Genomic DNA, 57,671 nt, shown 5'->3' with positions numbered 1-57,671 from the left:
TTCCGCTTATGATATGGATATCGTAAAATCTCTTTACAAAAAAGGGAAGGTGGATAAAAATATTGAGGTGATCTGTAACGGATTCAAAACAGACGATTATCTGGCAAAGATTTCAGATATGATCAACAGCGGTTTTGAAAACATCACTCCGATCCTGGATAATTACCGTGAATTAGATAAGCTTACCGAAAGTATTGATACCACTTTTGATATCGGAATCAGGATCGCTTCTGAAGAAGAGCCTAAGTTCGAATTCTATACCTCAAGATTAGGAATCGGATATAAAGATATTATCCCGTACTACAGCCAGAAAATTGCCGAGCATCCGAATGCAAGACTGAAAATGCTTCACTTCTTCATCAACACGGGGATTAAAGATACTGCATACTACTGGAACGAATTATACAAATGTCTTCGTGTATATGCGCGTTTGAAAAAAATTGCTCCGGAGGTAGATTCATTGAACATTGGTGGTGGTTTTCCTATCAAAACTTCTTTAAATTTCGATTACGATTACCAGTATATGGTAGAAGAAATTGTTTCCCAGATCAAAAAATTCTGTGAAGAAGAAGGAGTGGAAGAGCCCAACATTTATACTGAATTCGGAAGTTTCACCGTTGGAGAAAGCGGGGCAAACCTTTACAAGATTATTTCCCAGAAACGTCAGAACGACAGAGAAAAGTGGAACATGATCGATTCATCTTTCATGACAACGCTTCCTGATACATGGGCGATCTCAAGACACTTCATCATGCTTCCGCTAAACCGTTGGGAAGATACCTATGAAAGGGTTTTCCTGGGGGGACTGACTTGTGACTCGGATGATTATTACAATTCTGAACAGCATACCAATGCCATTTATCTGCCGGTTTTCAGTGATACAAAACCTTTATATATCGGTTTCTTCCATACGGGGGCGTATCAGGAAACAATCGGCGGTTATGGTGGAGTACATCACTGTCTGATGCCTCAGCCGAGACACATCCTGATCCAGAAAGATGAAAACGGGGAGTTCCAATATGAGATTTTCCGTGAAAAGCAGGAGCCGGAAGATATTTTGAAACTTTTAGGTTACAAATAGTCATTGCGAAGAACGAAACAACCTTCAGCTTAACCATTAAGATTAAATTAAGTGGTTAAGAATATGAAGCTGATCTTCCACTGAGAAAGCATAAAATAAAAAACAGCCATCAATTTAATGGCTGTTTTTTATTCAAAATAATTTGAAATTTTATCTAATTCAAGCTCAGAATAATCTGAAGCGACAATATTGGCTAAAGTATAATCCTGATTTTTTGAATGCTCGCTTTTATAGGCGGCACAGAAAATATTGGCTCTGTGCGCTGCCAGGATTCCATTGGTAGAATCTTCAATGACCATGCAGTTTTCAACAGGTTCACCTGCCATTTCTGCAGCTAAAAGAAAAACTTCGGGATGAGGTTTTGATTCTTTCAAATCCGCACCGCTGATTTTCCCACTGAAATATTTTGCAAGCCCGAACTTTTCAAAAACCATATTAATGGTAGTCATTGTTGCAGATGAGGCTAAAATCAGTTTTATCCCATTTTCATGATAGTGCTCAATCAGTTTTTTTACTCCCGGGATTAAATCAAAATCTTCATCATTATAAAAATAATCTTTGAAATAATTTCGTTTAATGCCGGCAATGTCTTCGTGAGTATGGCTAAGATTAAATTCTTTAATCAGTGTTTCACAAACCCTTTTCGTGGAAGCACCGGTGAAAGAAGTATATAAATTTTCAGAAACTTCAATTTCCAGTTCATTAAACGTTTTAAAATAAGCTTTTCTGTGCAATGGTTCTGTATCTACAATCACCCCATCCATATCGAAAAGCACAGCTTTTAAGGACATATTTGAATTTTTTTTGCAAAGGTAGTGAAATTCGGATGGAAGTCTGAAGTGCAGAATTTAAAGTAAGCTTATGGTTTACATGCTATGTAAAACTTCCGGTATCCATTCTTCCAGCTTCCAACTTCTTCGTATCTTTGTGTCAATATTTAAAATCTTTCAATCATTTAAATTTTTTAATTATAAATTATATATGAAAACATACGCAGGAATTCCTGAAGAAAATGCATCACTGGAAAATTCAAAAGTAATGTTGGTAACCGTACCTTATGACGGAACCTCAACATGGGGAAAAGGAGCTGACAAAGGCCCTGAATTATTCCTGGATGCTTCTGAAAATATGGAGCTTTATGATATAGAAACAGGAACTGAACCTTATCTGGAAGGAGTTTATCTGGCAGGCGAGATTTCTGAAAATTCAAGTCCTGAAGCAATGACCGAAGCGGTTTATCAGAAGACAAAAGAGCTTTTACAGAATGATGGCAAATTATTTACCCTTTTTGGTGGTGAGCACTCTGTTTCTATCGGTTCGATCCGTGCAATCGGTGAGAAATATGAGAATCTTACGGTTCTTCAGCTGGATGCCCACACAGATTTACGTCCTGAATTCCACGGTTCTACATCCAATCATGCCTGTGCGGTTTTTGAAGCCAATCAGAAGCACAATTTAGTTCAGGTGGGAATCCGTTCTATGGATATTGAAGAAGCTGAATATTTACCGGAAGGAAGAGTGTTTTTTGCCCACGAAATTGCAAATAACGAAAACTGGGTGAATGATGTACTGGAAAAAGTTTCAGGAAACGTGTATATCACTATTGACCTTGATGCTTTTGACCCTTCCATTGCACCGTCTACGGGAACTCCCGAGCCGGGTGGGCTACAATGGTATCCTACATTGGAATTATTGAGAAGAGTATTTGAGAAATGTAATGTGGTCGCTTTTGATATTGTGGAATTAATGGATTCTCCGATGGCAAAACCTTCAGCATTCCTTGCTGCCAAACTATATTACAAAATGCTTGCGTATTATCATATCAGCCAGGATTAAAATTCCGCAAGAAACGGATTTTTTCAGAAGAATTTTCTTTGGAAATTTGTGAGGTAAAATAAAATGAAATGTCCACACAAAATCAAATAGATTACGACAGAATTGCCCGGGCGATAGAATATATCCGGGGCAATTTCAAACTTCAACCGAGTTTGGAGGAAGTTGCTGAGAAAATTCACCTGAGTCCGGCTCATTTTCAGAAGATCTTTACAGATTGGGCGGGAACGAGTCCGAAAAAATTTTTACAGTTCATCAGCCTTGAACATGCTAAGAATTTATTAAAAGAAGAAAAAGCAAGCTTATTTGATGCAGCTTATGAAACAGGACTTTCCAGTACAAGCAGATTACATGACCTGTTCGTAAAAATAGAAGGAATGTCTCCTGGAGAATATAAAAACGGAGGAAAAAGCCTTGTCATCAACTACAGTTTTTCCAGAAGCCCTTTTGGGAACGTTATCACAGCTTCCACAGAAAAAGGAATCTGCTATATGGCTTTTGAACACGATAAAGAAACAGCATTGGGAAATTTGAAAACTCAGTTTCCTAATGCTTCTTTTTTTGAAAAACAGGACGAGTTCCAACACAATGCCCTGTCTATCTTTAATAAAGACTGGAGCCAGCTCAGTACCATAAAACTACACCTTAAAGGAACCGATTTCCAGCTTAAAGTCTGGGAAAGTCTGCTTACAATTCCGATGGGGAAACTATCCACTTACGGGAATTTAGCGGGAAAAATAGGGAATTCTAAAGCTTCCAGAGCCGTGGGAACAGCTATCGGAAGTAATCCAGTAGCTTTTCTCATCCCTTGCCACCGGGTGATCCAGTCTTCAGGAAATATGGGAGGCTACAAGTGGGGAAGCGAAAGAAAACAATTGATTATCGGTTGGGAAAGCTCTCATATTTATTCTGAAAAATAATATTATATTAAACCATTAAGATGGGTTTAAGAGATTAAGAAGATTAAGTTTTATCGATACATTCCATTCGATAGGAACGGGCTTTAGCCCGTTTTATAAATAAGAAAATGTCAATTGGCTTTAGCCAAAACTTTTGTGGTTTCAAAATCATAAATCTTATGCACTTTACAGATCCATAAGTATTTGTATAATTTGTGAAAAGCATTGGTGTAATTTGTGTTCAAAAATATTTAAAATGTAGATTAAAAATGATGAACTTATTTGAAGAAATATCAGATTTTCCGGTCAACATCCTGCCCAATGACGGAACCGTGCATTATTACGGAAAGGTTTTTTCAAAAGAAAAATCAGATTTTTACTATGATTACCTGCTTAATCAGATGCCATGGGAAAATGATGAAGCCGTTATTTTCGGAAAGCTGATTTTAACGAAAAGAAAAGTAGCCTGGTTTGGAGAAAAGGCATTTGAATATACCTATTCCAACAGAACGAAATATGCAAAACCCTGGACACCCGAATTACTGGAATTAAAACGGAAATGTGAAGAAGTTTCGGGAGAAACCTATAATTCCTGTCTGCTGAATTTATACCATGACGGAAGCGAGGGCATGGCCTATCACAGTGACGGTGAAAAAGACCTGAAAAAACACGGAGCGATTGCTTCCCTGACTTTTGGAGCCGAACGGAAGTTTTTATTTAAACATAAATCGACCAAAGAAAAGGTTGAGATTTTTCTCGAAAACGGAAGCTTGCTGGTCATGAAAGGGACCACACAGGATCACTGGATGCACAGGCTTCCACCCACAACAAAAGTGAAAACACCGAGAGTGAATCTTACGTTTAGAACAATTGAAGAATAGAGGTGGCTTTGAGGAAGTCACCATTACACTATAAAAAAAGCTGTATCAGGAATGTGATACAGCTTTTTGTTTATTTTAGGATTTCAGCTTCTATAGCACTGTCGTCATAAATTTTGATAAAGGCTTTCGTATAGTCTGCTTTGGTTGCCATATTCGGGTTATCCATAAATTTCTGCGGATTTACCGAGAAGAGGGGGAACCATGTACTGCTGATCTGTATCTGGATTTTGTGTCCTTTTTTAAAGGTATGCAATACATCCTGCAGTCTGAAATTTACCGCCGTTTTCTGGTTCGGAACCAAAGCTTCAGGCTTTTCTCTTGAATTTCTGAATCTTGCCGGCATGATCTCGCTTCTTACCATTTGATGATAATTGGGATAAATAACACCTTCCTTCTTTTCTGCAGGTTTAAAATCTTCAGGATAAATATCAATCAGTTTTACCGCAAAGTCAGCATCGGTGGATGTAGAAGCGATATTCAGCTTGGCCATGATTTCTCCTGCAAATGTAATGTCATCCGTTAAAACATCTGTCGTGAAAGTAAGCACATCGGGTCTTCCTTCTGCAAACCTTTGATCTTCGGACATATAATTTCTAGGTGTGAATCCATTGAAATCTTTTAAGCTTGTAGAGCTGAGGACCGGATTATTCGGATCACTGTAATATTCTGAAGTGCCTTGTCCTGCTGTATTTTTTAAAGTTCCGTTTGTCAGATAGAAATTGATTTTCTGAGCATTTTTCGGAGGATAAGTGGCAAACTCTTTCCATTCTTTAGCTCCGGTGTCATACATCAGAGCTTCCGGAAGGACTGCATCTTCTTTTGTATTTCCTTTTAAATAATGATTGAAAAATTTAGTTTCTATATTCTTCTGATAATAGGTGGCAATGCTGTCTCCGAAATAAATGTCATTATGAAAATGTTTTCCTTGCTCCTGACCCCAGCCACCATGAGAAAAAGGCCCCATTACAATTGTGTTTTTAGCTTTCGGGCTGCTTTTTTCGATGGTTTTGTAAATATTTAAAGGACCTGATAAATCTTCTGCATCGTACCAGCCACCTACGGTCATTACTGCATGTTTCACATTTTTCAGGTGAGGTAGAAGACTTCTTTTCTGCCAGAATTCATCATAGTTGGGATGATTCATTATTTCGGTCATAAAGAAGTTGTTTGTATAATATTTATCATAAGCTTCCTTTAGTGTTCCGAGATCCCTGTAGAATTTCAGTCCGTCTTCAGAAGTAGGTTTTATAAAAGTGTCCATGTACCAGCCTTCTTTTTCAGCCTTTATTTTCTGAACTCCGAATACCGGGAATGTTCTGAAATAGCCCAGCATAAATTTCCCGTTATGAAGGAAATCATCATTCCAGAAATCCGAAATCGGAGCCTGCGGAGATGAAGCTACCAGAGCGGGGTGATCTGCTAAGATTCCCACTGCCGTATAAAATCCGGGATATGAAGTTCCATATTGGCCTACTTTACCATTGTTATCTTTAACGTTTTTTAAAAGCCATTCTATGGTATCATAAGTATCCGTACTCTCATCCACGTCTTTTTTTGTTTTGCGTTCCACCTGTGGCGTCATGTTGGTGAAAGTGCCTTCGCTCATGTATCTTCCACGCACATCCTGGTATACGAAAATATATTTGTCTTTCATCAGGTACTGGTTCGGGCCCAGTTTGTTTCTGTATTCGTTCTCACCATAGGGAGCAACACTGTAGCACGTTCTCTGCATCAGGAACGGATATTTGCTCTTATTTGAAATATCTTTCGGAATGTAAACAGAGGTGAAAAGCTTCACTCCGTCCCGCATCGGGATATAAAATTCTTTTTTTGTAAAGTTATCTTTCACAAAACTGTCTTTTTGAGGCGCATTCTGAGACTTTCCAAGACTGAAAAAGAAAATAAATAAAATTGAAATATAGATTTTCATAAATAAAATTTGCAGCTAATTTAAAAATAAAAACAGTTGTATTCTATTTAGTAGGGCGAATTATCCTTTCTTTACAAAAAATAAAAGGCCGGAATTTCTTCCAGCCATTATGTTTTATTGAGTTAATTTTATTTAGTCTGCATTTTCTTGCCGGCAAACTTATTCAGTTTCATTGTCAGGGAAAACATGATGTAACGTTTCAGGATCAGGTCTTCGCGGTCTTCGAAATAAGAGGTCATAATCGTTCTTCTTACACTTTGGTTCTGGTTCAGGACGTCATATACTTTTACTTTTGCAGTCAGCTGTTTTTTGAAGAAAGCATATCCCAGACTCGTATTCCAGAAGTAGAAATCCTTTTTGAAACCGGGTGCAATATTGGAGCTGGTATTGTATTCAAAATCATTTCCGAAAACAAGGTTACTTTTAAAAAGATAATTAGTCACTTCCAACTTCAATGCCTGATTGGTCGTTTGTACCTTTTCAACACTGTAATTGGTGAAGTTGGAAAAATTGTAGCCGATATTGTAGGATGGTTTTATTGTGAATTTTTCTTTCACTTCATAGGTAAGGTTCAATCCAGGATTGATGCTGTAAGAATTGCTGGTAAACTGCTGTCCGTTGATAAACCCTTTATTAAACCCATAATTCATATTAAACCTTGGATTGATCGTAAATTTATTTTCTTTCCATTTGAATGTTTTGCTGAATGCCCCGCCGAAATTAAGGTTTTTATTCCCGTTTACATTGGCATAGGTCACCAATTGCTTTCCGGATTCGTCATAATAAGAGTAATTGGTAATATCATTATTTCCATAAGTGAAACCAAGGTTCATATAGTAAGTGATGTTCTTAACCATATTGAAATTGTTGAAATAAAGATAAGTCCTGTTGGTCCAGGTATTTTTAAGGTTCGGATTTCCCTGGTAAGCGATCAGCGGGTTGGAAAGATCCGTATAAGGAGTGAGTTGCGTAGCTGTCGGAATAGTGTAGTCTGCATACTGATATAAGCTCAGTCTTTTATTTTGTGAAAACTCATACTGGATGCTCAAATTATAATTAGGAAGCGCAAAATTCTTCTGAAGATCATACTGCTTGCCATCAAACACCGAATTTACCTTCATATCTGAAATATTCAATTCAACAGAACCCCACATATTGATTTTCTTTTTATTGACTTCAAAAGATAATTCAGGAGAAATCTCATTGATTTTCTGATCCATCCTGTTGGATAATACCGTGTTGTAATTGGTATACTGTCCTGTATTGTCATCAAAATCATTGACATCTCTTATATCTTTCGAGAATTTTGAATTATAATTCATATTCAGGCTTACGCTTGCAGAATCAGAAATAGGTTCGGAATACCCGGTACTGAAACGGAAATTGCTTTGTTGGGTTTTATTTTTAGCCAGCTGGTTTCTGTTATCGTTCGGATCTGTACTCTGATAAAATACCGTTTGGGACTTATTCAGATTATTATTTTTAGACTCGGAAATTGAGCTGTTCATATTGGCATAAGCAACGCGACCCTTTTTTCTGAATTTTTTAGAGAAATAAACATTGGGATTGAAGCTGTTGCTTTCAGAGTCGTTTCTTATGTAGGAATCACTTTCATTAAGAAGAGCATTATCTCTGAAGGTAGCGGATTTTGAATTATTGAAATTAAATCCTTCCGTTCTGGAAAATGAAGGTGAAAGATAAATGCTGGTTAAAGAATCCAGTTTTATTTTTGCCGAACTGTCAAAATTATATTGTCTGTTTTCATTTTCACCGTTGCTTTCAGAATTGGTTTTTAAGGTGAAATCCGGAAGCAGGGTTGTTCTTGAAACTTTAGAGCGGGTTTCCAGGTTATTAGCGGAATGCATAAGGCTGAACGTATCCAGATCGGCATCTTTTCCCAATTTATCACTGTAATTGAATCCTATTGTGGTAGATTTCTGTATTCCTTTGGTATTATTTCCGCCTTGTGTATAATAGGTGTTTCCTCCGGATGTTATAATGCTTCCGCCCTGCATCATCCACGAATTTCTGCCGTGTCCCATACTGTCGAAAACCTCATCATTGGAAAAGCCCTGGGAGTTTATATTATTGGATGAAGCCAGTAAGCTTATCTTGGTGTCATTTTTAAAATAACTGAGAAGTCCGCTGCCTTCATAACGCTTATCTGACCCGTAGCCGAGGGTAAGCCTTGAGATCAGGCCTTTGTTTTTCTTTTCGTCAATATTGAAATTAATCGTTGTATTATTCGATTTTGCTGTTTTTCCGTTGAGTTCTTCTTCCTTGGTTTTTGTAGTCGTAAACTGGATATTTTTGATGATATCTGCGGGCAGATTCTGTAACGCAATTTTACCGTCTTTATCGAAGAAAGGCTTTCCATTGATCATAATCTGGTCTACTTCTTTGCCGTTGACCGTAATTTTTCCTTCATTACTGATTTCAACACCGGGAATCTGTTTCAGAAGTTCTTCAATTTTGCTGTCAGGACGCACCTTGATAGAAGATGCATTAAATTCAATGGTATCTTTTTTAATTTTTACAGGAGAAGCAGTAAGCTTTACCTCTTCAATATTGAAAACCGTATTCTTCTCAAGCTCAATTGGTCCTAGTGAAAATGACTGATCTATTTTTTCATAATTCTTTGAATAGGAAATAAGCTTTTCAGCATCAATTTTAAGCACAACCGGCTCTTTCAGCTCATCAGTCTTTAATGAAAATTTACCTTCTTTATTGGTTGCGGTATAATTGACGATAGAGGAATCCTTCTGTTTCAGAAGATAAACGGTTGCATTTTCTACCGGTTTCTTTTCAAAATTGGTGACACTTCCGTCAATATTGAGTTTTTGCGCATTAAGGATGATTCCATTCAATACAAGTATCCACAGCAATAAGATTTTCTTCATTAAGTTTTTTTTAAGCTGCAAAAATAAAAAAACATCCCAATTTTGGGATGTTTCTATATTAAATATTTCTACGTATAGAGAAATTTATTAAGCTTTCAAATATCTTGAATAAGCATAGCCTTCCTGTCCGTCAGTAGTTTTTACTTTCCACCAGTCATCAGAAGTTTGTTCGATTAAAGTTACGGAAGAACCTTTTGCAGCTTTTCCTACAACAGCAGCTTCAGTAGAAGGCTCCTGTCTGATGTTCAGGTTAGAATCTTCCGTAGCTACAGTAAGTGCAGCACCGGCAGAAAGACCGGCAACCTGTACATTGATGTTAATGTCTGAAGCAGAATAAGTAGAATCAATAGTTCCTAAAGCATTCCATACTGCATCTTTAGCAGCAGTGTTGGAAGCATCTCCTGAAACATAAAGGATTCCATCCTGTTCCTGAACCTGAAGATTTGAAATTCCTGCAGTCTGAGCTGCTGAAATTACCCCTGAATATTTATCTTGTAATGTACTCATTTTAAATTATTTTACAGTATAGTTATAATTTACTTTTCCTACTTTCAAGGCATCTACAGATTCCTTGACTTTTCTTGCCTGTTCTTTTGAAACACTTCCTGTAAGCGTTAATTCACCGTTTACTACTTCTACTTTTACTGAAGGGAAATCTTTAACAGCATCCTGAACTTTTTTCTGAACTGCAGGATCTACAGCTGATTGTGTTTCAACCGGTGCAGGTGTTGCAGCAACAGGAGCCACAGTAGCCATATCCATTACTTCTTTTACTCCGTTTACTGCTTTTAATTTAGCAATCATGGCATCTTTAGAAGCCTGATCAGGGAAAGTCCCGCTTAGGTGAGCAACGCCGTCTTTTACTTCAACAAAAGCATTAGGGTTAGAAGTTACGATAGTTGTTGCTTGAGTCTGAAGGTCAGCATCAGAAACTTTCTTTTTACAAGAAATAGATCCGAACGATACTGCCAGAGCTAGGGCAGCCATTGCGATTGTTTTTTTCATAGTTGTATATTTATTTTAATGTAATGATACACTCAAATGTAATAATAAAATTTATACCAAAGGGTTAAAAATTAACTAAATCTTTCTTAATTTTTTTGCATAGTTTTTAAATTCAGGGAGTTAATTTTAATGTATCTGAAATTAAGCCCTGTGGTAAAGGCATTGAATAAATTTTACAGTCCAATTTAAAAACTGTTATATTTGTGCCACTTGAACTATTTATATATGAAAGGACAGAATAAACTATTTATAGCAATTGTAATCGCGCTTATCCTGGGTGTGGGAATCGGAGGATTTGTTCATGTGCAGTATCCGGAAAGTGCAGAGCCTTTTTCTAAAAATATAAAACTGCTGGGAACCGTTTTTATCAGGCTGGTGCAGATGATCATCGCTCCATTGGTTTTTACTACTTTGGTGGTAGGTATTGCCAAAATGAGTGATATTAAAATGATTGGAAGAGTAGGTACAAAAGCTATGCTGTGGTTCATTTCAGCTTCCCTGATGTCTCTGTTCATCGGTTTAATGTTAGTAAACTGGCTTGAGCCGGGACATGTTACCAAATTACCGATTCAGGATGCTGCTTCTGCGGAAGAGCTGTTAAAAAGCAGTAAAGGTTTTTCCCTTGAAGACTTTGTGAAACACGTAATCCCTAAAAGTATATTCGAAGCTTTCGCCACCAATGAAGTGCTGCAGATTGTAGTTTTTTCTATCATGTTCGGAATTGCCCTGGCAAATTTAGGAGAAGCGTATGCACAGCCTGTTATCAAATTATTTGACATCATTGCTCATGCGATCCTTAAAATGGTAGGTTATATCATGTGGTTTGCTCCACTGGGTGTTCTGGGAGCTATTGCGGCAGTAGTGGCTACGAATGGTTTTGAAATTTTCAAAGTATATGCAATCTACCTGAGAGATTTCTTCTTTGCACTGGGAATTCTCTGGCTGGTTTTACTGTTGGTAGGTTACCTGATTCTCGGAAACCGTCTTTTCGAATTGTTGAGAAGAATTAAAGAGCCTTTGCTGATTGCATTCTCTACCACAAGCTCGGAAGCTGTTTTCCCTAAGCTGGTAGAAGAATTGGAAAGATTCGGGTGTAACAGCAGAGTAGTATCTTTTATTTTACCTTTAGGATATTCGTTCAATCTTGACGGAAGTATGATGTATATGACGTTTGCATCGATTTTCATCGCTCAGATTTACGGTATTGAAATGACTGTAGGACAGCAGATCACGATGCTTCTGGTTTTAATGCTTACCTCAAAAGGGATTGCAGGAGTACCGAGAGCTTCTCTGGTGATCATTGTTGCAACCTGTTCAATGTTCGGAATTCCGCCGGAAGGGATTGCCCTTATTTTACCGATTGACCATTTCTGTGATATGGGAAGAAGTATGACGAATGTTCTGGGAAATGCCCTGGCTACGTCTGCGGTTTCTAAATGGGAAGGGCAGCTGGAAAATCATGGTGGTAAAATGTAGAAGAGATTTTTATGGAAGAACGAAACTTACAGGTTCATAAAAATAACATTCTTGAAAACGGGTTTACCGTAATTAATACTGTTTTTTCAAAAGAAGAAATTGAAAAGATAACAGATATCATTCAGAATATAGATACCTCAAAAGAAAATTTCAGAAAATCTGAAGATCTGTTTGCCATCAGACAGTTTTTGAAAGAAATTCCGGAGATTACAGATATTCTTTTTAATGACAATATTAAAAAGTTGATCAACGGAGTTTTTGGAGAAAGGTATTTTGTGGTAAAAAGCATCTATTTTGATAAGCCGGAAAATTCCAATTGGTATGTTGCCTATCATCAGGATCTGACTATTTCTGTCGATAAAAAAATTAATCTGCAAGGTTTCGGTCCCTGGACTACCAAACAGAATTAGTTTGCAGTACAGCCGCCTTTGCATATTCTTGAAAATATTTACACAATCAGGATTCACCTTGATGATACCGATGAAAATAACGGAGCTCTAAAAGTAGTTCCGAAATCGCATTCCAGGAATTTACAGGCCGGAAACCATCGATTGGACAATTGAAACTGAAGAGCTCTGCAATGTAAAAAAGGGTGGAATTATGATCATGAAGCCTTTAACCCTTCACGGTTCAAACAGAACCACAAACGGCAAGAAAAGAAGAGTCATCCATATAGAATTTTCCGACCGGGAACTTCCGGAAGAGCTCAAATGGTCTGAGAGACTTAATTCGTTACTATCATAATCTGCAGTTATAAACAAGTTCTTCGTCTTTGCTCAGTATGACAGCGGCAAGATTCAACATAAAATAAAACCCCTCCGAAAATTTCGGAGGGGTTTTATTTTATGTCAGTTTAAAAAATTACTTCACGGAAATTTCATCAATAAAGATATAGGCGTCTCCGCCTGCTCCCTGGTGCCATTCAGGAAGTTTACCATAGTTATAGGCTTTTATTTTAATATATTTTGCTTCTGTGGGTAAGGTTTTGAGGAAAAATATCTGTGTGTGAACAGATTCGTTCTTAGGATCTACAGAAGTTTCCGAAGTGTCTAGCAAATAATAATCGTTATTATTATTGGAACCATAGAGTTCTATTTTTTTAGGTAATAAGATCCAGCTTTTGGAATCCTGTAAAAAAGTGACATCTACTTCATGAAAGCTTTGAGGTGATTTAAAATCAATAACAGCCTCAAAATCCTGTCCCTGATAGCCCTGCCATTCGCCTTTCCTCCAGTTAGTGTCCCCTTTGATTCCATCAATAAGAGCCAATTTTCCGCCGGCTGTATATTGCGGATTTACAACTGACTTAACTGTAATATCCCAATGATTCGGTCTTCTGTTGAAGTTGGCAGTTCCGATTGAACTTTTCTTACCGTTTCTTTCAGCGTAGGCAGAAACCTGTGTTGTTTTATTAATCGTAAAGGGTTCCTTATACGTTTTGAATGTCTTTCTCACATTGGCATCACCCTCATCCATCGTCATGTAATAAATTTTATCATCCGGATTCAATGGAGTGATTTCAACTTTTGTAGAGAACTCAAAAAGCCGGTCTGCAGCAATGACCGGTGTAGCGATTAATTCATCATATTTAAAATCTTTTGCAGGCTTTACATTTTCAAAACCTAATTTTCTGAGCTCTGTCTTGCTTGTATTTTTGGTGATAACTTTTGTTGTTCCGTCTTCCAGATGAAGTTTAATTTCATCAAAATAAGGCGTTACCGTTTCCCATTCGGGTTTTCCGGGAGTTACGGAATAAATTCCCATCGAGCTTAAAACATACCAAGCACTCATCTGACCGCAGTCTTCATTTCCGATCAGTCCGTCCGGAGCGTTTTTATAGAAATTATCCAGAATATATTTGATTTTTTCTTCTGTCTTTTGAGGCTTATCCACAAAATTATACAGGTAAGCAATATGATGGCTCGGCTCATTTCCCTGCGCATACTGGCCCATTAAACCTGTAATATCTGCCTGCTCTCTTCCTGTAGTTTTATCAGCTGCAGAGAAAATAGCATCGATGAACTGTTCAAACTTTTCTTTTCCTCCATGAGCGGCGATCAGTCCCGGAATATCCTGCTGAACCGAGTAGGAATAATGCCATGAATTTCCTTCCGTATAATTGTTGTTGACCTCTCTGGGATCAAAAGGTTCATACCAGTTCCCGTTTTTTCTTGGCTGCATGAAGCCGTTTTTAGGATTATAAAGATTCTTCCAGCTTTGCGAACGTTTCATGAAATACTGATAATCTTCTTTTTTGCCCAAAATTTTAGCCATCTGAGCGATACACCAGTCGTCATAAGCATATTCCACTGTTTTAGAAACACTTTCATGCTCATCATCTATACTGATATAATTATTGTGCTTATAAGCATTTAAACCGAAAATATCCAGCATTGCAGAATTTTTGGACGCTTCAAAAGCTTTTTCGTAATCAAATCCTGTGATTCCTTTTGCCATTGCATCTGCAATCACTGAAACTGCGTGATAACCGATCATACATTCAGTTTCATTGGAAGCCAGCTCCCAGACAGGAAGTTTACCGCCCTGCTCATATTGTTTGATAAATGTATTGACGAAATCTGAAGTTCTTTTTCTGTCGATTAAGGTCATCAGAGGATGTGCCGCTCTGAAAGTATCCCAAAGCGAAAACACAGAATAATAATCAAAATTTGTTGCCGTGTAGAATTTATTGTCCCGGCCTCTGTATTTTCCGTCAACATCCATATTGATATTGGGCTGTGTGAAAACATGATACAGAGCAGTATAGAAAACTGTCAGTTTATTTTTGTCATCAGATTTTACTTCAATTTTTGAAAGCTCTTTATTCCAGTCGTTTTCTGCCAGTTTTTTGATGGATTCAAAATCGTTGGATTGGCCTTCTGCTAGCATATTTTTTTCAGCTCCTTCATAACCGGTCGGAGAAATAGCAACTTTTACATTGATTTTTTCACCTTTTTTTACGGTCGTGGAAAAAGCTAATGCTAATTTTGTTCCTGTGAAGAGTTGGTCTTCCTGTCTTCCATTTACTTCTTTTTTCGAAATTTTCATGGGTTTTGAAAACTCGATTCTGGCATAAATGTATTGATTGGTTGCCCATGCCTCACTTCTCCGGAAGACTTCAATTGTTTTACTGTCAATTACCTTTACTTCCCCTTCCAGCAGTTTATCCCTGTGGTTCAGGTCTAAAATGATATTGGCATTTCCTGCATTGTTGAAGGTGTATTCATGATATCCGACTCTTTTCGTTGTGGTTAGGCGGACATTGATATTGCTTTTGTCAAGCTTTACAGCGTAAAACCCTGCTGTAGCCCTTTCATTTTTATGCGAAAATTTTGAAGAATATTCTTTGTTATTCAGGTTTGGATTTCCCATCGTGGGCATCAGCATAATATCGCCGTAATCCGAAACACCGGTACCATTGAGATGGGTATGTGAAAATCCGTAGATCACAGAATCAGAATAATGATAGCCGCTGCAGCCATCCCAGCTTCCGTCAACCCTGGTGTCGGGCGAAAGCTGTACCATTCCGAAAGGAACAATAGCTCCCGGAAATGTATGCCCGTGCCCGCCGGTGCCGATAAAAGGATTTACATATTGAGAAAAATTCTGAGCGTTAAAAAAAACGGATAAAATAAGGGTAAATAATAAATATCTGGCTTTTTTCATAGTAGATTAATGATGCCTAAAGATAAGATTATTTATACTTCGCCTTCAAAAAAATCCTTCAGATACTGCTGCTTACTGTCTTCCTGCCTTTCCGTTCCCAGGAATTTTTTCCATGCTCTGGATTCATGATATACAATGCCCATTTCCCAGACACAATAAGTAGGAATATGAATGCCTTTTCTGTCCCATATTTCAAATTTTCCGGAGCCGTCATAGTAAACACTTTCCCACAATTCGTTTTCATTTCGCCATGTGCAGACCAGTAACAGATAATTTTCATTACAACGGTGAAGAATTACAAAGCCTGAATCTTCTTTATCCTGAAAATTTTCTGCTGAATTTTCTATACATGCTCTGGCGTTGCTGATATCCCCGGAAGATATATTTTCAGGATCCTTAGCAAGATTATACCATTTGAATGTGGTTTTTCCTACGGTGAAAACATCCCGGGGAACTGCAAATTTAGACGGATAAGAAGTAGAACTCATATTAATCTGTTTTTTGATTGGAGAATTTTAAAATGGGATACAACGGGCAGACTCGCAATTTTTAATAATCTGATTTATCACCTTGTGTTATAGATTTTATTCATTCTAAATTATAGAAAAAATCCGTAAATTTGTAAACAATTTATAGTAAAGTATGTTGACGAAAGAAAAGGTTCAAGATTTCCTTAAAGAGATAGAAGTAGACGATTTGGTGAATAACCTTCAGATCATGGGGGATGATGTGTATATTGACATGACTGCCCATTCACCGGCGATGCACGAGAAAAAAAAGTTAGAAGCTGCCATGAAACAGGCTTTTGCCAGTGAATTCGGAGAAGATGTTCATTTAAAAATTAAAATCGTTTCTCCGGAACCGAGTGAGATTCAGCAGAGTCAGATCAAAGGGAAACAAATTCCCGGGATTCAGAATATTATAGCTATTGCTTCCGGAAAAGGAGGGGTAGGTAAATCTACGGTTGCTGCCAATATGGCGGTTACCCTTGCTAAAATGGGCTTTAAAGTAGGCTTATTGGACGCAGATATCTACGGGCCGTCTGTTCCTACCATGTTTGATACGGAAGGGCAAAAACCGATTTCTGTAGAAATTAATGGTAAAAACCTGATGAAACCTATTGAAAATTATGGAGTAAAAATGCTTTCCATAGGTTATTTTTCAGGAGCTAATCAGGCTGTAGTCTGGAGAGGCCCGATGGCTTCAAAAGCATTAAACCAGATGATCAGAGATGCTGCCTGGGGAGAGCTTGACTTTTTATTAATCGACTTGCCTCCGGGAACAGGGGATATTCATTTATCGATCATTCAGGAAGTTCCTGTTACGGGAGCGGTAATTGTAAGCACGCCTCAGCATGTGGCACTGGCAGACGTAAGAAAAGGGATTGCCATGTTCCAGATGGAAAGTATTAATATTCCGGTTCTTGGATTAATCGAAAATATGGCGTATTTTACGCCGGAAGAATTACCTGACAATAAATATTATATCTTTGGAAACCAGGGAGCCCAATATTTAGCGGATGATCTGAAAATTCCGGTACTGGGAGAGATTCCGTTGATCCAGAGTATCAGAGAGGCGGGAGATGTCGGAAGACCTGCTGCTTTACAGGAAAATTCTAAAATTGCAGAGATCTATACGGAAACTGCTCGTAATATGGTGGAAAGCCTTGTGGAAAGAAATAAATTTCTTCCGCCGACAGAAGCTGTGAAGATCACAACGATGGCAGGCTGCTCTCCGAAAGCTAAAAAATAAATAAAATTCAAGTTGATTTTTTTTAAAACCAATTGAACTGAAGAAAATATGGAAACAAATATAACACACGAAGATACCGTAACAAAAGTAATGGAAGCTCTTGAAAGTATCCGTCCGTTCCTCAATAAAGACGGCGGTGATATTGAGCTTATTGATGTGAAAGATAACTCGGTTTATGTAAAACTGTTGGGAAATTGTTCCGGATGTTCATTGAATTTTTCAACCCTGAAGCTGGGCGTTGAAAATACAATCAAACAGCACGCTCCGGAAATTGAAAAAGTAATCAGCGTAGAATAAAAAATAATAAGCATATATTTTTTAGAGACAGGTTTTTAACCTGTCTTTTTTTATCAAAACAAATTAAATTTTTTATCTCTGTTTTATCCGATTAACTGTATTAAATTATGCATGGAATAGGAATTGTTTTCAATGTCATCCATAAAAATGTTGTTTTACAGATAATAAATTTTTCTTCCAAGTTTATTTTTAATAGAAATCTTCTTAAAAACCTGTGTAGTAGGGAAATTTCTTCTCAAAAAATACGTTATCGGTCTACATGTTGCATTGCTTTTGTGCAAAAAATTGAAAAGCATATTACTTTCCCTGAAGCGTATCCTGAAAGGTCCCTGTGAGAGTTATCATTAAAAAAACTAAAACAAAACTATGAAAAAAGTACTCATTGCAGATGATCGATATGTTGTGAGAATCGGTACCGCATTATTGTTAGAATCAAAAATTAATCATCCGTGCAGCATTGATTTTGCTGAAAACTATGCTGAAACCCGGGAAAAAGTCTCTAAAGAAAACTACGACCTGCTGATCCTTGATATTGATATGGCCGACAGTATTTATAAGGCGATGGTAAAAGAGCTTAAAAAGGAGCACAGGGATCTTAAGATCATGATATTTTCCAATTATGATGAAAATGTAGGAATTCAGTATATAGAAGAAGGAGCTGAAGGATACCTTAATAAAAGAGCCTCGGAATCGGAAATCCTGAAAGGAATGAATGCCATGTTGGAAGAAGGGTATTATTATCCGTCAAAAATGGTAAGCCGGCTCATTACCCATTCAAGAGATAACAATACAGTGGAGCACCTTTCTAAAGGGAGTTTCAGATATTTAAACTGTTGGCCCAGGGAAACGGAAATATTGAAATAGCTAATATTCTGGACATCAGAATGTCTACAATCAGCACTTATAAAAAGAAGATATTTGAAAAACTGAATGTCAAAAATGTAGTTGATTTGGTTCGTATCTATGATGACCTGCATTAATTTTTAAATGAATAAGTGCTAAAGACAGGTTTTTCAGCCTGTCTTTTTTTTACTGTTTTAGCTTTAAAATTTCACTTTTTTTGACTATATTTGAGAAAACACGCACTTATGTTTGAATTTCTCCAAAATTTAGATTCTCTTCATCAGGGCTTTTGGTATGTTGCCCTGACTGCCAGTTTGATTTTTTTGGTTCAGACAGTTCTTACCTTCATTGGTAGTGACCATACCAGCGGGCTTCATGCAGATTTTGACGGAAACCTTACCCATACTGATGCCCCATTTCAGTTATTCTCTTTCAGAAACCTTATTAATTTCCTTTTAGGATTCGGATGGAGTGGTGTGGCATTTTATAATTCTATAGGAAGCAAGCCGCTTCTGATTTTTATATCCGTATTGATCGGGATGGGCTTTGTTATTTTATTTTTCATCCTGATTTTTCAGATCTTAAAGCTTACGGAAGACAATACGTTTAAAATAGAAAACCTCATCGGTAAAACGGGTGAAGTGTATCTTACCATTCCTGCCAATATGAGCGGAAAAGGAAAAATTTTAATCTCTGTAAACGGAGCCCACCATGAGCTTCAGGCCATGACGGAATCTGAAGAAAGCATCCCTTCAAGCCATTCGGTGAGAGTGATCTATATCTACGACAAAGTACTTGTTGTTGCAAAAATTTAAATTATCAACCATTTTATAAACTATTTATGGAAATTCCAGGAACTCTTATTCTTATACTGGTCATAGTATTTGTATTATTCGTAACGTTTTTAGCCCTTATTTCAAGGTATAAAAGATGTCCTTCGGATAAAATTCTAGTCATTTACGGTAAAACAGGCGGAAGCTCTGCAAAATGTATTCACGGTGGCGGGGCTTTTGTATGGCCGGTCATTCAGGATTATGCTTATCTGGATCTGAAGCCGATTTCTATTGAAGCCAATCTTACCAATGCTTTATCCAGGCAAAATATCCGTGTGGATGTACCCTGCCGGTTCACCATTGCCATTTCCACAGAACCGGATTCTATGGGAAATGCTGCAGAAAGATTATTGGGATTATCCCAGGAGCAGATTCAGGAGCTTTCCAAAGATATCCTTTTCGGACAGCTTCGTCTGGTGATTGCAACGATGACGATTGAAGAGATCAATTCAGACCGGGATAAATTCCTGGATAATATTTCTAAAAACGTAGATACGGAATTAAAAAAGATAGGCTTAAAGCTTATCAACGTTAACGTTACCGATATCAGGGACGAGTCAGGATATATTGAAGCTTTGGGTAAAGAAGCTGCTGCTAAAGCGATCAACGAAGCCATTATCAGCGTTGCGGAACAGACTAAGATCGGGGAAACCGGTAAAGCCATTGCCGACAGGGAAAAAGATACCCAGATTGCTGAAACACAGAGAGACCGCGACGTTAAAATTGCGATCACCCAAAAAGATAAGGAGATCAGTATTGCAGCGGCGATGAAAGATGAATCGATCGGTAAGGCTGAAGCTGAAAAAGAATCCAGGATTGCCACATCACTAGCCAATTCAATTGCAGTAAAAGGGGAAAACGAAGCCAAAATTACCATTGCCAATTCTGATGCGGAAAGAAGAGAAAAAGAAGCCGAAGCTCTAAGAATTGCCACAGCAGCTGAAAAAGTCCAGGCGGCAAGATCATTGGAAGAAGCTTATCTTGCCGAGCAGAAAGCAGAAACGGCAAGAGCTGAAAGAGAGCGATCTACCCAACAAGCCAATATTGTAGTGCATGCAGAAATTGCAAAACAAAAAGCCATCATTGATGCACAGGCAGAAGCCGAGAAAATAAGGCTACAGGCCAAAGGGGAAGCAGACGCTATTTTCGCCAAAATGGAAGCCGAAGCCAAAGGTCTTTACGAAATCCTAACCAAGCAGGCGGAAGGTTATGATAAAGTAGTACAAGCTGCGGGCGGTGATACCCAGAGTGCATTCCAATTACTGTTGATTGAGAAGCTTCCTGAGTTGGTTAAAACCCAGGTAGAAGCCGTTAAGAATATTAAAATAGATAAAGTGACGGTTTGGGACAGTGGAAACGGGCAGGATGGAAACAGCTCTACAGCTAATTTCGTTTCGGGGATGATGAAAACGGTACCGCCTTTAAACGATCTGTTCAATATGGCGGGTCTCAATCTGCCGGATTATCTGAAGGGCAGGCCCGATGAAGTTCAGAAAGAGATTGTGAAAATCGTAGAGAAAAAAGACAAAAAGAATTTTGATGATATGTCTTCCGGGAATGAAGCACCCAAAGATGATGCACCTAAAGAATAAAATAGGAGACAGGTTTTTAGCCTGTCTTTTTTATTTAATTTATAATTCAGATACAGTCTTGTTATATGCAATAAGTTCATTTAATGATAATTTGAGGTCTCAGATATATCGGATGAGGTTTTGAACTCATATTTTGGGGTTCTTGAAGCGATTTTTTAAGGTCTTTAACCCCATTTGAGAGGTTCTCAACCTCAAATTTCAGGTTGTATAACCCCAACAGATATGTAAAAAACCTCATTGGATGAGTTCGGAATCCCGACGGAGTATTTCAGAACCCCATAAAAGCAATATAAAGCCCTGAACATTTGTTCAGGGCCTTATAGTATGTGTATTCTACTTCTTATTTAGTCTCATTGGGGAAATCACCTGCTGGTTTATTTCTTTAATAAACTTTCAATCAGCTTACTTTGTATTTCAATCAGTTTTGCAATTTGCTCCTGATTCTTCAATATGCTTTGTGCTATTTCGGGAGATTGCATATTGAATACTGGATTGTATTGGTTAATTGTTCCTGCACTTGATAAATCGCTGAATTGATTATTCGAGATATTTACTTGAATTCCTTCATTTAATAATTCATTAATATCTACCTCTAGTTCCTTTGCAATTTTACTTAGTAATAATGAGTTAGGAACATTTTTGTCTGACTCAATACTTGAAATAGTACTTTGTGCTACATCAATACGTAATGCTAAATCGTCTTGGGAAAGACCTTTAGCTTCTCTGAATCTTTTTACTCTAGTTCCTATACTCATAATATCGATATTTTGTTCAAAAATAACAAAATATCGATGATATTGAAAGAAAAATTAATTTAGTTTTGTAAAAAATCACTTCGATGTGATTTGAAAAAAAATTATATATTTAGCAACTTAAAAAACACAAATGATTATGAGAAAAAGAATTATTCTCAGGCTATTCTTATTTGTAGCTGTAAGTATTTCGTTGTGCTCCTGTGTACATGATGAAATGTATTCAACCTCTGATCCTTCTTCTAAGGAATACCAGTCTAAAAGCCTCTGGAAAGAAGATGAGGTTTATATTATTAATGTAAAGGAGATCTATGAAAAAAATGAAGATAAAATACGAAAAGGACACGGGACACCGCTTTGGGATTATGCTATGACCATGGATAAATTCGATGAAAGTTATCTTTTGGTCCCAATTAAACAGAATGGAGAAGTCTCTGAGGTCTTGGAAGTGCCAAGATTTGGAAAGAAGATTTATTTTAAATACACTACTGCTAAAGAGAAATTATCATTTTTTAGAAAGTTTTTGATAGATACACCTAAAAAAACACTTCCAACTTCATTAAGTAATGATGCCTCAAAAATAATTTGTGTAACCAGAACGGTTTCTATCTGGTATCCTGATAATGAAAGTGATCCGAATGCAAGCGGGCACTGGGGCAGTACCTCATATACACAGTGCTATGATATAACGATAGATACCTTTGAAAATCCTGATACTGGGGGTGATGGCGGAGGCTATGATTATCCACCGTTTGGCAGCGGTGGCGGAGATATAGATTCAACATTACTCCCAAAAACACCCTGTGCCATATTGAAAGAGCAAATTACCAATATTGGCTATATGGATAAAATTGAGAAGCTAGATAAGTATTCTGTTTTGAGCCAAAAAAAAGAAAAAGGATATTCAGAAAGTAAAAGCGGAGGATTTACAGAACTTCAACAGGCTGCCTCCACTGAGGGATCTGACGGGCTAACCATACCGGTATCAGTAAATACAAAGGGGTACATCCATACTCATTTAAATGATTATTTAACTACTTTTAATGAAAATAATGAACCTGAAATAAGACAACCAATTAGAATGTTTTCTCCTGCAGATGTAAATACATTAATGACAATGGCAGAATTTGCGGCGGATGGAAATTATAGTGATCTTTACGGTACGATGGTTTCAAGCTATGGAAATTATACTATTAAATTTACTGGAACAGCAGCAGATATTAAAACAGGGTTTGATTCAACTAAATGGAATGATGATTACATAGATTATAAAGTATTACATGATTCTTGGTCTTTTGAAAAGTTATTTCTTAACTTTTTGAAATATAAAATGAATGTTCAAGGTGTTGACTTGTACAAAATAAAAGATAATGGCACTGTACAGAGAAAAGTATTAAACCCAGCAAATAATAATGTCAGTTCAAATGACTGCCCACAATAATTTAAAAAATAAAAAATGAAAAATACATTATTTATATCCACATTTTTATTAATGATGATTTCCTGTAAAGCGCAAGTTATTGGTACATTAGAACAATTCGAGGAATGTCAAAAAAGACCAAACCGGGACGAAGGCTGTCCGGATCTTGATAATATTACCTATGTAAAAGACACAAATAATAGGCTTAATCAGTTTGTAGGAACTTGGAAGGGTTCATTTGCAGGGAAACAATATGAAATACATTTTGAAAAGATAATCCAATTCGGGGATGATATAAAATGGGATAGAATATTTGGAAGAATGATTATAAAAAATAATTCTGGAACTATTATTTATAATTCATTAAATAAATCTTTATCCGAAACGGGATTACTTCGAGGGTCTAATTTTAGAGGCAGGGTTTATCTGTTGAGCTTTGTAGCAAATTCATATTGCAATGATAGTGGAGAAGCTTTTATTGAAATTTCCAAAACCAACCCTAATCAAATGACCTTATTTTTTGACAGAGATAAGACATCATTTAATCCTGCAAAATGTCCTAACTTTTCTACTTATGTTCCAACATTACCAAAAGATAAAATGATATTGATTAAGCAATAAGTAAGTATAGAGGATTTTTATCTATAAAATATTATTATGAAATCTATAATCCTATTTGTGGTTTTTTTTGTTTCGTTTTCCTGCAAAGCGCAAGTTATTGGTACATTAGAACAGTTTGAGGAATGCCAGAAAAGACCAAACCGAGATGAAGTTGGTTGTCCTGACTTAGAGAATATCACTTATGTAAAAGACACCAATAATAGACTTAATCAATTTGTAGGAACTTGGAAAGGTTCAGCCAATGGAAAACAATATGAAATAAAACTAGAAAAAAAGACAAATTACAAAGATGACCCTTCTGATGAAAGGACATGGGACATGATAATAGGAAGAATGCTTATAAAAAATAGCTCTGGAAATATTATTTATACTTCTATGAATAAACCAGATAAGGATACTTATTTTTTTGGATATAATTTTCAAAGCAGAGCTTATGTTATGAGTTTCATTGCAAATTCATATTGTATTGACAGGGGAGAAGTTTTTATTGAAATATCTAAGACAAATCCAAATACAATGTTTTTTCATTTTTCCAGAGACATAGGACATTATGATCCTGCAAAATGCCCTAATTTCACAACCTATGTTCCAGTACTACCAAAAGAAAAAATAACATTGACTAAGCAGTAATTTGTAAAAATATACTATCTAAACTGGTTTTCATTTAAAAAAGCTCGATGTAAAATCGAGCTTTTTTAATCAACTAAATAATATATTCTATTTTACAATTACCCTTTTGATCTGTCCTTCTGAAGTTTTTACAAGATAAACTCCTGTAGACAACCTTGAAGTTTCTATTGTTAAAGCATTTTTCTCTTTCCCGATAAGTTTTCCGGACATATCGTATAATTCGTAATCCTGAGCTCTGTTGAAATATAAGGTATTTCCTTTTGCTACCGGATTTGGGAATATGTTGAACGTAGCTTTTTCTGCTTTTATTTCGCCGGTGCTTAATGTAGGAGAAGTTACTTCATACATGGATAAAGTTCCGCTGATCTCATTGGCAATTACTACATATCCTTTTCCTGTAGTTGTATTTTCAGGAGCGATGTAAGTGATTCCTTCCGGGCCGTTATCACCTCCGTAAGCAGATGTGGAGCGGGAATGTTTGTAATCTGTGAAAGTTGGGTTGTTGGGATCTGTAATATTATATACCATTACTCCGCCGGTTCTTTCTAAAGTAATGAAAGCATAAGTCTGTCCGCCGATAACTCCTAAAGCTACTCCTTCCGGTTCAGGGCCTTTGGCACGGCTTCTGCTTTTTATCGCGTTGCTTTCATTATCAGCATTGAAAATTAAAGGATGATTGGCGGCAATATATCTTTCAAACCGGTCACCACTGTCATAAACGATCTGTTTTGTATCAGCGTTGAAAATAGAGAATGAGCGGGCTCCTAAAGCTGCAATTTCTTCAAATTCCGCATCTCCGTCTGTGTTTCCTGTTGCGTTTGAAACTCTGAATCTTCCTAAATTGTAAGAAGCTTTTAAGATCGAAGACTGTGGGAAAAGAGTGGCATCCAAAGTATAATTATTGGCTCCTACAGTCGTTCTTTCGCTGAATCCGGAAAGGTCTTTTTCATCTCCTTCATTAGCTGTTACAATATAATTTGTTCCGCCTACCTTATAATTCTGAACGGCATCAGGCGTATAGTAAGCTTTTACAGGCCAGTTGGCGATTAAAACTTCATTGTTATTATCCGAAGCATCGAATCCGTTTCCTGGCAGGCTCATATCTTTTTTACCCAGTCCCCAGATTCCGGTGATGGTTTTGGTCGCAAGATTAATTTCGGCAACAGCGTTGTTTTCCTGAAGAGTTACCCATGCTTTCTGACTGTCTGAGCTTACGGTTACATATTCAGGTTCCAGATCCTGGGAAAGCGTATTGGCTGTTCTTACTTTTCTTAATCCTGTTGCCATTAATGCAGCTACCTGAGAATCATAATTGTTGAAATTAAGCGTCGTTACATTACTTTGGGTAAGGTTATTAATTCCTCCTGAAATATCAATGATACTCACTGTACCTTCCGGGTCTACGGTATAGGCATCGTTAGGCTCACCCTCGTTAGCTGTAATTACCTTAGTGCCGTCCGGTGTGAAGGTGATCATATCCGGTAGAGCTCCAACCGTTACTTGTTTCAGGAAGTTTCCGTTGATATCGAAGAAAATAACCGATCCGTTTTGCTGTGGGTTTGAATTAGGGGAAGAAACCGCTAAGATTCCGTTTTTAACAGCAATGCTTGTAATTCCGCCATACGCAGCCATATTCACTGTCTGAATTACCGATGGAGTGGTTGGATTACTGAAATCGACGATGTCAAAAACATCCGTCAAAGAGCTTATGGTAAACAGCCTTTGGGAAGCAGGATCATGTACTACGATTTCCGTAGAACTGTTGTTGTTTCCTGAAGGATCAAAGCTTCCTATATAATTTAACTGAATCTGCTGGGAAGGAACCGGAGCAGGTTTGTCATTATCAACAATATACACCGTTGAAAAATTATCACCTGAAATGGTTGTGCCCACCGGGTTTTCAAGGCTTACTACAAAATATTCCGCACTTTGTTCTTCCAGCGTATCATCAATAATCGGAATGTTTACCGTATAGCTTGTTGTAGAAGGTGTGATATTAATGGTTTGGTTGGTTAACGTAAAATCATTGCTGTCTGCTGTGCTGAAAGGCGCGGGTTTTACCACAAGATTTACTGTTGAGGCTGCAGGGTTATTAACGTTTATTTTAAAACTTAAACTTCCGGCATTTTCATTTACTTTAATAAAATTCTTATCTAAGGAAATTGATGTGCCGGCTGTGGTGAAAGTGGTTGAAGTAGTCGTTGATACACCATTGTCACTTAAATCTTCTACCGTATTAGGCTTTAATGCCAGATAATATGTCTGGTTGGGAAGTAACGCTGAAGCCGGGATAATGGTAATTTTATTATTAGCAAAAGTCGTTGTGAAGGGAACGGGCGTACCAGAAGAATTACCTAAACGGAATTCAACAAGGTTTTGTGCATTAGAATCGGTAATCGCGGAATTATCTGCTAACCTTACATTTTCATTAAAAGCAATGGTAGGATTTACAGTTGTAGAAGCATTGTTTGTGCTGTTGGCCGGCAAATAAGATACAGCGGGAGGAGTAGTATCCGCACCGCCTGAAGCTGTTGCATCAACCGTAAAGTTATCAAAACGGTTATTTCCTACCGTTCCTCCTGTACCTGCAGCGAATTCAACTTTTAATTTGAAATTAGGATTATTGGCTACTCCGGCTACTCCTGAAAAATCAAAAGTAATGAGCTGTGGATTGGCATCTTGTGGAGTAACGATCTGGTATTGTGTATAGGAAGTTCCGTCTGTAGAATAATACCAGGTTTGTGTTCCGGCACCTGATCCGGATCTTCGGGTGGTAAATTTTACAATAACATTATTATATCCTGTAGTAGGTAGAGAAAATTGTAAACCGCCTCCGATAGGATTGTTGAATCTTAAATGAGTCCCTGAAGGATCATTATTTCTTGCATTTAAATTATCAACATTAAAGTTTTGTCCGGTTCCGCCGGCAAAATCGATCACACTTGTTCCACCGGAAAGAGCAGCCAGGGCTGATCCGCTTACAAGGGAAGAGGTAGGAGTGGTAATTGAGGTTTCGGAGGTATTGTTGTTAAAGTTCCAATAATGGATCAACGACTGCCCGAATACAGATCCCTGAAATAAAACAGCGATAGGCAGGATGCCTCTGAAAAGATAATTATTCGTCATTTTTACTCAAATTTTGATTAGTGCAAAAATGAACTTTATCCTTTGTAAATATTTTAATGGAATCTTAAGAAATAATTAATAATATGTAATCATATAAAAACTTTCTTAGAATCAAAATAGCTTTGTTCTATTTTGAGGACTTCTGATCAACCGGGCTTTTCATCGGTGAAACTTTTTCCATTGGATGCTTTTGCATGTAGAAAAACCCTGAAATTGCAGTTAAAACCAGGAGAATAAAAACAACCATGAAAATTCTTTTTAGCATTTCTTTCATTTGGACAGATTTTTAATATCACGAATTTCTAATGTTGAGGTTGGGTATCCCTTCTGTACGGCATGCACCATAGCTTTTCCCACTTCATGCAGGGTAAGTGACTTCGACGGTAAAAGCACCGGAAACAGCCAGATAAAAGGTGTGAAAAACCATTTTACTTGGGTTTGGCCATCAACAGGCTTCATAAAACCGGGACGGAAATTGTAGGCTGCTTTAAAATTCAATTTCTTTAAAGCATTTTCGGTTCTTCCCTTTACTCTTGCCCACATGGTTTTTCCGCTTTCAGTGCTGTCGGTATGAGATCCTGAGACATAGTTAAAAACCATTCCCGGGTTTTGGTTTAAAACCGCTTTAGCAAAATGAAGGGTTGTGTCATAGGTAATCTTAGTATAATCTTCTTCATTCATTCCCACACTGCTGATCCCGGCACAAAAAAAGCAGGCATCATATCCTTTCAGATGGTCATCATCAATAGATATGCTTAAAAAATCTGAAACAATATATTCTTTCAGCTTAGCATGTTTTTTCCCTGAAGGTTTCCTGCTAACACTTAGAATTTCAGAAACATCAGGATTTTCGAGACATTCCATTAAAACGCCTTCGCCTACCATGCCGGTTGCCCCTGTAAGAATTACTTTGATCGAGTTCATTTTTTTAAGGTTATATTTTGATGACGATTGGTTCTTTAAATTTACTTTAAAATATTTTATGAAAAAAAATAAATTTAATTATTCGTAATAATATTTAATATTTAATTCATATTCTTTAATGTGAAAAATTGGATAACCCCGATTGTGATTAACTCTTTCAGGTGAAAAATAAAAGGTTTCCGTTGAAAATGATAAGCAACTTCTCGAAACGACAGAAACAAAAAAACCGGATGCAAAGGCAACCGGTTGATATTTTTAATTTTTAAAACTATTTCTTGTGGCGTAGTTGATTGTATATATTATGGATAAGACCATCAGCTACGGAGATTTTAGGAACGAATATCTTATTGATTTCAGCCCATGACATAACATTATTGAAAATTTTTAAGGCAGGAACCAATACATCTGCACGGTCTTCCCTCAAATTATATTTTGTCATTCTTTCTTCTACACTAAGATCATTAAATTCCTTATGTGTTTTTTTAAGATGGGCCAAAGACATCGGTCTGCCATCTTTAGTCTTGCTCATTGAAAACACTTTATTGATGTTCCCGCCGGATCCGATAGCTACGATTGGTCTTTTACTGACAATGTGTGTTTTTATTTCCTCCTTCATTTCTTTCCAGTTGTCAACGGTTACCAGATTATTCAACAGGCGGATCGTACCGATGTTGAATGATTTCTCATACATCATTTTACCATTTTCATAGAATGTAAGCTCTGTAGAACCGCCTCCTACATCGATATACAGATAGGCGAATTCTTTATCCAAGCCTTCTGCCACATGGTTTTCATAGACTAAAGTCGCTTCTTCATCCCCGGAAATAATTTCAATATCAATGCCGGACAGCTTTTTGACTTCCGTGATAATATGCTGACCGTTTTCAGCATCACGCATTGCGCTCGTAGCACAGGCTCTGTAATGATCTACCTTATAAATTTTCATCAGATCGCTAAAGATTTTCATGGAATCAATTACCATTTTTTCTCTTTCTTCACCGATTTTTCCCAGCGTGAATACATCCATTCCCAATCTCAGGGGAATCCTCAGAAGATTGAGTTTAATGAATTCGGGCTTTTTGTTATTTATTTTGACCTCATTAATTAAAAGTCGGGCGGCATTACTTCCTATATCTATAGCTGCAATCTTCATTTTACATTTGTTTTAGCTTTTAAATATTTATACGTTTCTATCTGAGAGCGGCAGTCATCCTTGTCATTTCTTATATATTCGTTGCTTAGTTTTTTATCTAAAATTCTCGCTTTTACATTATCTCTAAGCTGAATATCAATAATATCCTTTAATTCCTTTTTCAGGTCTTTATCTGTAATCTTTGCAGCAGCTTCAATTCTGTAGTCAAGGTTTCTGGTCATCCAGTCTGCAGAAGAGATATACATGTCCTCTGCTCCTTTATTATAAAAATACATTACCCTTGCGTGTTCCAGATATTCATCAACAATACTGATGGCCTTTATCTTTTCCTTAAATTCTTTTTGGTTGACCACACAGTAAATTCCCCTTACAATCATCCTTACTGACACTCCGGCATTGGCAGCCTCATATAATTTAATAATTAAAGCGCGGTCACTTACCGAGTTGGCTTTTATAATAATTTCTGCTTTTTTTCCTGCTTTGGCTTCCTCAATTTCCTTATCAATATGATGCACGATTTTTTCACGCATAAACTGGGGGCAAACTAATAAATTTTTACAAGTTTTCAAAATAGGAAGATAATCTTCTTTAGGTTTCTTTAATACATTGAAAATTTTATTAATATCTGCCATGATATGACGGTCAGAAGTCATCAGCAAATGATCACCATAAATCCTTGCTGTTTTTTCATTAAAATTCCCGGTACTTACAAAACCGTACTGAATTGTTTTATTGTGTGCTCTTTTTTTAATAACACAAAGCTTTGCGTGAACTTTTTTGTCTGGGATGCCAACCAGAACGGTAATTCCTTCAGGTTCCAGCATTTCTTTCCAGTTCAGGTTGGATTCTTCATCGAATCTTGCCTGAAGCTCAAGCATTACGGTTACCTCTTTACCGTTTCTTGCGGCATAAATCAAGGCATTGATGATTTTTGAGCTGCTTGCCAAACGGTAGGCCGTAATCTGAATAGATTTTACATCCGGATCCATCGCTGCTTCACGGAGAAGATCGATCACCGGGTTATATTTGTGATAAGGGAAGGTAAGCAATACGTCATTTTTTAAAATAACATCCGTCACTCTTTCCCCATGTTCAAAAGCCTGATGAGTAAAAGAAGTTCTTTCCACAGGCCTCTCATACTTTTCAAAAACATCCGGGAAATCCATAAAATGTTTGAAATTATGGATTTTTCCACCGGGGATGATGCTGTCTTTTTTGGTTAAATTAAGCTTACGGATCAGTAATTCCAGTAAAGCTTTATCCATATCTTTATCAAAAACAAATCGGGTAGGTTTCCCTTTTCTCCTGTTTTTAAGTCCTTTTTCTATCTTTTCTGCGAAGTTGGTTCTGATATCATTATCCAGGTCCAGTTCGGCATCTTTTGTCACTTTGAAGGCGTTGGCAGCAAACTCGTCATATCCGAAATAAGAGAAAATGTGTGGTAAATTAAATGTGATAACATCTTCCAAAAGCATTACATTTTTTTCTTCAGGATCCTCAGTCGGCAGAAGTACAAACCTTCCTACAAACCGGGAAGGGATCTCAATGATCGCATAATTGCTCTGATATTGCCAGTCTTTTTTTCGCATGGCTACCCCGAGATAAAGACTTTTATCTCTTAAATAAGGCATTGAGGTGTTTTCATGAAGCAGAATCGGAATGACATTGGATTCCACGACTTCGTCAAAATATCTTCTGACAAACTCTTTCTGTTTGGCAGTCAGGTTTTTTGAAGTTTTAATGGAAACCTTGTGATCAGCCATTTCGCCCTGAATTTTTTTCCAGGTTTTATCGAAATTCTGCTGATGTCTGATGACGATCTCATTGATTCTCTGTAATATCTTTGAAGGCGGCTGGTAAAAAGATTCGGCAATTACTTTTTCCTTAAAATCCATGGCGCGTTTTAATCCGGCAACCCGTACTCTGAAAAATTCATCTAAATTATTGGAGAAAATCCCGAGAAAACGGATTCTTAAGTGTAAAGGCACTTTCTCGTCCATTGCTTCCTGTAAAACTCTTTCATTAAAAGCAAGCCATGTAATATCTCTCGGATTAAAATGTAATGACATATTTGTGTAAAATTTCTCAAAAATAGCAATTCACAGACTTTCTGTATCTATAGGTAAGATTAAACTTTAATTAATTTTTAACAGATCCTTAATAATCAGTTTGAATCGTATACATATCAGATTTTTATTGGTCATTTAAAGGTACGAAAGATGTTGAAATAAGTGAAAATATTTCCTGATATTTATTTTGAAACAATGATTATTGCAGGGTTTTATTTTGGGTGTGCCAATTTGTCATAAAATTTTGAATGGTATGAATATTGAGAAATGTAGAGTGTAAATTAAACTTAAAAATTAGAAAAAATAAAAATATTATGAGTAAAATAATTGGAATTGACTTAGGTACAACCAACTCGTGTGTTGCTGTAATGGAGGGGAAAGACCCTGTTGTAATCCCTAATGCAGAAGGAAAAAGAACAACCCCTTCTATCGTAGCATTTACAGAAGACGGAGAAAGAAAAGTAGGTGATCCTGCAAAAAGACAGGCTGTAACGAATCCAAAGAAAACAGTATATTCTATCAAAAGATTTATTGGAACTCATTTTAAAGATGATGCTAGTGAAATTTCAAGAGTACCTTACGAAGTAGTAAAAGGTCCGAATGACACAGTAAAAGTTAAAATCGACGATAGAGAATATACTCCGCAGGAAATTTCTGCAATGACTCTTCAGAAAATGAAGAAAACTGCTGAAGATTATCTTGGTCAGGAAGTAACAAGAGCGGTAATCACTGTTCCTGCATACTTTAACGATGCACAAAGACAAGCTACTAAAGAAGCCGGAGAAATCGCAGGCCTTAAAGTAGAAAGAATTATCAACGAACCTACCGCTGCAGCATTGGCTTACGGTTTGGATAAAAATCATAAAGATCAGAAAATCGCTGTATATGACCTTGGAGGCGGTACTTTCGATATCTCTATCCTTGATTTGGGAGATGGTGTATTCGAAGTATTATCTACAAACGGAGATACACATTTAGGAGGTGATGACTTTGATGATGTGATCATCAACTGGATGGCTGATGAGTTCAAAGCAGAAGAAGGAGTAGATTTAAAATCTGATGCAATCGCATTACAAAGATTGAAAGAAGCTGCTGAAAAGGCAAAAATCGAGTTATCTTCTTCTCCACAGACTGAGATCAACCTGCCATACATCACAGCTACAGCTACAGGTCCTAAACACTTGGTAAAGAGCTTAACGAAAGCTAAATTTGAGCAGTTAGCTGCTGACTTGGTGAGAAGATCTATGGAGCCTGTTGCAAAAGCTTTAAAAGATGCAGGATTATCAACTTCAGATATCGACGAAGTGATCCTGGTAGGAGGTTCTACAAGAATCCCGATCATTCAGGAAGAAGTAGAAAAGTTCTTCGGTAAAAAACCGTCTAAAGGAGTAAATCCGGATGAGGTGGTAGCAATTGGTGCTGCAATTCAGGGGGGAGTTTTAACAGGAGACGTAAAAGATGTATTGCTTCTTGATGTTACCCCGCTTTCTTTAGGAATCGAAACAATGGGTTCTGTATTCACTAAATTAATTGAAGCAAATACAACAATCCCAACTAAAAAATCTGAGGTATTCTCTACAGCTTCTGATAACCAGCCGGCTGTAAGCATCAGAGTAGGACAGGGTGAAAGACCAATGTTCAACGATAACAAAGAAATCGGTAGATTCGACCTTGCAGATATCCCACCGGCACCAAGAGGAGTTCCTCAGATCGAAGTAACTTTCGATATTGATGCCAACGGTATCTTAAGTGTTTCTGCTAAAGATAAAGGAACAGGAAAAGAGCAGACGATCAAAATCCAGGCATCTTCAGGTCTTTCTGACGACGAAATCGAAAGAATGAAAAAAGAAGCTCAGGAAAATGCTTCTGCTGATGCGAAGAAAAAAGAAGAAGTTGAAATCTTCAACAAAGCTGACGGATTGATCTTCCAGACTGAAAAACAATTGAAAGAGTTTGGTGATAAGCTTTCTGCTGATAAAAAAGCAGCAATCGAAGCCGCTCATGCAGAATTGAAAACAGCATTCGAAGCGAAAAACGGAGATGATGTAAAAGCTAAAACAGAAGCTTTAGATGCAGCATGGATGGCCGCTTCAGAAGAATTATATGCAGCAGGACAACAAGCTCAGGGAACTGATGCAGGTGCACAGAATCCTGGTGGAAATGCAGGTGCTGATGATGTACAGGATGCAGACTTCGAAGAAGTAAAATAATAGTTGTAAGTAAACCTTACATTTGGTTATACAACCGCAGTAAACATTGTGTTACTGCGGTTTTTTTGTTAAGAATTATACCTTAAAGAATTTCCACTTCTTCCGGGATCATAAAGAAAATCAGGCAGCCGTTTTCAGATTTCACGGAATGTTTGAAGGTAGGAGGAGTATATAAATAATCTCCTTTTTTCAACCGGGCTTCAGCAATGATTGCATCGCCCTCCAGTATAAACAGTTCTTCGCCTGCAGGATGATTGTGGTAAGGATAGCTTGCTCCGGGTTCGAATTTTAAAAGGATTGTTGTCGACCGGTTTTTTTCCGGATCAAATTTTAAAGATTTTACGAAAATACCCTCGTAATGAATTCCTTTTTCAATTAAAGGCTGCCATTCTTTTTGCTCTGTTTTTACGATGTAATCGTGGATGTTTGTGTTCATGATAATATATTTTAATTGTTATTTAAAAACTCTTCTAAAGTCCATTTATAATTTGGAAAAGTACTTAATACATAGGCTCCGGCACTGAATACAAAAACAGAATAGTCCAGAGGTTCCTTTAAACCAAAAGAAATACTCATGGCAACTGCAAATAATAAAGTAAGAACGGAAGCACAGAAAGCTGTTTTATGTATTTGATAACCTACAAGAAGTAAAAAGCCTATCAAAACCTCTGCAGCCGTTGACGTTATTGCAATAGCCGGAGCGAATGATTGGGGTAAAAAAGAATTGGTCTCAGCAGTATAACTGACAAAATTTTTCCAGCCTGAAGACTGAGCTCCCCAAAAGCCTAACCTGCTCGCCGTAGCTGATAAAAAACCGGCAGCCAATGTTATTCTTAAAAGGAAGACGGCGATGTCTTGTTGGGTTTTCATACTTATAATTTTATATGATTAATTACAAGTACAAAGTTCAGCGAAAGCTGTGTCCTAAAGAATAGACAATTTAATGAAAAGCATGTAATATTTAATTTTGGTAGCTATATACCATTTTACACTTATTTTTTCTTGCTTCTTTGATCGGTTTTTATCGCAAAGAAAATGATGAGTCGAACCTATTAAGGTGAGCAAAGTTTTTTAATCTATTAAAATAGATTTTCAAAGGAATGCTTCATAGCAGTTTTGCTGCTTTTCTTTGCTTTTCTTAAGATATCGCAATCAGATTTTAAAAGCTTTGCGTTAATAAAAAAATGATGGGTGTAAAATGGTATATAGTTGCCTTAATTTTTTACTGCCTTTTGATAATCCTTCGGTGACTGCGAAGTATGCTTTTTAAAGAAGTTGGAAAAATAAAAAGGATCATTAAAGCCAAGTCGGTAAGCAATTTCCTTTACAGAGAACTTTTCGTAAAGCAAAAGTCTTTTGGCCTCGGAAATAATAAGGCTATACACCACATTTTGGGCAGTTTTATTGGTATGCAGTTTTGAAACTTCATTCAGCTTGGCCTCTGTGGTTGCCAGTAAATCAGCAAATCGGGATACCGGATAATTGTTTTGAAAATGAGTGCGTACGCTTTCCAGAAATTTTAAGAATAAGGCATCCGGTTTCCAGATCTCATCCCCGTTTGCAATTTTACTGCGGTTGATTTCTATCAATAATAATTCCACTAAAGAATGGGTGGAAATCAGATATTGATAAGGTTTTTCCCGAATTTCTTTTTCAATGAGATCCAGTGTTTCTGAAAAAAAATCCGGATGATGAACTGTAATCATTTCGTTCATCCCGAAGTGGCAGAATAATCCGTTGTGAAAAATAAGTTCAATGTCACTGTCATTTTTACAAAAGAAATCGAGTGTAAATTCAAGGGCAGTAAGCTCTCCTTCCACTGATCTTAACTGATGAAACTGTCCCGAAGTAATCGTTACGGTCTGGTTGGCTTTGAGAATAAAAATGTTTTCATCAATCAGAATTTCAGCATGACCGTTATTACACCAGAACAGGGTGTATTTGATTACCCTTCTGGGCTCCGGATGTCCTGGCTGGTTTGAATATTTCTTTATTTCAATCATTTTTTGGCGCTTAAAAGCTGAATTTCTATTTTAGTCTAAGATTAAAAGTACATGAATTTACGTATATTTTGCTGAATTGTAATAAACTGTTACAACTTCTTAATAAAATACTTAAATTCGTACCGTATAAAACCCTTAAACAGAATTCAAATGAAATATTCTAAAATTATTATCATTGTTACCTTATTTTTATTCCAGCTTAATTTTGCACAGGAAAAAGCAGATGTTGTTTTAAATAAAGCTGTTACAGAAGCGAAAGCGCAGAAGAAAAACATTCTTTTGGTTTTCCACGCTTCATGGTGCCAGTGGTGTAAACTGATGGAGAAAAATATGAATCTTCCTGAAACCAAGCCTATTTTTGATAAATATTTTGTGACCACCTATCTTGATGTTCAGGAAAGAGGGGAGAAAAAAAGCCTTGAAAATCCGGGCGGACAGGAAATGATGAATAAATTTAAAGGAGAAAAAGCAGGACTTCCTTTCTGGCTGATCCTGAATTCAAATGGCGATCCGCTGATGAATTCTTTCGATGAGAAAGGGGAAAATCTGGGATGCCCTTCAACGCCTCAGGAAGTAGCTTCTTTCCTCGGTAAATTAGAGAAAAGTGCGAAGCTTACCAACGAAGAACTTCAAACCATCCAAAAGGTTTTTGTGAAAAAAGATAAATAAAAAATACCCCGGGCTGAAAAGCCCGGGGTATTTTGTTCCAATTTTAATTCCTGTTAAAGAATATTTCGTCCTGTTTCTGCTGTTCAAGATAGATTTCCTGAAACTGCAAAGGCATATATTCATAAATCATATTCCAATGCTGACTTTTAGAGTGCTTTTTAAAGCTTCCCAAAGATCGGATGAAAAGGTTTTCGATCATTTCTTTCACGTAGGAATTTCCGTTCCTGTAGATCAGCTCCATCAGCTTGACATGATGGCCTATGATATTGATTCTTGACTCCTGTAAAAGATCTCTTAAATAATTAACGGTTGCTTGGATTACCCCTGCAAAATTATTTTGGGTAGACAACTGTGTAATTTCATTTCGGATAGGTGGATAGAAAAATTTTAAATAATCAATAGCTATTTTTTGATTAATAGTTTGCATTTGTTCGTTCTTCATAATTAATATTTTTCAAAACATTTTTATTGCCGCGAAAACTGTACCAAACTTACAGGCAGGCCGCAAAAATAAATACACCGATAATAACGGCAATATGGGTTACCCATATCTCAATATTGTGTCTGGAATTCAATGTTTTCCATTGTTTCCAGTCAAATTGTTTTCTGATTTTTGTCTTCATAATAATGGTATTTTTGTAATGAAATAGTTTAAAAATGTAATGAAAAAAATAAGCTTGCTTCTTCCTGATCTGACGAAATGTTCATGACCAGCCGGAAATATCGGACATTACATGCCATGTTGGTAGATCTGTCTTGAATACACCTTCTGCAGATCTTTGGAAATATGACGGAAAATCGTTTTTTTATATTCTTCACTGCAAAATGCGGTAAAATGGTCAAGAGAATAGATAAAAGTACTTTCAACCGCATTCTTAAGCAAAGTATCGCCGTTTTTATAAATGGCATTCATCTTTTTTAAACCTCTGATTAATAATTCTTTTTCATTCTGACGGACCATGTTTTTGATGTGATCTGTTAATGTCCGGATGACACTGAAAGAATTTTGTGTCTTATGTTCTTTCAGTTCATTTTGAATCTCAGGAATGCTCTTTGTGATTTCCTGAGCGGCTTGTAAATAATTCATATTAATTATGATTGTATTGAAGAATTTTAATGAATGAACCCAAAATAAAAACCAACACAAAAGCCATGAAAAGCATATGATAAGGTTTTAGCCATTTCGGAGTTTTGGGGCCTCTGCTTTTTAATCTTCTCAGCTTATCGATTCTGTTTAAAGTCTTTAGATCCATTTTTTTCTGTTTGAGAATGATGATGCCAAGAATGTTCCTTTAAAGATTTGTTTTGTTTAATGTATTGTATTTCAGTATGTTATTCGTTTTGTTTGTGCTTTTAGAAGTTGAAAAAGTATTTCAAAATGATAAGGCTTTTATCAGAATGAAATGCTGTTTATTGTTTGAGATAATTAATATCTTTGCAATCCATAAAAATCAAAAATGTTTTCAAAAATTATAGTACACAGAGTAGGTAACAAAATCAACGGTGAATCTTTAATCCTGTCGCAGGAAGAGCTGGAGCTGGATGAAGGGATGGCAGAATTGCTTGAAAATTATTTTTTAGGTTCTTTCAAATCTGAGGAAACGTTCCATTTTTACAGTGATTCCTATCTGGTGAATAACCCTGTTTACAGTTCTGTATCTGAAATTTTTGATGATAAAGCCAAATTTCTGTGGGAATCTGAAAATATTGCAAAGCATCTTTTTGAAGCCGCTGAAAACCCTAGAGTGCAGGGTGGAGAATTGTTTATCGTCTATTTTGAAGATGAAAGAGAAGGCACTGAAAAAGTAGACAAAATCGGAATTTTTAAAACTGAGAAAAGAGAATCTTTCTTAAAAATTTTCCCTAAAAATGAAACTTTTGAACTTGAAAAAGATCAGGGAATCGGTTTGTCTAAAATTGATAAAGCGGCTCTGATTTATAATAATGATAAGGAAACCGGATACGTACTTTCTGTTGTAGATAACAACAAAAATGGAGATATGTATTATTGGTTCGAGGATTTCTTAAAGGTGAAACAACGTGACGATGAATATTTTCATACCCAGGAAGCTTTGATGGTTTATAAAGATTATATCACCAAACAGCTTCCGCAGGAGTTTGAAGTTTCAAAGGCAGACCAGGCAGATTTTTTAAACAAATCAATTAATTTCTTCAAGGAAAAAGAAGAGTTTAAGCTGGATGAATTTGCAAGTGAAGTTTTGGGCGATGAACATGTGATCGAAAGTTTTAATAATTTTAAGACAGATTACGAACAGGATATGCAGATCAATATTGCGGAAGAATTTCCTATCAGCGAAGCGGCAGTAAAAAAGACCCAGCGACATTTTAAAAGCATCATCAAATTAGATAAGAACTTCCACATCTACATCCACGGAGACCGACAAATGATCGCGCAGGGACAGGATGAAAAAGGAAAATATTATATGCTTTATTTTGATAAAGAGGTTTAATATAGGATAAGTAAAAAGGCGAAAAGGCTGATGGGCTGATTTGTCTTTTTGCTTTTTCACCTCTTCATTCTTTTACAAAAAAGGGAAGTTTACTAAAAATAAAAGGCTAACCGGCAAATGCTTGTTAGCCATCCTTTTTGTATTAATTTATTTCTTTCTGAAAAACAAGGCTCTGTTGTATTCATAATTCATTCTGGCGATATTCAGGACTGAGATTCCCTGCGGACATTCAACTTCACAGGCTTCCGTATTGGAACAGTGCCCGAATAATTCATGATCCATCTGTTTTACCATATTGAGAACCCGCTCGCTTCTTTCTTCTTTTCCCTGTGGCAGCAATACCATATGGGTAATTTTAGCAGACATAAATAAAGCGGCGCTGGCATTTTTGCAGGTGGCCACACAGGCACCACATCCGATGCAGGCTGCCGAATCAAAAGCCTCTTCGGCAAGCTGATGGGTAACGGCAATAGCAGTCGCATCGGGGGCCTGCCCGGTATTGACAGAAACAAAACCTCCTGACGAAATAATCCGGTCAAATGCAGAGCGGTCTACTTTTAAATCTTTCTTCACGGGAAATGCTTCTGCCCTGAAAGGTTCTATCACAACCGTTTCACCATCTTTAAAAGAACGTAAATGAAGCTGGCAGGTTGTCGTATGTTTCAGAGGGCCGTGAGCCAGACCGTTGATCATCATTCCACATTGGCCACAAATTCCTTCCCGGCAGTCATGATCGAATTCCACAGGCTCTTCACCTTCAGTGATGAGTTTTTCATTCAGCGTATCCAGCATTTCCAGAAAAGACATGTGCGGATTCAGGTCTTTCAGATCATAATTCACCAGTTTTCCTTCAGTCCGGCGGTCTTTCTGTCTCCATATTTTAAGATGTAAATCCATAACTTTTTGTTTATTTGTAGCTTCTTACGGTAGGTTGTATTTCTTCAAAAACCAAAGGTTCCCTGATCAGTTCAGGTTCGTTGTTTTCGCCTGTCCATGCCCAGGCAGAAATGAATTGGTATTCCACATCATTTCTCAGAGCTTCACCGTCCGGTGTCTGAAACTCTTCCCGGAAATGTGCTCCACAGGATTCGTTCCGGGTTAAAGCATCGTAACACATCAGTTCTCCGATCTCAAAATAATCGGCAACACGTCCGGCTTTTTCCAGCTCTGTATTCATCGCGTCTCCCTGTCCGGAAACTCTGACCTCCCTGTAAAATTCTTGTTTGAGTTTTCTTATTTCTTCAATCGCATATTGTAAACCTTCTTTATTTCTCGCCAAACCACAATAATCATAAAGTAGCTTGCCTAATGTTTTGTGAAAATAATCCACGGTTTTTGTCCCGTTGATGCGGATGAATCCTTCGATCTGTTTTTTGACGGTATCTTCTGCTTTTTCAAACTCAGGACCTTCCGTTGAGATTTTTCCGGTGTGAATTTCATCAGACAGATAATTGGCAATCGTATACGGAGCAATAAAATACCCGTCAACTGAAGCTTGTAGCAATGAGTTGGCTCCCAGTCTGTTGGCTCCGTGATCTGCAAAATTAGCTTCTCCTAATGCAAACAATCCGGGAATGGTCGTCATCAGTTCGTAATCTACCCATAAACCTCCCATTGAAAAGTGGGCGGAAGGCGAGATCATCATTGGTTCCTTATATGCATCATATCCGGTGATTTTTAAATACATATCAAATAAGTTTCCATATTTTTCCTGGATTTTTTCTTTTCCCTGTTCTTTTATTGCTTTGGAAAAATCAAGATAAACCGCATTTTTTAAAGGGCCGATTCCAAATCCGGCATCAATTCTCTCTTTGGCAGCCCGGGAAGAAATATCTCTAGGAGCTAAATTTCCAAAAGCAGGATATTTTCTTTCAAGGTAATAATCCCGTTCATCTTCAGGAATATCATTGGCCGGTCTGGTTTCATTTTGTTTCAACGGAACCCAGATCCTTCCGTCATTACGTAACGATTCTGACATTAAGGTCAGCTTAGACTGATAATCCCCGGATTGTGGCAGGGAAGTGGGATGCACCTGAATCCAGCTCGGGGAAGCCATCAAAGCCCCTTTTTTATGGGCTCTCCAGATCGCAGAGCCGTTACAGCCCATTGCTAATGTTGATAAATAATAGATTTTTCCGTAGCCTCCGGTTGCCAAAACAACAACGTGAGCAGCATGTCTTTCTATTTCTCCGGTATCCAAATTGCGGACGATAATGCCTCTTGCCTTTCCGTCGATGACTACCAGGTCAAGCATTTCGTGTCTCGAAAATAATTGTACCGTTTTTTTGCCGACCTGCCGCATTAAAGCCTGATAAGCTCCCAGAAGCAATTGCTGTCCCGTTTGTCCTCTTGCATAAAATGTACGGCTTACCTGAACACCCCCAAAAGAACGGTTGTTAAGATAACCGCCATACTCGCGTCCAAACGGAACGCCCTGTGCAACGGCCTGATCGATGAGGTTTAAAGAGCATTCAGCCATACGGTAAACATTCGCTTCACGGGCCCTGAAATCTCCGCCTTTCAAAGTATCTGCAAACATCCTGTAAACACTGTCACCGTCATTTTTATAGTTTTTGGCAGCATTTACGCCACCTTGAGCTGCTACAGAATGTGCTCTTCTCGGACTGTCCTGAAAACAGAAGGCTTTCACATGATATCCCATCTCACCCAGAGAAGCAGCAATAGAACTTCCTGCCAATCCGGTTCCGACGACAATAACATCCAGCTTTTTGCGGTTGGCGGGGTTGACAAGTTTGGCTTTCTTTTTATAATTATCCCATTTTTGTTCTAATGGTCCTTCCGGTATTTTTGAATCTAAAATCATTGTTCATCAATTTTAATTAGCGGTAAAGAATACATAAATCGGCATTAGGGCAAAACCCAGACTGATGATCACGGAATAAGCAATTCCAAAGGTTTTAAACCACTTCACAAACTTCGGATGATACAGTCCCAGAGTTCTGACTGCGCTATGAATTCCATGGATAAGATGATAACACAAGGCAGCCATCGAAAGCACATAAATAATTACGTACCACCATTCTTTGAATACTGCTACCACGAGAATATATAAATCTTTGTTTCCGTTTTCATCTAAGGGCGGAGTTCCGAATTTATAGACATACCAGAAGTTCTGGAAATGAATAACCAGGAAAATCAAAATCAATGTTCCCAATATCCCCATATTGCGGGAATACCATTTACTGGCTCTTCCTCTTCTGTCAGATTGATAGCTGCCACCGGATCTTTTATTTTTTATCGTAATAATAAAGCCGTCAATGACATGCAGAATAATGCTTGCGTATAAAACATAAGAAACGATTTTAATCACAATGTTTCCCGACAGAAAATGAGAATAGGCATTAAACTGTAAATGAGCCTGTTCCTGAGGAAGGAATAACTGAAGGTTTCCCAGAAGTGAATCAAAAGAAAAAAGCTCAGAAAAAGCCCTGTAAGGCAAATCAGCATTTTCCGGGATAGGGTAGACAGCATAATTTTGATCTTTATGGGTTAATAATATCCTAAAATTTTCATCCAGAGTCCGCCTACGACCATGTAGATAATCAGTAAGACAATTCCTATTTCAAGACCTCTCAGCCACCACGCTTTCAGGTCTACATATCCGCTTCCGAAGAATACCGGAGCCGGGCCGTGGCCATAATGGGTAAGAACTCCATAAATAGATCCCAAGAACCCAAGCATCATAGCCAGTAACATCGGCGGAATCCCTACTGCAACTCCAACTCCCAATAAAGCAGCATACATGGCGGCAACGTGAGCAGTGGCACTTGCAAATATATAATGACTGAAAAAATAGACGAGAATAATAACCGGGAAGGCCAATGTCCAGGTCATTCCACCGATTTTCATTTTGATTAAATTACTGAACCAGCCGATAAATCCAAGTTCATTAAGGGAGCTTGCCATCATGACTAAAACAGCAAACCAGACAATGGTATCCCAGGCTCCTTTTTCAGCTTTTACATCTTCCCAGGTTAAAACGGATGTCAATAAAAGCAGGGTTAATCCGATGAAAGCAGTGGTTGTAGCATCAATAGAAAGCGTTCCACCGAATATCCAAAGGGCTAATAAAATAAAAAATGCAAGCAACATCAGCCATTCGTTTTTAGAAATAGGACCCATTTCTTTAAGTTTCTGAGCTGCCATTTTTGGGGCATCTCCTGTTTTTTTCAGTTCAGGCGGATACAGTTTATATAAAACCAAAGGCACTACAAAAAATGCGACAATGCCCGGAAGAAAACCTGCTGCAGCCCATGACATCCAGGTAATATTGATTCCGAGGTTAGCTGCAAATTTCTGACACATAGGATTACTTGCTGTACCGGTTAAAAACATGGAGGAAGCAATTAAGTTCATATAATAACTGTTCAGGGTCAAAAATGAGCCCAGCTTTCTGTGGGTTTCGGGCTTATCCGGAACAGAATCGAAACTGATCGCCATCGACTTCATAATCGGATAAATAATTCCACCTCCTCTTGCCGTATTACTTGGAATAGCAGGAGCAAGACAAACGTCTGCCAGTCCCAGTCCATAGGCCAATCCTAAAGAACTTTTACCAAAAATCCGGATAAATAAAAAAGCGATTCTGTTTCCTAATCCTGTCTTAATAAAACCTCTGGCGATAAAGAAAGAAATTCCGATCAGCCAGATTACTTTATCACCAAAACCGGAAAGAGCTTTGGTAATTGATTTTCCCGCATCTCCCGGAGCAACAACCTGAGTAAGTGCTGTAAATGCGATTGCCATCATACACATTGTTCCCATGGGTGCCGCTTTTAGAATAATTCCTAAAATCGTTGCTGCAAAAATGGCAAATAAATGCCAGGCATCGGGAGTAACTCCTTCAGGTACGGGAATAAACCATATAATAAGCGCAACGGCAAAGGTTATCGCTATATTTCTAATATTAATTTCTTTCATGATATTAAGTATTTTGTGTTAAAATCTACTCTGTACCTGCACAATGAACAGATTATTATTGTATTGGCTGGTGTTGGCCACCTGGTATTTGTAACGGTCAAACTGTACTCCAAGCTGGATCCTTGCACCGTAATTCTTCAGGAATTCCAAACCGAACATGGGCGTAATGGTTTGTCTCGGGTTTGAGTTTATCCTGAAATTGGTATCAAGATATTCGTAGCGGCAGGATAGTTCGAAGGCACTCAGGTTCCGGTGGTTGATTTCATATCTCAGGTTCGGAAGAAAATAAGCTCCACGGATCAAATAGGCATCGGGATTAGAAGGCCGCAATTCGGGGTCGGCGGCGTTATACAATACATGATTGGTTGCCTGTTTAGCTTCCAGTTGCATATCAAGGCTCCACTTGGGATCAAAATTAACGAGAGCGCTGAGGTCGATACCCAAAGCATACACTTTTTTCCCGAGAACTTCACCGATTCCGCTATTTAATCCCACATTAAAATTATATTTTGGAGCTAGACCAAATACCAGCCTTGTTGAGTACTGTTTTCCATTGTCGTTGTCATTGACCTGGTTTTTTCCGTTTCCATTGACTACAGAAACAGCATATTGAAATGGTATTTCACCTAATTGAAGCTGCCCTGTCGCGGAGAGCCCGATCTGGAAGCTCGTCCAGCCCAGTTTTCCAAATTCGGTGTACTGATTGGACCAGTCCAGAGATTTGATAATGTCAATAGGATAGGTTTCTTCAATTCCGAACCATGGCCGGAACTGTCCCACGGTAAAAGCCAGTTTGGGATTGAAAGTATATTTAAGATAGGCATTTTCAAGAACTCTGCTTTTAGGGTCATTTTTAAAATCGGCAAGGTTGGCCAGAACCACTACTTCCGTACGTTTACTGATCTGTGCACGAACCTGAACCCTCATATATTTCACCATAAAATTATTATCGGTTCCTGATCCGTCTGCATGATGAAGGCCATTTACATCTACATCTTTGGCCATCCCTACCAGATAACGGGCCTGGAAAAGACCTTTAATCTGGAGCACGGGATATTTTACATTATCGGTTTGTTGGGTTTGTATTGAGTCTTTCACCTGTGCATTGGCTGATATACAAAATAGCATACCGCAAAACAGCAGGTTTCTTTTTTTTGTGAGAAAAAGAGCCATAATTTTTGTATTTTAATAAGTAGCTTGATATGGATTCCATAATTCTGTTGAAAGGATCTGTGTAAAGAAAATTGACGGGAACTTTTTCATGGTAATAATTATTTAAGCGTGACTGAAATTATCTTGAAAAAAGATTGTGAAATCTTTAAAGTTTTAATTATTTTCATTATTTGGTGATATAAATTTAATAAATTTTGTTTAATTAACAGAATTATTTAAAATATTAATATATAATTCATGCTAATAATCATATTTGGTGATTATCATGTTTATTCATGCAAAATTTTTTGTATATTTTAGATAATTCCTTATTGTGATTTGTTTTTAAGATGTTGAATAAAAGGGTATTAGTTTTAGGTGTTTTTAATAGAAACAATGTTAAATAAACCAGATCTCGGCCTTTAACAGAATTGGTACCACAAAATACTACACCTTTAAAAAATTCGTTATATTTGATAGATTTTTAGAATATTATGAATTTTGTAGATTGTCATGAAGAGCCCATCCATATCCCTGGGTATATACAAAGTTTTGGATACCTGATTGGCATTGACGCAGCATCTCATTCCATTACTTTTTTCAGCGAAAACATTACGGATATATTTGCTATCGAAGACAAGGAACAGCTTTTCGATAAAAAGATTACTGACTTTGCTACAAGTTTTCAGAGTATTATTGATTCAGATATTTATACTTCTTTAGATAAATTTACCAAAAGAGAAAATGAAACTCATTTTGATAAAATTATTATCGGTGAAAAAGAATATCACTTCTCCGTTTTCCGTAATAAAAATTATATTTTCCTTGAATTTGAAAGGGTTCTGGAAAATCCTAATAAAAGAATTTCGAATAAGTATGATAACTTCTATATTGTAGAGGATGCACAGGAAATCTGGGATCAGCTTCTGAATACGCTTTCCAAAATAGTGAATTATGACCGGATGATGGTCTATAAATTTATGATGGATGGTTCCGGAAAAGTGATCGCGGAAAAAAGGAAAGACAATATGGAAAGCTTTCTTGGACTGCATTATCCGGAATCCGATATTCCGAGACAGGCAAGAGAGCTTTATTTGAAAAAGCGGAAAAGAATTTTCAGTGACGTATATGCTGAAACAATTCCTATTTTAAGCAAAACAAAAGAAAGTATTGATCTTACGTTTACTACTTCAAGAGGAATGTCACCTATTCACGGACAGTATATTAAAAATTCAGGGGCATCTTCCAGTTTCAGTATTTCGATTATTCTGGATGATCATCTTTGGGGGCTTGTTACCTGCCAGAATGCTGAGGTAAAGCACATTGATCTTGAAGACAGGGTACAGGCCGGGATCTTTACGGCTCTGGCTTCCAATGCCTATTCTTCTTTTAAATCAAAAAAAGAATTGGAATACCGTCTGGATTTAAATAAGAAATCTTCACAGCTAAAATCGGAATTTTTAAAGCATAACAGCTTATTTGATTCTTTGGTTGAAAGTAAGACAGAGATTAAAAATCTGCCTGAAGCGGACGGACTTGTCATTATTTCAGATGATCAGATGGTTACGGAAGGAATTACTCCTAAAAATGATATCATTGATCAAATTGCTCAATGGGGACTTGAAAATACAGAGGAAAGTATCTATATCAACCGAAGCTTCCTGAAAGAATATGGAAGTAATTTCGGGCTGAACGAAGATACTGCAGGAATCATTATTTATTTTATTGAAAGAAACAAAAAGGAAATGCTGATCTGGTTCCGTAAGGAATTTGATGAGCACATCAACTGGGCAGGAAATCCGGAGAAGAAAATCGGGGTGTTTTCCCAGGACGGAAAAGAAAAACAAATTGTTTCTCCGAGAACATCTTTTGAAACTTTTACGGAGAATATTAAAGGACATTCCAAAAGATGGAATTCCAGGAATATAAGCGCAGTGCAGGCGATCCGGGATGTAATCCTGGAAACTTCGCATAAACAATACAATACCATCAAGCAGTTGAATGACCAGCTTAAAAAAGTAAATGAAGAGCTGGACAGTTTTTCTTATACCATTTCCCATGATCTGGGAACTCCTTTAACGGTGATGAAACTGAATGCACAGATGCTTTTGAAAAGCCTTACGGACGGCTCTGAAAAAAGTAAAACAAAAATCAACGCTATTATTGAAGAAATTGATGGGATGGCTGAAATGATGCATGATGTACTTCAGCTGAGCCGTGCAAAGCACAGTGAAATTGAACTGGAAAGCCTTCCGACGATTTATACTATTCAAAAGATCTCTGAAAATGCCAAAGTCACATTTGACAGCCCGCACAGTGAAATCATTATCAAAGAATGTCCGGAAGTACTGGCTGATAAAACCATGATGCATCAGGTATTTTTGAATATTATTAATAACGCCGTGAAATATTCTTCCCATAAAGAGCAGCCGAAGATTGAAATTGAAGGTACGGAAAACGGAGAGACCATTATCTACAGAATTTCGGATAACGGAATCGGGATTCCTGAAGAAGAAAAACACAGAATGTTTAAAATTTTCAATAGGATGGATAATGCGAAAAAATTTAAAGGAAATGGGGTCGGTCTTTCAATTGTTCATCGTATTATGAAGCGAATCGGAGGAAATGTTGATTATGAAAGCAATAAAGATGGGACTTCCTTCATTTTAACGTTTAAAAAACCTTAAATTTGGGGAAATTTTAAACCCATAGTATGGTATCGGAATATCTTAAACAAAATACGGCTGAATTTCATGATGCCGCAGAGAAGCTTTTTAACTCTGAAAAAATTTTTAATAAGACTTTCACCCTGGAAGATTATAAAAAGATCATCAATACGAATTATCTGATGCTTCTGCATTCCGAAGATAAAATCTTCAGCAGCCTTTCAGGAAAATTTGCTGAAAAACTTCAATTGGACCAAAGAAAAAAACTGGCTCTTATCGAGAAAGACCTTGAAAGTTTATCAATAGAAAATCAGACGGCTTCTCATCCGCTTGAGATCAATAACGAGCATGAGGCATTGGGAATGATGTATGTGATTGAAGGTTCTACTTTAGGCGGAAATGTGATTGCCAAACAGCTTTCCAAAACGGAAGGTTTTGATGAGGTTACTTTTAATTTCTTCGGATGTTATCAGGAAAAAACGGGCCCGATGTGGAAAAATTTCAAAGAAGTTTTGGATACTGCCGTTACCGAAGAAAACTACAACGAAGTATTATCGGGTGCTAAAAAGCTGTATACGTTTTTACTGAACGTTAACTGATCCGCATGATATCTTACATTCTTAATTTAATTCCCTAAAAATTGCTCAACTTTTCAGGAATTGTTAAATTTGGGAGTCAAAATTAAGACTTAACTAAAAAAATAAATAATTTAAAAAGTATACATTATGAAAGTAACCGTAGTAGGTGCAGGCGCTGTAGGTGCAAGTTGTGCAGAATACATTGCTATGAAAAACTTCTGTTCAGAAGTGGTTTTAGTAGATATTAAAGAAGGTTTTGCTGAAGGTAAGGCAATGGATTTGATGCAGACTGCATCGCTAAACGGATTTGATACCAAAATTACCGGAACAACGGGAGACTATAGCAAAACTGCAGGTTCTCATGTAGCTGTGATCACTTCAGGGATTCCAAGAAAACCGGGGATGACAAGAGAAGAACTGATCGGCATCAATGCAGGAATCGTAAAAGACGTTACTGAAAATTTAGTAAAGCATTCTCCTGACGTTATCATCATCGTGGTTTCTAACCCTATGGATACTATGGCTTATCTGGTACACAAAACTTCAGGCCTTCCGAAAAACAAAATCATCGGAATGGGTGGAGCTCTTGATTCTGCAAGATTCAAATACAGATTGGCTGAAGCTTTAGAAAGCCCTATTTCTGACGTTGACGGAATGGTAATCGCTGCTCACAGTGATACGGGAATGCTTCCATTATTGAGCAAAGCAACAAGAAACGGAGTTCCCGTAACTGAATTCTTAGACGAAGAAAAACAAAAATACGTAATCGAAGAAACTAAAGTAGGTGGTGCTACCCTTACTAAATTATTAGGAACTTCAGCTTGGTATGCACCGGGTGCAGCAGTTTCTGTAATGGTTCAGGCTATCGCTTGCGATCAGAAAAAAATGATCCCTTGTTCTTTAATGCTTGACGGTGAATACGGAGAAAGCGATATCTGCCTTGGTGTTCCTGCAATCATCGGAGCAAACGGTGTAGAAAAAATCGTAAACATCTCTTTAACTGCAGAAGAGCAGGCTAAATTTGCCGAAGCTGCAAAAGCGGTAAGAGAAGTAAACGGAGATCTGAAGTTTTAATCTTATTAGACTTTATATATAGGAAAACGCGCCCGGAGGGCGCGTTTTTGTTCTATAATTATTATTCGCTGTTCAATATCCTTATTAATGAATATCTCTACTTTGAGCTAAACTTTCGAAGGAATTTTTTTCATAATAATCTAATTTATTATAACCGTTAATATTGTTTATAGTGTAAATAGCTTTTATATTTTTTAAATCTTCATTCTCCAGAAACATTCCTGTTACAGGATTATCTGGAAATCTTGCACTATTCGGCTTTTTAAAGAATACAAGAATCTGAAAATAACCATTACTGTAATTTGGTTTCATCATAGAACAATAATTTTTTAATTCTTCTAAGCTAATATCTTTATCAACTTCAAAAATCGTCATTTGATTAAAGTCACCATCATTTCTCACTTCCCTTTTACTATTGATTTTTTTAATTTTCGTGTTATTAGCAACAGGACTTACTTCGACAGTTTCATATTTAGACAGAGAAATGGAGTCGACACTTTGAACTGCTTGAACTGAGCCTTTTTTATTACAGCCTAAAGAATATGCTGCTATGAGAATTAATAAACAATATTTTTTCATGATGGATTATTGCTTAAATGAATATTCCAAAACTAAAAATATTAATCATCAATAACTTACGGGAAACCATTTGATACAACTAAAAATGCGCCTGGGAAGACGCATTTTAATTTATAAAATAGGATTATTATTTCACCGCTTTCAAAATTCTTTCAAATTCCAGATCACGGTTTTGAATAATATCATCATCGGTATATTTTATGAGTTCATTAATTTTTACACCAACTTTTTGAGTTTGCGAATTATTATAATAGAAGATGCCGTTTCCGGTGAATGCTAAATTATAATTCGCGGGAAGTGGCACTGTCACTGTATCACCATCAGCACCGGCTGTTTTTTGACCGATGGTAATAGCTTGCGGAAAGATATTCTGAAGGTTCATGGTATTCCATTCGCTCATACTTAGGGTTTCGGGGTTGACAATAATAAAAACTTTTCCTTTGTACGGATGAACGGTTTTATCTTTAATCTCATGGTAATAAACACCAAAATCTTTATAGCTGATAGGAATGTATGTTCCGGTATTTTTTATATTAGGCTTGTAATATTTCCCAAAGTAATTATTGACCGGAGAGAAATATTTATAGACATAATAGAATACAAATCCGCCCCAATCCGGATAACCTCTCATGTCAAAAACGATTGCTTTTTTAGACGAAGCTTCTTTAAAAATCTGATCCATATGATCATCCAGCTGATCTTCAGCAATGTTTTCAGTAAGAGAATACACATCATCTATTTTAAAGTAAACAATATCATGATCAACTATTTTATGCTGATTTTTTGCCTGAATTTTTCCTTTTATGTAGTCTGAGACTTTAGTTTGCTGTTGCTTATCTGTAAACTGCGTATAATCAATTGTTGTACGGTAAGTGTTTTGTTTTGACTGTATTTTCAATTCTTTTTGTGGATGATCATCCGGCCAGATCAGGTTTTTCTGATAATCTGAGACCCTGTACAAAAGCGTTTCATGATTGGAAACGGAAAGCAATTCCTCTTTTTCTTTAATGATCTTGCGAATATTTTTGCCGTTGATTTCAGTTATCCTGTCGCCGACCCGGATATTGGCTTTCGTGCAGAGTTCAGGCAAAATAAGATGGGTAATCAATATATAATCGTCAAAAACGGTATAATCAAAAGGAGGGTAATAGGAACGGTGATAAATTTCGTTTTTATAATTCAATTGCTCGTAAAAGCTGAAAGCATGGGAGTCTTCCATTTTGGCAACAGCTTTGGCGAGAATAATCTCAAAATCTTTTCTTGAGGAGCAACGGATGGTTTGATCCAGTAAATCGGCAAAATAGGCTTCAGAATTTTTATCCATCAGATATTTGTGCGGATAAAGATAATCAATAGCGCCCTGAATTTTTGCGAAGGTCAGTAACCGGTACGCTAAAGGCAGATTTTCATCCTTTTTAAACAGATCTTTATTTTTATCATCGGTTGTCTTGTCTTTTTTTTCAGGCCCGGCAATGAATCTATGGCTATAAACGTCTTTGAGAAATGTTTTATTTTCAGAACTGATCTTTTTATTCTTCCGGTACCAGCTGAAATCCTGATTGACAGATAAAACATCTTTTGAGTCATCAACTACGGGTTTTCCGGAAAACTGATGATTTAAATTTTCAGTTAAAAGATTAATGATCGAATTAACGTCTGATTTCCCGGTCACTTTTTCAACTGTCGTTAAAAATATGCTGTCGGCATCTTTTTTTCCACCTGCGATATCCGGATGATAGTATTTCAGAAAATTCCAGGTCTTTATAAAATAATTGTATTGATCTTTTTGAGCGTAAATTATAGACTGAATAGCGATCAGGAAAAAAAGAATTAAAGCTTTTCTCATGTTTTTAATTAATAATGGAAAAGATAATACTTTTGATGTGATAAATTCTACGATTCCAAAAAAAATAAAAACGCATCTTTTGATACGTTTATATTGGTATTTAATTATTGTTTATACGCTTCTCGCCATCGATAGATAGGTTTGTACACATTATATTTACCTGATTTCAGAATTGTTGATATATTATTTTGTTTTATCCACAAAATCCCAAACAGCATTCACAAACTCCCTGTTTTTTTCATAATATAAAAGATGTCCACCATCAATAGAGATAATTTTCTGATTCGGGAATTTGAATTTTTTATAATGCTGCGTTCCTACTGCTTTATCCTTTTTTCCTGTAATAATCAGGACAGGAACCTTTATTTTTTCGGTAAGTGAAGTATAATCGGTATAATATTCCGGAAAGTCTTTCGGTTTTGAGATCACTGCCATTCCGAAATCTATGATCCTGGGATGTAAAGAATCAATTTTATCCATTTCCTTTATGGTTTCAATGTCTTCAGTCAGGAATTTATACCCGATGCGTTTTGAGCGCATGGCCTTGCTTATTTTGGAAAGTTCGGCAGACAGACTGTCTTTAACGACAGGTTTTGTATTTTGCTTCAACAGAAGATTCCCGTATTCAATTTGCTCTTTCAGGGAATCATCGTTCAGAAAATGGAGGGTAACATTCGCAAGGATCAATCCTTTCGTGTGTTGCGGGTATTTCTTTGCATAATTAACGGCAATAATTCCACCGAAGGAATGAGCCATTAAAAAAACTTTATCGAGCTTAAGGTGCTGTCTCAATTCCTCAATATCCTGCACCATTGAATCGAGATGATAGTTGTCTGATTTTCCGGATTCACCTGATCCGCGCTGATCCATATAAATCATGGTCAGGTTTTTTTCAAGATGGTTCCCGCCCAATAATTCAAAAGAAGGATATCCCTGGCCCGGACCGCCGGGAACATAAATGCAGGCTTCCCCTTTTCCGGAGACTTTATATTTGATACTGACGTGATCTGAAGTTTTAAAAAAGCCTTCGGATCCTGATAATTGAGAAGAGCTCTGAGCATAGGAATAATTCAGAAACAGGATGATCAAAAGAAAAAGTAATCGGGTAGCTTTCATTGTTTATGGTCTTACTATAATAACACCTGAAGTGGTATTTTTATTACTTATTTCCGATACTGATCATTGAAAAGAAAGAATTAATTGAGATCAGGATTCTATGCTTTCGGTTTCGGTTTTGCGGAGAGCGAAGCTCTCCGCAAAACCGAAACCTGAACTACTAAAATTATATTTACAGAAAATTCAATTAAATGACTGCCTGAATTCCAACGGCGAAAGATCGGTTTTATTTTTAAATAATTTACTGAAAGACTGCGGATGTTCAAACCCTAATTCATAAGCAATTTCACCTACCGATAACTGAGTGGTGGATAATTTTTCCTTAGCTTTTTCAATCAGCTTTTCATGAATATGCTGTTGGGTATTCTGCCCGGTAAGAACTTTCAGCAAACCGGTTAAATAACTGGGGGATACATTGAGCTCGTTGGCAATATATTGTACGGTTGGGAGTCCTTTCGTGATCAGGTCTTCATGATTGAAATAATCGGTCAGCAGATTTTCGAGTGAGTCCAGTATTTTATGATTGGTGATTTTCCGGGTGATAAACTGGCGCTGATAAAAACGTTCTGCATAATTCAGTAAAGTTTCAATCTGGGAAATAATAATATTCTGGCTAAACTGGTCAATATTGGAGTGATATTCCTGTTGAATGTTCTGAACAATAGCATGAATGAGTGTCTCCTCCTTTTCAGAAAGAAATAAGGCCTCATTCACGGCATAATCAAAATATTCGTACTGTTTAATGGTTTTGGCTAAAGAAGTATTCCATAGAAAATCAGAATGAATCAGTAAAATCCATCCTGAATGTTGTATCGTTGAATCAGGATCCGCTGTAATGCTGAAAACCTGTCCGGGAGCCATAAAAAACATTACTCCTTCATCAAAATCATATTCCTGCTGGCCATATTTGATTCGTGTGTTTGAAGTTCTTTTGATGGAAATAGAATAAAAATCCAGTATCCAACTCAATTCCGTATTCTCAGGTAAATTCCTGATGGTACTGTAATCGACCACACTGATCAAAGGATGTTCAGGTTTTTCGAGGCCTCTGAATCGATGAAATTCAGTGATTGTCTTTAATCTTACCGGTTGTTTCACATTACAAAAATAAAAATTATTGATGATATACTTTCGCAAATTCCGTTGCAAAATCTTCCAGTTTTACTTTTCCTAAAACAGGTTTATGCAGATTGTAATCTTCATATAAACTTTCGCCTCGTCTGGCTGCATTCATTTCAACAAAGCCTTTCGCGGTTTCAGGATTCATACCTGCATTCGTCAGATTATCTAACATTTGCTGATCCGGAATCGCCTGCCATTTCAAATCATTGTTTCCGATCGCTTTTCCCAGAGCGGCTGCCACTTCATCGGGTGAAGCTTCATCACTTGCGATATAACGGATCTCCCTGCCATGAAAAGGTTTTTCGATTTCTTCGGCAATAACGGCCGCAATATCCAATGGAGAAACCCAGGGCTCTTTTTCATCACCACTGTAATTCTGTATGATGGTTCCCTGTCCTTTTATTGTGGGAATAAAAGCAAACATATTGTAATAAAAGCCTGTCGGACGCATAAATTTGATTGAAACATCTGCCGGAAGCTCATTTAAAATTTGTTCGATCTGATAATGAGCCCTTAAAATTCCGTTTCCACTGCTCATATGAGCTCCGATGCTGCTGAGGTGAATGATTTTTTTTATCCCTGATCTTTCAAATGCTTCTTTATAATTTCTGCCGATCTGGGTATTTGCTGCGATAAAATCGAGGTTGTGATCAAAAAAGCTGCCTGCATTCAACGCTTCCATGGCATATACTACATCTGCTCCTTTGAATGTTTCAGCCAGGAAATCTATATCTTCCATTGTACCGATGGCTGCGGTAGCTCCTAATGCCTCAATTTCATTTTGTCTTTCCTGTTTACTGCTGATAACAGTTACCGAGTGCCCTTTCTGTATTAATTCTTTGGTGAGTGGCTTGCTGATATTTCCCAGCGAGCCTGTTACTATAATTTTCATTGTATTGATTTATAGATACAAAATTCAGGAATATCGGGTAGTCTGATGTAGCCGGATCTACTTTTCTTGTAGCCGGATCTGAGGTCATAGGATGAGGTAAGTACTTCCTAGGATTTAATATATTTTAGAAGCATGCGTGAGGCGAAAGCTCCCAAAAGAATAAGGAAGCTGCTCAGAGACATTATTGCCAATAGATTTTCAAGCTTTGTACCTGATATGAAAAACTTGCAGATTAAAAAAAGCAGTAATGTAATAATTGCTGTAACTCTTAATATTTTAGTGAATGTTTTCAAATTGATTGATGATGTTTTATGGTTGTTGTGAGAAATCAATTTCATTATTCTTATAATATAGGGTCCATTTTCTTTCAACGAAGCTTATTGAATGACCACTATTATCATATTCATTTTTTTCATAGCTGCTATAATTGTTCTCGGATAATGACCTGTTGAAAAGTTCATCGAAAATCCTTAATTTTTTTGTCGGGTTCTTGTAATTATCATAACCTTTAAAAACTTCTTTAACCCTGCCTTTAGTAGTAAAATCAAAATCCCAGGTATATGTGACCGGATTAAAACTGGCACGTCTTGTCACAATGCTGTCAACATTCTTGTTGGCATTATAGTAATAATTTGTCTGGGCCCTGATACCGTCACGTCTTACAATTGATTTTGAAAGCCTGTTGTCGTTTGAGTAAGAATATAAAATGGTATCATTAAAGATTGGATCATCAGAGCTATAGATAATTCTTTTACTTAATCTGCCATTTTCAAATTCGTAATATCTTTTATTTTCAAGAGTTGTCTGTCCCTGACTGGAATTAATTTTGGAAATGATGGTTACATTATTATTTCCAAAATTAATTCATCATAAACCTCTTGCGAAAAAGCAAATGAAAATCCGGTTTGGAATGGTATTGGGAAAACTCCGCCAATTCTTTTTACAGGGTTTCCATGAGAATCATATTTTATTCTGATGGTTTGATCTCCTGTAGCAAGAGTTGAACCGGGATAATCCATATATCTGAACCAGTAAGACTCAAATTGTTTTTCAGAGGACAGATCTTCTATGTTGTCATCATTGTTGTTACAGCTTACCGTTAAAAGTATGCTTGTAACACTCAAAAGTATAAATTTTAATGTTTTCATGGTTGTTTTTAGCAGAGTGAAAATACAAAAATCGTTTAAACATTAAATGGGCTAGGTTAATTTATCAATAAAAAAGAGCGGATAAAACCACCCCAATTATCTAACAAATATATGGTCCTTAAAAATAAACACATCCGCAGCCGGTTTCCCACGATTCACAAAGATGTTTCGGCTCTGTACAGCCACCGCCGCCGCCGGGAGAACCTGTAAAATATTTATAACAGGTATCACCACTGCAATAGCTTGCGTAGCCCGGACCGGGAGAGGGGCAGGAACCGTCAAGACAAAATGCATACGCAGTATCTCCACCACTGATTAATCCTAAATCTCTTCTCGTTAATTTCTTTAAATTTTTCATAGTGATTAGTATTTTTAATTAGTTGATTTCTAAGATACGAAAATTATTAATACACATTATCGGGAATTAAAAATTGAAATATTTGAAAAGAGAATTTATAAATGAGATTTGATAAGCTTTTAAATATGGTATGAATAATTGAAAAGAAAGAGCAGTTATGATAACAATGAAAAATCCGGTGGCTGAGGTTCTCGAAGCCACCGGATTTTTTAATCATCAATTCAAAAGAAATTATTATTTGTTTAACTGTTGAATGTTGTAAAAGCCGCTTCTGAGTTGGCAAAGAAATTATTATACACCAATTCAGTATTCCCGACACGGATTTCATAAATGTCTTCCTGAAGGCCTTTTAACAGGCTTTCCGCTACATCAGAAGCCGGAATCCCGTTTTCCCTGCCACCGATTTCTACGGAAAAGTCTGTGTTTACTAAAGGAGGCATCAGTTCAAATACTTTTACGGAGGTATTTTTTGCCAGTTCGTATCTTAAAAGCCTGGTGTGGGAATGTAATGCTGCTTTGGAATCCGAATAGGTCGGAACGTGAGATCCCGGTACAAAACCTACGATTGATGATACATTCACGATAGCTGCTTCATTTTGCTGTTTCAATAAAGGAAGAAACTTTTCTGTCAGACGGATGGGAGCAAAATAATTGGTGGTAAATTCTGCCAAAGCCTTATGATAAGTATCCGAAGTATCAGAAAGCGTATAAGCATAAGCATGTCCTGCGTTATTGATCAGAATGTTTAATCCGCCGAAATTAACTTTAATTTCTTCAAATAATCTGTTGACATCATTTTCGTTGGTAATATCCGCCTGAATGGTGAAAATGTTTTCTAAGCCGTTTGCAGCGGAATCCAGTTTTTCTTTATTTCTTCCTGCGATAATTACTTTGTTGGCCGGGCTTAATGCTTTTGCAATTTCAAGTCCGATTCCTGATCCGCCTCCTGTAATAAGGATAATGTTGTTGGTAACGTTCATAACTGTTTGTTTTTGTATTGTTAAAATTATTATTGTACCATTTAGTACAAAATTGTTTAAAAAATTTTATTCCAGAATTTTTAAGTTCATTTCAATAACGGAACGAAGGATTATGGGTGAATTTTCCATGCGTCTTGTAACATGAAGGCCGTTCCATAAATTGGTAAGATGCCAGCCGAGAAT

The 57,671-nt window shown here is 37.0% G+C and carries 54 protein-coding genes and 2 pseudogenes (2 of these 56 only partly in view); 21 read left to right on the top strand and 35 right to left on the bottom strand.

Translation table 11 applies throughout. The features are described from left to right. Nucleotides 1–1,081, top strand: partial view of a type III PLP-dependent enzyme domain-containing protein gene (locus AB8P06_RS08815; RefSeq protein WP_369840581.1) — the 3' portion only. Its footprint begins 314 nt before the window's first position; 1,081 of the gene's 1,395 nt are visible here — the last part of the coding sequence; its start codon lies beyond the left edge, outside the window; the stop codon is at nucleotides 1,079–1,081. A 128-nt stretch (nucleotides 1,082–1,209) separates the two neighbouring features. Here the strand turns inward: AB8P06_RS08815 and AB8P06_RS08810 are convergent, their stop codons facing one another. Continuing rightward, nucleotides 1,210–1,872 (bottom strand): HAD family hydrolase, encoded by a 663-nt coding sequence (locus AB8P06_RS08810; RefSeq protein WP_369840579.1) that lies wholly within the window; start codon nucleotides 1,870–1,872, stop codon nucleotides 1,210–1,212. Between the two features lie 190 nt (nucleotides 1,873–2,062). On the opposite strand from AB8P06_RS08810, the gene speB reads away from it, so the two are divergent. The 3 genes from speB (at nucleotide 2,063) to AB8P06_RS08795 (ending at nucleotide 4,694) form a co-directional block, all read left to right on the top strand. Beyond that, nucleotides 2,063–2,917 carry an agmatinase gene (gene speB / locus AB8P06_RS08805; protein WP_369840577.1) on the top strand — a complete coding sequence of 285 codons (855 nt, stop codon included), beginning with the start codon at nucleotides 2,063–2,065 and terminating at the stop codon, nucleotides 2,915–2,917. Nucleotides 2,918–2,985: 68 nt separating this feature from the next. Next, on the top strand, nucleotides 2,986–3,834 hold the full coding sequence (locus tag AB8P06_RS08800; protein ID WP_369840575.1) for a bifunctional helix-turn-helix domain-containing protein/methylated-DNA--[protein]-cysteine S-methyltransferase: 849 nt from the start codon (nucleotides 2,986–2,988) through the stop codon (nucleotides 3,832–3,834). A 251-nt stretch (nucleotides 3,835–4,085) separates the two neighbouring features. Further along, a complete protein-coding gene (locus tag AB8P06_RS08795) occupies nucleotides 4,086–4,694 on the top strand; it encodes an alpha-ketoglutarate-dependent dioxygenase AlkB family protein (RefSeq protein WP_369840970.1) in 609 nt (202 codons plus the stop codon). 70 nt (nucleotides 4,695–4,764) lie between these two features. Here the strand turns inward: AB8P06_RS08795 and AB8P06_RS08790 are convergent, their stop codons facing one another. The 4 genes from AB8P06_RS08790 to AB8P06_RS08775 all read right to left on the bottom strand — a co-directional run bounded on the left by AB8P06_RS08790 (nucleotide 4,765) and on the right by AB8P06_RS08775 (nucleotide 10,529). Further along, entirely contained in the window at nucleotides 4,765–6,624 is a 1,860-nt protein-coding gene (locus AB8P06_RS08790; RefSeq protein ID WP_369840573.1) for a CocE/NonD family hydrolase, read from the bottom strand. Nucleotides 6,625–6,752: 128 nt separating this feature from the next. Further along, complete coding sequence (locus AB8P06_RS08785) at nucleotides 6,753–9,524, bottom strand: outer membrane beta-barrel protein (RefSeq protein WP_369840571.1); 2,772 nt, start codon at nucleotides 9,522–9,524, stop codon at nucleotides 6,753–6,755. 87 nt (nucleotides 9,525–9,611) lie between these two features. Further along, entirely contained in the window at nucleotides 9,612–10,031 is a 420-nt protein-coding gene (locus tag AB8P06_RS08780; protein ID WP_369840569.1) for an SH3 domain-containing protein, read from the bottom strand. A gap of 6 nt (nucleotides 10,032–10,037) precedes the next feature. Beyond that, a complete protein-coding gene (locus AB8P06_RS08775; RefSeq protein ID WP_369840567.1) occupies nucleotides 10,038–10,529 on the bottom strand; it encodes a BON domain-containing protein in 492 nt (163 codons plus the stop codon). A gap of 225 nt (nucleotides 10,530–10,754) precedes the next feature. Here AB8P06_RS08775 and AB8P06_RS08770 point away from each other — a divergent pair, with 225 nt between their 5' ends. Both AB8P06_RS08770 and AB8P06_RS08765 read left to right on the top strand, forming a co-directional pair. Continuing rightward, nucleotides 10,755–12,005: a dicarboxylate/amino acid:cation symporter gene (locus tag AB8P06_RS08770; RefSeq protein WP_369840565.1), complete on the top strand. Its 1,251-nt coding sequence runs from the start codon at nucleotides 10,755–10,757 to the stop codon at nucleotides 12,003–12,005. 11 nt (nucleotides 12,006–12,016) lie between these two features. Further along, nucleotides 12,017–12,749: pseudogene (locus AB8P06_RS08765) on the top strand (phytanoyl-CoA dioxygenase family protein). Nucleotides 12,750–12,866: 117 nt separating this feature from the next. On the opposite strand, the gene AB8P06_RS08760 reads toward AB8P06_RS08765, so the two are convergent. Together AB8P06_RS08760 and AB8P06_RS08755 are read right to left on the bottom strand one after the other, a co-directional pair. Further along, on the bottom strand, nucleotides 12,867–15,671 hold the full coding sequence (locus AB8P06_RS08760; protein WP_369840562.1) for a GH92 family glycosyl hydrolase: 2,805 nt from the start codon (nucleotides 15,669–15,671) through the stop codon (nucleotides 12,867–12,869). A 32-nt stretch (nucleotides 15,672–15,703) separates the two neighbouring features. Beyond that, nucleotides 15,704–16,159, bottom strand: a complete 456-nt coding sequence (locus AB8P06_RS08755) for a hypothetical protein (protein WP_369840560.1) — start codon at nucleotides 16,157–16,159, stop codon at nucleotides 15,704–15,706. 154 nt (nucleotides 16,160–16,313) lie between these two features. Here AB8P06_RS08755 and AB8P06_RS08750 point away from each other — a divergent pair, with 154 nt between their 5' ends. The 6 genes from AB8P06_RS08750 (at nucleotide 16,314) to AB8P06_RS08725 (ending at nucleotide 20,988) form a co-directional block, all read left to right on the top strand. Next, nucleotides 16,314–17,423 carry an Mrp/NBP35 family ATP-binding protein gene (locus tag AB8P06_RS08750; protein WP_369840558.1) on the top strand — a complete coding sequence of 370 codons (1,110 nt, stop codon included), beginning with the start codon at nucleotides 16,314–16,316 and terminating at the stop codon, nucleotides 17,421–17,423. Nucleotides 17,424–17,471: 48 nt separating this feature from the next. Then, nucleotides 17,472–17,720: a NifU family protein gene (locus tag AB8P06_RS08745; protein ID WP_007840996.1), complete on the top strand. Its 249-nt coding sequence runs from the start codon at nucleotides 17,472–17,474 to the stop codon at nucleotides 17,718–17,720. A gap of 366 nt (nucleotides 17,721–18,086) precedes the next feature. Beyond that, nucleotides 18,087–18,584 (top strand): response regulator, encoded by a 498-nt coding sequence (locus AB8P06_RS08740; RefSeq protein ID WP_369840555.1) that lies wholly within the window; start codon nucleotides 18,087–18,089, stop codon nucleotides 18,582–18,584. After that, nucleotides 18,554–18,700 carry a helix-turn-helix domain-containing protein gene (locus tag AB8P06_RS08735; protein WP_369840553.1) on the top strand — a complete coding sequence of 49 codons (147 nt, stop codon included), beginning with the start codon at nucleotides 18,554–18,556 and terminating at the stop codon, nucleotides 18,698–18,700. The genes AB8P06_RS08740 and AB8P06_RS08735 overlap by 31 nt, the downstream gene beginning before the upstream one ends. A gap of 108 nt (nucleotides 18,701–18,808) precedes the next feature. Continuing rightward, nucleotides 18,809–19,378, top strand: a complete 570-nt coding sequence (locus AB8P06_RS08730) for a serine protease (protein ID WP_369840551.1) — start codon at nucleotides 18,809–18,811, stop codon at nucleotides 19,376–19,378. A gap of 26 nt (nucleotides 19,379–19,404) precedes the next feature. Then, the gene (locus AB8P06_RS08725) at nucleotides 19,405–20,988 is read left to right on the top strand and encodes a flotillin family protein (RefSeq protein ID WP_369840549.1); all 1,584 of its coding nucleotides are present in this window, start codon (nucleotides 19,405–19,407) and stop codon (nucleotides 20,986–20,988) included. Nucleotides 20,989–21,362: 374 nt separating this feature from the next. On the opposite strand, the gene AB8P06_RS08720 is transcribed toward AB8P06_RS08725, so the two are convergent. Then, nucleotides 21,363–21,743: a helix-turn-helix domain-containing protein gene (locus AB8P06_RS08720; RefSeq protein WP_369840547.1), complete on the bottom strand. Its 381-nt coding sequence runs from the start codon at nucleotides 21,741–21,743 to the stop codon at nucleotides 21,363–21,365. Between the two features lie 136 nt (nucleotides 21,744–21,879). On the opposite strand from AB8P06_RS08720, the gene AB8P06_RS08715 reads away from it, so the two are divergent. The 3 genes from AB8P06_RS08715 to AB8P06_RS08705 are packed head-to-tail and all read left to right on the top strand — an operon-like array spanning nucleotide 21,880 to nucleotide 24,411. After that, nucleotides 21,880–23,181 (top strand): hypothetical protein, encoded by a 1,302-nt coding sequence (locus AB8P06_RS08715; RefSeq protein WP_369840546.1) that lies wholly within the window; start codon nucleotides 21,880–21,882, stop codon nucleotides 23,179–23,181. 15 nt (nucleotides 23,182–23,196) lie between these two features. Further along, nucleotides 23,197–23,781, top strand: coding sequence for a DUF6705 family protein (locus AB8P06_RS08710; RefSeq protein WP_369840544.1), 585 nt, complete (start codon nucleotides 23,197–23,199; stop codon nucleotides 23,779–23,781). A 36-nt stretch (nucleotides 23,782–23,817) separates the two neighbouring features. After that, nucleotides 23,818–24,411 carry a DUF6705 family protein gene (locus tag AB8P06_RS08705; protein ID WP_369840542.1) on the top strand — a complete coding sequence of 198 codons (594 nt, stop codon included), beginning with the start codon at nucleotides 23,818–23,820 and terminating at the stop codon, nucleotides 24,409–24,411. A gap of 87 nt (nucleotides 24,412–24,498) precedes the next feature. Here AB8P06_RS08705 and AB8P06_RS08700 read toward each other — a convergent pair whose 3' ends face one another. The 5 genes from AB8P06_RS08700 to ppk1 form a co-directional block, all read right to left on the bottom strand. After that, complete coding sequence (locus AB8P06_RS08700) at nucleotides 24,499–27,537, bottom strand: choice-of-anchor I family protein (protein ID WP_369840540.1); 3,039 nt, start codon at nucleotides 27,535–27,537, stop codon at nucleotides 24,499–24,501. Between the two features lie 127 nt (nucleotides 27,538–27,664). Next, complete coding sequence (locus AB8P06_RS08695; protein ID WP_369840538.1) at nucleotides 27,665–27,811, bottom strand: hypothetical protein; 147 nt, start codon at nucleotides 27,809–27,811, stop codon at nucleotides 27,665–27,667. Continuing rightward, a complete protein-coding gene (locus tag AB8P06_RS08690; RefSeq protein ID WP_369840536.1) occupies nucleotides 27,808–28,461 on the bottom strand; it encodes an NAD-dependent epimerase/dehydratase family protein in 654 nt (217 codons plus the stop codon). The genes AB8P06_RS08695 and AB8P06_RS08690 overlap by 4 nt, the downstream gene beginning before the upstream one ends. 268 nt (nucleotides 28,462–28,729) lie before the next feature. Further along, a complete protein-coding gene (locus tag AB8P06_RS08685) occupies nucleotides 28,730–29,614 on the bottom strand; it encodes a Ppx/GppA phosphatase family protein (protein WP_369840534.1) in 885 nt (294 codons plus the stop codon). Beyond that, complete coding sequence (ppk1, locus tag AB8P06_RS08680; RefSeq protein WP_369840532.1) at nucleotides 29,611–31,683, bottom strand: polyphosphate kinase 1; 2,073 nt, start codon at nucleotides 31,681–31,683, stop codon at nucleotides 29,611–29,613. The genes AB8P06_RS08685 and ppk1 overlap by 4 nt, the downstream gene beginning before the upstream one ends. Nucleotides 31,684–31,997: 314 nt before the next feature. On the opposite strand from ppk1, the gene dnaK reads away from it, so the two are divergent. Then, on the top strand, nucleotides 31,998–33,893 hold the full coding sequence (gene dnaK / locus AB8P06_RS08675; protein WP_369840530.1) for a molecular chaperone DnaK: 1,896 nt from the start codon (nucleotides 31,998–32,000) through the stop codon (nucleotides 33,891–33,893). A gap of 82 nt (nucleotides 33,894–33,975) precedes the next feature. On the opposite strand, the gene AB8P06_RS08670 is transcribed toward dnaK, so the two are convergent. From AB8P06_RS08670 to AB8P06_RS08660, 3 genes are all read right to left on the bottom strand, one after another. Next, nucleotides 33,976–34,329: a cupin domain-containing protein gene (locus tag AB8P06_RS08670; RefSeq protein WP_369840528.1), complete on the bottom strand. Its 354-nt coding sequence runs from the start codon at nucleotides 34,327–34,329 to the stop codon at nucleotides 33,976–33,978. An 11-nt stretch (nucleotides 34,330–34,340) separates the two neighbouring features. Continuing rightward, entirely contained in the window at nucleotides 34,341–34,763 is a 423-nt protein-coding gene (locus AB8P06_RS08665; protein ID WP_369840526.1) for a DoxX protein, read from the bottom strand. A 344-nt stretch (nucleotides 34,764–35,107) separates the two neighbouring features. Then, nucleotides 35,108–35,896 (bottom strand): AraC family transcriptional regulator, encoded by a 789-nt coding sequence (locus AB8P06_RS08660; RefSeq protein ID WP_369840524.1) that lies wholly within the window; start codon nucleotides 35,894–35,896, stop codon nucleotides 35,108–35,110. A gap of 150 nt (nucleotides 35,897–36,046) precedes the next feature. Between AB8P06_RS08660 and AB8P06_RS08655 the strand changes: the two genes are divergently transcribed. Further along, entirely contained in the window at nucleotides 36,047–36,565 is a 519-nt protein-coding gene (locus tag AB8P06_RS08655) for a thioredoxin family protein (RefSeq protein ID WP_369840522.1), read from the top strand. A gap of 43 nt (nucleotides 36,566–36,608) precedes the next feature. Here AB8P06_RS08655 and AB8P06_RS08650 read toward each other — a convergent pair whose 3' ends face one another. From AB8P06_RS08650 to AB8P06_RS08635, 4 genes are all read right to left on the bottom strand, one after another. After that, a complete protein-coding gene (locus AB8P06_RS08650; RefSeq protein ID WP_369840520.1) occupies nucleotides 36,609–37,007 on the bottom strand; it encodes a DUF7674 family protein in 399 nt (132 codons plus the stop codon). A 49-nt stretch (nucleotides 37,008–37,056) separates the two neighbouring features. Further along, nucleotides 37,057–37,188: a hypothetical protein gene (locus AB8P06_RS08645; RefSeq protein WP_369840518.1), complete on the bottom strand. Its 132-nt coding sequence runs from the start codon at nucleotides 37,186–37,188 to the stop codon at nucleotides 37,057–37,059. 107 nt (nucleotides 37,189–37,295) lie between these two features. Continuing rightward, entirely contained in the window at nucleotides 37,296–37,652 is a 357-nt protein-coding gene (locus AB8P06_RS08640) for a DUF7674 family protein (RefSeq protein ID WP_369840516.1), read from the bottom strand. Between the two features lies 1 nt (nucleotide 37,653). After that, the gene (locus AB8P06_RS08635; protein WP_369840514.1) at nucleotides 37,654–37,818 is read right to left on the bottom strand and encodes a hypothetical protein; all 165 of its coding nucleotides are present in this window, start codon (nucleotides 37,816–37,818) and stop codon (nucleotides 37,654–37,656) included. 204 nt (nucleotides 37,819–38,022) lie between these two features. Here AB8P06_RS08635 and AB8P06_RS08630 point away from each other — a divergent pair, with 204 nt between their 5' ends. After that, the gene (locus AB8P06_RS08630) at nucleotides 38,023–39,036 is read left to right on the top strand and encodes a nucleoid-associated protein (RefSeq protein ID WP_369840512.1); all 1,014 of its coding nucleotides are present in this window, start codon (nucleotides 38,023–38,025) and stop codon (nucleotides 39,034–39,036) included. Between the two features lie 147 nt (nucleotides 39,037–39,183). On the opposite strand, the gene AB8P06_RS08625 is transcribed toward AB8P06_RS08630, so the two are convergent. The 5 genes and pseudogenes from AB8P06_RS08625 to AB8P06_RS08605 all read right to left on the bottom strand — a co-directional run bounded on the left by AB8P06_RS08625 (nucleotide 39,184) and on the right by AB8P06_RS08605 (nucleotide 45,150). Further along, nucleotides 39,184–39,933 (bottom strand): succinate dehydrogenase/fumarate reductase iron-sulfur subunit, encoded by a 750-nt coding sequence (locus AB8P06_RS08625; protein WP_369840510.1) that lies wholly within the window; start codon nucleotides 39,931–39,933, stop codon nucleotides 39,184–39,186. Nucleotides 39,934–39,943: 10 nt separating this feature from the next. After that, nucleotides 39,944–41,860 carry a fumarate reductase/succinate dehydrogenase flavoprotein subunit gene (locus AB8P06_RS08620; RefSeq protein ID WP_369840508.1) on the bottom strand — a complete coding sequence of 639 codons (1,917 nt, stop codon included), beginning with the start codon at nucleotides 41,858–41,860 and terminating at the stop codon, nucleotides 39,944–39,946. A 12-nt stretch (nucleotides 41,861–41,872) separates the two neighbouring features. Then, a pseudogene (locus AB8P06_RS08615) lies at nucleotides 41,873–42,528 on the bottom strand (succinate dehydrogenase cytochrome b subunit). Between the two features lie 18 nt (nucleotides 42,529–42,546). Beyond that, nucleotides 42,547–43,977, bottom strand: a complete 1,431-nt coding sequence (locus tag AB8P06_RS08610; protein ID WP_369840506.1) for an anion permease — start codon at nucleotides 43,975–43,977, stop codon at nucleotides 42,547–42,549. 18 nt (nucleotides 43,978–43,995) lie between these two features. After that, nucleotides 43,996–45,150, bottom strand: a complete 1,155-nt coding sequence (locus AB8P06_RS08605; protein WP_369840504.1) for a porin — start codon at nucleotides 45,148–45,150, stop codon at nucleotides 43,996–43,998. A 473-nt stretch (nucleotides 45,151–45,623) separates the two neighbouring features. On the opposite strand from AB8P06_RS08605, the gene AB8P06_RS08600 reads away from it, so the two are divergent. The 3 genes from AB8P06_RS08600 to AB8P06_RS08590 all read left to right on the top strand — a co-directional run bounded on the left by AB8P06_RS08600 (nucleotide 45,624) and on the right by AB8P06_RS08590 (nucleotide 49,447). Continuing rightward, nucleotides 45,624–47,816, top strand: coding sequence for an ATP-binding protein (locus AB8P06_RS08600; RefSeq protein WP_369840502.1), 2,193 nt, complete (start codon nucleotides 45,624–45,626; stop codon nucleotides 47,814–47,816). 26 nt (nucleotides 47,817–47,842) lie between these two features. After that, on the top strand, nucleotides 47,843–48,394 hold the full coding sequence (locus tag AB8P06_RS08595; RefSeq protein ID WP_369840500.1) for a biliverdin-producing heme oxygenase: 552 nt from the start codon (nucleotides 47,843–47,845) through the stop codon (nucleotides 48,392–48,394). A 126-nt stretch (nucleotides 48,395–48,520) separates the two neighbouring features. After that, nucleotides 48,521–49,447 (top strand): malate dehydrogenase, encoded by a 927-nt coding sequence (locus tag AB8P06_RS08590; RefSeq protein ID WP_007840601.1) that lies wholly within the window; start codon nucleotides 48,521–48,523, stop codon nucleotides 49,445–49,447. Nucleotides 49,448–49,531: 84 nt separating this feature from the next. Here the strand turns inward: AB8P06_RS08590 and AB8P06_RS08585 are convergent, their stop codons facing one another. The 10 genes from AB8P06_RS08585 to AB8P06_RS08540 form a co-directional block, all read right to left on the bottom strand. Beyond that, nucleotides 49,532–50,026: a hypothetical protein gene (locus AB8P06_RS08585; RefSeq protein WP_369840497.1), complete on the bottom strand. Its 495-nt coding sequence runs from the start codon at nucleotides 50,024–50,026 to the stop codon at nucleotides 49,532–49,534. A 127-nt stretch (nucleotides 50,027–50,153) separates the two neighbouring features. Further along, on the bottom strand, nucleotides 50,154–51,872 hold the full coding sequence (locus AB8P06_RS08580; protein WP_369840495.1) for a S41 family peptidase: 1,719 nt from the start codon (nucleotides 51,870–51,872) through the stop codon (nucleotides 50,154–50,156). A 183-nt stretch (nucleotides 51,873–52,055) separates the two neighbouring features. Continuing rightward, on the bottom strand, nucleotides 52,056–52,988 hold the full coding sequence (locus AB8P06_RS08575) for an alpha/beta fold hydrolase (RefSeq protein WP_369840493.1): 933 nt from the start codon (nucleotides 52,986–52,988) through the stop codon (nucleotides 52,056–52,058). Between the two features lie 183 nt (nucleotides 52,989–53,171). Further along, nucleotides 53,172–54,086 (bottom strand): helix-turn-helix domain-containing protein, encoded by a 915-nt coding sequence (locus tag AB8P06_RS08570; RefSeq protein WP_369840491.1) that lies wholly within the window; start codon nucleotides 54,084–54,086, stop codon nucleotides 53,172–53,174. 16 nt (nucleotides 54,087–54,102) lie between these two features. After that, nucleotides 54,103–55,002: an SDR family oxidoreductase gene (locus AB8P06_RS08565; protein ID WP_369840489.1), complete on the bottom strand. Its 900-nt coding sequence runs from the start codon at nucleotides 55,000–55,002 to the stop codon at nucleotides 54,103–54,105. Between the two features lie 309 nt (nucleotides 55,003–55,311). Then, nucleotides 55,312–55,596 (bottom strand): hypothetical protein, encoded by a 285-nt coding sequence (locus AB8P06_RS08560; RefSeq protein WP_369840487.1) that lies wholly within the window; start codon nucleotides 55,594–55,596, stop codon nucleotides 55,312–55,314. 245 nt (nucleotides 55,597–55,841) lie between these two features. Next, nucleotides 55,842–56,150, bottom strand: coding sequence for a hypothetical protein (locus tag AB8P06_RS08555; protein WP_369840485.1), 309 nt, complete (start codon nucleotides 56,148–56,150; stop codon nucleotides 55,842–55,844). Between the two features lie 118 nt (nucleotides 56,151–56,268). After that, nucleotides 56,269–56,508: a hypothetical protein gene (locus AB8P06_RS08550; protein ID WP_369840483.1), complete on the bottom strand. Its 240-nt coding sequence runs from the start codon at nucleotides 56,506–56,508 to the stop codon at nucleotides 56,269–56,271. 242 nt (nucleotides 56,509–56,750) lie between these two features. Next, nucleotides 56,751–57,488 carry an SDR family oxidoreductase gene (locus AB8P06_RS08545; RefSeq protein WP_369840481.1) on the bottom strand — a complete coding sequence of 246 codons (738 nt, stop codon included), beginning with the start codon at nucleotides 57,486–57,488 and terminating at the stop codon, nucleotides 56,751–56,753. Between the two features lie 66 nt (nucleotides 57,489–57,554). Next, on the bottom strand, nucleotides 57,555–57,671 hold the 3' portion of the coding sequence (locus AB8P06_RS08540; RefSeq protein WP_369840479.1) for a TetR/AcrR family transcriptional regulator. The gene runs 468 nt beyond the window's last position; the window shows 117 of its 585 coding nt (coding positions 469–585); its start codon lies beyond the right edge, outside the window; it ends in the stop codon at nucleotides 57,555–57,557.

The organism is Chryseobacterium tongliaonense, from assembly GCF_041224435.1.
GTDB lineage: Bacteria > Bacteroidota > Bacteroidia > Flavobacteriales > Weeksellaceae > Chryseobacterium > Chryseobacterium tongliaoense.
The sequence above is the reverse complement of the archived record's forward strand: the minus strand, read 5'-3'. Positions and strand labels throughout refer to the sequence as shown.

Bases quoted from the DNA above. Each gene is read 5' to 3' on its own strand.
- AB8P06_RS08810 (WP_369840579.1), bottom strand. From the start codon at position 1,872: ATGTCCTTAAAAGCTGTGCTTTTCGATATGGATGGGGTGATTGTAGAT.
- speB (WP_369840577.1), top strand. From the start codon at position 2,063: ATGAAAACATACGCAGGAATTCCTGAAGAAAATGCATCACTGGAAAAT.
- AB8P06_RS08800 (WP_369840575.1), top strand. From the start codon at position 2,986: ATGTCCACACAAAATCAAATAGATTACGACAGAATTGCCCGGGCGATA.
- AB8P06_RS08795 (WP_369840970.1), top strand. From the start codon at position 4,086: ATGAACTTATTTGAAGAAATATCAGATTTTCCGGTCAACATCCTGCCC.
- AB8P06_RS08790 (WP_369840573.1), bottom strand. From the start codon at position 6,624: ATGAAAATCTATATTTCAATTTTATTTATTTTCTTTTTCAGTCTTGGA.
- AB8P06_RS08785 (WP_369840571.1), bottom strand. From the start codon at position 9,524: ATGAAGAAAATCTTATTGCTGTGGATACTTGTATTGAATGGAATCATC.
- AB8P06_RS08780 (WP_369840569.1), bottom strand. From the start codon at position 10,031: ATGAGTACATTACAAGATAAATATTCAGGGGTAATTTCAGCAGCTCAG.
- AB8P06_RS08775 (WP_369840567.1), bottom strand. From the start codon at position 10,529: ATGAAAAAAACAATCGCAATGGCTGCCCTAGCTCTGGCAGTATCGTTC.
- AB8P06_RS08770 (WP_369840565.1), top strand. From the start codon at position 10,755: ATGAAAGGACAGAATAAACTATTTATAGCAATTGTAATCGCGCTTATC.
- AB8P06_RS08760 (WP_369840562.1), bottom strand. From the start codon at position 15,671: ATGAAAAAAGCCAGATATTTATTATTTACCCTTATTTTATCCGTTTTT.
- AB8P06_RS08755 (WP_369840560.1), bottom strand. From the start codon at position 16,159: ATGAGTTCTACTTCTTATCCGTCTAAATTTGCAGTTCCCCGGGATGTT.
- AB8P06_RS08750 (WP_369840558.1), top strand. From the start codon at position 16,314: ATGTTGACGAAAGAAAAGGTTCAAGATTTCCTTAAAGAGATAGAAGTA.
- AB8P06_RS08745 (WP_007840996.1), top strand. From the start codon at position 17,472: ATGGAAACAAATATAACACACGAAGATACCGTAACAAAAGTAATGGAA.
- AB8P06_RS08740 (WP_369840555.1), top strand. From the start codon at position 18,087: ATGAAAAAAGTACTCATTGCAGATGATCGATATGTTGTGAGAATCGGT.
- AB8P06_RS08730 (WP_369840551.1), top strand. From the start codon at position 18,809: ATGTTTGAATTTCTCCAAAATTTAGATTCTCTTCATCAGGGCTTTTGG.
- AB8P06_RS08725 (WP_369840549.1), top strand. From the start codon at position 19,405: ATGGAAATTCCAGGAACTCTTATTCTTATACTGGTCATAGTATTTGTA.
- AB8P06_RS08720 (WP_369840547.1), bottom strand. From the start codon at position 21,743: ATGAGTATAGGAACTAGAGTAAAAAGATTCAGAGAAGCTAAAGGTCTT.
- AB8P06_RS08715 (WP_369840546.1), top strand. From the start codon at position 21,880: ATGAGAAAAAGAATTATTCTCAGGCTATTCTTATTTGTAGCTGTAAGT.
- AB8P06_RS08710 (WP_369840544.1), top strand. From the start codon at position 23,197: ATGAAAAATACATTATTTATATCCACATTTTTATTAATGATGATTTCC.
- AB8P06_RS08705 (WP_369840542.1), top strand. From the start codon at position 23,818: ATGAAATCTATAATCCTATTTGTGGTTTTTTTTGTTTCGTTTTCCTGC.
- AB8P06_RS08700 (WP_369840540.1), bottom strand. From the start codon at position 27,537: ATGACGAATAATTATCTTTTCAGAGGCATCCTGCCTATCGCTGTTTTA.
- AB8P06_RS08695 (WP_369840538.1), bottom strand. From the start codon at position 27,811: ATGAAAGAAATGCTAAAAAGAATTTTCATGGTTGTTTTTATTCTCCTG.
- AB8P06_RS08690 (WP_369840536.1), bottom strand. From the start codon at position 28,461: ATGAACTCGATCAAAGTAATTCTTACAGGGGCAACCGGCATGGTAGGC.
- AB8P06_RS08685 (WP_369840534.1), bottom strand. From the start codon at position 29,614: ATGAAGATTGCAGCTATAGATATAGGAAGTAATGCCGCCCGACTTTTA.
- ppk1 (WP_369840532.1), bottom strand. From the start codon at position 31,683: ATGTCATTACATTTTAATCCGAGAGATATTACATGGCTTGCTTTTAAT.
- dnaK (WP_369840530.1), top strand. From the start codon at position 31,998: ATGAGTAAAATAATTGGAATTGACTTAGGTACAACCAACTCGTGTGTT.
- AB8P06_RS08670 (WP_369840528.1), bottom strand. From the start codon at position 34,329: ATGAACACAAACATCCACGATTACATCGTAAAAACAGAGCAAAAAGAA.
- AB8P06_RS08665 (WP_369840526.1), bottom strand. From the start codon at position 34,763: ATGAAAACCCAACAAGACATCGCCGTCTTCCTTTTAAGAATAACATTG.
- AB8P06_RS08660 (WP_369840524.1), bottom strand. From the start codon at position 35,896: ATGATTGAAATAAAGAAATATTCAAACCAGCCAGGACATCCGGAGCCC.
- AB8P06_RS08655 (WP_369840522.1), top strand. From the start codon at position 36,047: ATGAAATATTCTAAAATTATTATCATTGTTACCTTATTTTTATTCCAG.
- AB8P06_RS08650 (WP_369840520.1), bottom strand. From the start codon at position 37,007: ATGAAGAACGAACAAATGCAAACTATTAATCAAAAAATAGCTATTGAT.
- AB8P06_RS08645 (WP_369840518.1), bottom strand. From the start codon at position 37,188: ATGAAGACAAAAATCAGAAAACAATTTGACTGGAAACAATGGAAAACA.
- AB8P06_RS08640 (WP_369840516.1), bottom strand. From the start codon at position 37,652: ATGAATTATTTACAAGCCGCTCAGGAAATCACAAAGAGCATTCCTGAG.
- AB8P06_RS08635 (WP_369840514.1), bottom strand. From the start codon at position 37,818: ATGGATCTAAAGACTTTAAACAGAATCGATAAGCTGAGAAGATTAAAA.
- AB8P06_RS08630 (WP_369840512.1), top strand. From the start codon at position 38,023: ATGTTTTCAAAAATTATAGTACACAGAGTAGGTAACAAAATCAACGGT.
- AB8P06_RS08625 (WP_369840510.1), bottom strand. From the start codon at position 39,933: ATGGATTTACATCTTAAAATATGGAGACAGAAAGACCGCCGGACTGAA.
- AB8P06_RS08620 (WP_369840508.1), bottom strand. From the start codon at position 41,860: ATGATTTTAGATTCAAAAATACCGGAAGGACCATTAGAACAAAAATGG.
- AB8P06_RS08610 (WP_369840506.1), bottom strand. From the start codon at position 43,977: ATGAAAGAAATTAATATTAGAAATATAGCGATAACCTTTGCCGTTGCG.
- AB8P06_RS08605 (WP_369840504.1), bottom strand. From the start codon at position 45,150: ATGGCTCTTTTTCTCACAAAAAAAAGAAACCTGCTGTTTTGCGGTATG.
- AB8P06_RS08600 (WP_369840502.1), top strand. From the start codon at position 45,624: ATGAATTTTGTAGATTGTCATGAAGAGCCCATCCATATCCCTGGGTAT.
- AB8P06_RS08595 (WP_369840500.1), top strand. From the start codon at position 47,843: ATGGTATCGGAATATCTTAAACAAAATACGGCTGAATTTCATGATGCC.
- AB8P06_RS08590 (WP_007840601.1), top strand. From the start codon at position 48,521: ATGAAAGTAACCGTAGTAGGTGCAGGCGCTGTAGGTGCAAGTTGTGCA.
- AB8P06_RS08585 (WP_369840497.1), bottom strand. From the start codon at position 50,026: ATGAAAAAATATTGTTTATTAATTCTCATAGCAGCATATTCTTTAGGC.
- AB8P06_RS08580 (WP_369840495.1), bottom strand. From the start codon at position 51,872: ATGAGAAAAGCTTTAATTCTTTTTTTCCTGATCGCTATTCAGTCTATA.
- AB8P06_RS08575 (WP_369840493.1), bottom strand. From the start codon at position 52,988: ATGAAAGCTACCCGATTACTTTTTCTTTTGATCATCCTGTTTCTGAAT.
- AB8P06_RS08565 (WP_369840489.1), bottom strand. From the start codon at position 55,002: ATGAAAATTATAGTAACAGGCTCGCTGGGAAATATCAGCAAGCCACTC.
- AB8P06_RS08555 (WP_369840485.1), bottom strand. From the start codon at position 56,150: ATGAAAACATTAAAATTTATACTTTTGAGTGTTACAAGCATACTTTTA.
- AB8P06_RS08550 (WP_369840483.1), bottom strand. From the start codon at position 56,508: ATGAAAAATTTAAAGAAATTAACGAGAAGAGATTTAGGATTAATCAGT.
- AB8P06_RS08545 (WP_369840481.1), bottom strand. From the start codon at position 57,488: ATGAACGTTACCAACAACATTATCCTTATTACAGGAGGCGGATCAGGA.